This window comes from Caulobacter sp. BK020 (genome assembly GCF_004342605.1).
Lineage (GTDB): Bacteria > Pseudomonadota > Alphaproteobacteria > Caulobacterales > Caulobacteraceae > Caulobacter.
In genome coordinates this window covers 55,365-109,938 of the sequence record NZ_SLZL01000014.1, presented here as the reverse complement: position 1 = coordinate 109,938, position 54,574 = coordinate 55,365, and the positions used below count along the sequence as shown (strand labels likewise).

The window sequence follows — 54,574 nt, the reverse complement described above, 5'->3', positions numbered from 1 at the left end:
CCTTGCGGTCGATCACGCTCGCCCCGTCGGCGGCGGCGAAGTCTCGGACCCGGCGCAGCAGGCGGCCGGCGACGCGCGGCGTGCCCCGGGCCCGCTTGGCGATCTCGTCGGCCCCGTCGTCCGACAGCGGCGCGCCCATCTTGCGGGCCGCGTGCAGCAGCACGTGGCGCAGCTCGGCCGGGGTGTAGAACTCCAGGCGGATCGGAATGCCGAAGCGGTCGCGCAGCGGCGTGGCCAGCATCCCCGCCCGGGTCGTCGCGGCCACCAGGGTGAAGGGCGCCAGGTCGATGCGGATCGACCGCGCCGACGGCCCCTCGCCGATCACCAGGTCCAGCACGTGGTCCTCCATGGCCGGATAGAGGATCTCCTCGACGGTCGAGGGCAGGCGGTGGATCTCGTCGATGAACAGGACGTCGTTGGCTTCGAGATTGGTCAGGATCGCGGCCAGGTCGCCGGCCTTGTTCAGCACCGGGCCGGAGGTGGCGCGGAAGTTGACGCCCAGCTCCCGGGCCACGATCTGGGCCAGGGTGGTCTTGCCCAGGCCCGGCGGACCGAACAGCAGCACGTGGTCCAGGGCCTCGCCCCGGCCCTTGGCGGCCTCGATGAAGATCCGCAGATTGCCCTTGGCCTGCTCCTGGCCGACGAACTCGGCCAGGGTCTGGGGGCGCAGGGCGCGGTCGCTGGCGGTGGGGATGGCTTCGCCGTGCTGAGGTTCGCCGGAGATGATGCGGGTCATGGGCGACTTGCCCCCACCTGGCGGCTGCGCCGCCTGTCCGCCCCCATCGGGGGCGGAGCCTCCGCCGGAAGGCTCTTCCCCCTATGGGGGAAGACGATCGCGAAGCGATCCGTAGGGGGCAAGCGGGTCGTCCTCACCGCCCCAGCTCCTGCAAACCCGCCTTGATCAGCTGCTGCACCGTCGCCTCGTCGCCCAGCTTGGCCGCCGCCGCCTCGACCACGCGGCGGGCGTTGACCTCGGCCACGCCCAGGCCCATCAGCGCCGCCACCGCGTCGCCGGTCGGGGCGGCCTTGGCCGGCGTGGCCGCGGCGGCGGCCGTCGCCGGCGCGCCCAGGAACACCGGACCGTCGGTGATCGGCTTGTCCTTCAGCTCGGTGACGATCCGCAGGGCCAGCTTGGGCCCGACGCCCGAGGCCCGGCCGACCGCCGCCTTGTCCTCGCGCGCCACCGCCGAGGCCAGCTCGGCTGGCGACAGCACGTCCAGCACCGCCATGGCCGCCTTGGGCCCCACGCCCTGGATGGCCTGCAGCAGCACGAAGGCCTTGCGGTCCTCGCGCGTGCCGAAACCATAGAGGCGCAGGCCGGCGCTCTCGCTCCACTGGCTCTCGATGTGCAGCAGGGCTTCCTCGCCGAGCGCGGGCAGGCGCTGCAGGGTGCGCGCGCCGCAGCGCACGACGTAGCCCACGCCCATCACGTCGATCAGCGCCTCTTCCTCGCCGATCTCGGCGACGGCGCCCCTGAGCCTGCCGATCATGCCACTCTCCGGTTGGCGACGCGCAGATTGGCGTGGGTGACGGCCACGGCCAGGGCGTCGGCGCAGTCGGCCGTGGTCTTGCCGGCCGTCGGCAGCAGGCGGGCGATCATGAAGCCGATCTGGGCCTTGTCGGCCGCCCCGGTGCCGACCACCGCCTTCTTGACCAGGCGGGTCGAGTATTCGGCCACCACCAGGCCGGCGCGGGCCGGGGCGATCAGGGCGGCGGCGCGGGCGTGGCCCAGCTTCAGGGTCGACTGGGCGTTGGTGTTGAGGAACACCTCCTCGACCGCCGCCTCGTCGGGGCGATGTTCTTCGATCACCGCGCTGATCCCCTCGAACAGGGCCAGCAGGCGCTCGGCGAAGTCGGCCTTGTCGTCGGGCGCGATCACCCCGTGGGCGACATGGCTCATGCGCGAGCCCTCGACGCTGAGCACGCCCCAGCCGGTGCGGCGCAGGCCGGGGTCGAGCCCCAGGATCCGGATCGGGATGCGATTCGCGTTCATCATGTGTTCTCGCACCATCGCCCGGTTCGGGTTCGAAGAAAAGGCGCTGGACGAGGTTCAGCAGAACACGCGACTTGCCTAACGAAAGCTTAAGGCGAGGTCGGTCCCGGGAGGGGACCATCAACGCGCGATCGCGGAGCCGCTCAAGGTTGCCAAGGCCGTGAACCGGCGCCACTCTGGCAAAGCCGAAAATAGAGCAGCAGGTCGGTAGTTCCTGCGCCCGCTACGGGTTCTTCTCAGCCACGGCGTCAACCCGACCTGTCCGGGATGGCGCCATCGTGCTGATGCGCCTCCTTGGACAATCCGAATGGAGATTGTCCCGTGATATTCCCTGTAGCCGCCCTCATCGTCGCCACGCTCTTCACGGGCGCGGCCCTCTACATCACTCTGGTCGAACACCCCGCGCGCCTGGGTCTGGGCGATGGACCCATGCTGGCCCAGTGGCGACCCAGCTATAAACGCGCGCTCCCTATCCAGGCGGGCCTGGCGATCCTGGGCGGGCTGTTCGGCCTTGTCGCCTGGTGTCAGCTCGCCGACTGGAAGTGGCTCGCGGGCGCGCTGGCGCTGGTCGCAAACTGGCCTTTCACATGGCTTGGCGTCATGCCTACGAACAAGCGCCTCACCGCTTTCGACATCGCGAAGGCTGGACCGGAGAGCCGCGCACTGCTGATCAAATGGGGCGGGCTGCACGGCGTGCGAAGCCTTCTCGGCGTGGCGGCGACCATGCTGTTCGGCTGGTCGCTCCTGACTCCATGAGGTTCAAGGCGGCTTGGGACGGCGTTCGGGCCTTGTCGGGGAGGACAGGTCTTGGGCGCGATACAGGATGGAGAAGCATCCCCGTTTGCCCCTCCCCTCCGCCTCTGCTATCCCCCCGCCCATGCCTTTCGTTCGGAAAACCCCGCGAATTAACCGCCCGGCGTGACGCCGCCGGACGAGCGCTCCAGCGCGCGCCGGCCCATCACGCCGGGACGACGACCCCGCAACCCCTTTTCCGAACACCCCTACGCTGGATAGCCCTGCCATGGCCGACGACGCCACGACGACCGCCCGCGACTATCGCGAAACCGTCTTTCTTCCCGACACCCCGTTCCCGATGCGCGGCGGCCTGCCCAGGAAGGAGCCCGAGATCCTGGAGGGCTGGGCCGCCTTGTCCGACAAGGGCCTGTACGGCGCCGTCCGCGCCAAGCGCCAGGCCGACGGCGCCCCGCTGTTCGTGCTGCACGACGGCCCGCCCTACGCCAACGGCGCGATCCACATCGGCCACGCCCTGAACAAGACGCTGAAGGACTTCGTGGTCCGCAGCCGCTTCGCCCTGGGCTACGACGTCGACTACGTGCCCGGCTGGGACTGCCACGGCCTGCCGATCGAGTGGAAGATCGAGGAAGAATTCCGCGCCAAGGGCCGCCGCAAGGACGAGGTGCCGGCCGCCGAGTTCCGCAAGCGCTGCCGCGAATACGCCGCCGGCTGGATCGAGGCCCAGAAGGTCGAATTCCAGCGCCTGGGCGTGCTGGGCGACTGGTGGAACCGCTACGCCACCATGGACTATGCCTCCGAGGCGACGATCGTCGAGGAGTTCCACAAGTTCGCCACCTCGGGCCAGCTTTATCGCGGCTCCAAGCCTGTCATGTGGAGCCCGGTCGAGCGCACGGCCCTGGCGGATGCGGAGATCGAGTACCACGACCACACGAGCCCGACGGTGTGGGTGAAGTTCCCGGTCGTTGGCTACACCCTGGCCGACACCGTCAATGGCCAAGCGTTCCATCATCAGGATCGCGAAGGCGCCGCACGCGGCCTGCAAGGCGCCTGGCCGTCGCTCGAAGGCGCCAGCATCGTCATCTGGACGACAACGCCTTGGACGATCCCGGCCAACCGCGCGATCTCGTACAACCCCAAGATCGCCTATGGCCTGTACGAGGTCGAGGCCATGGAGACCGATCTGGCGTTCGAGCCGTGGTCGAAGCCCGGTGACAAGCTGATCGTCGCCGAGAAGTTGGCTGACGACGTTCGAGCCGCCGCCAAGATCGCCAGCTGGAAGAAGCTGCAGACGGTCGACCTCGCGCACATCATCGCCGCCCACCCCTTGGCCCAATTCGACGAGGGCTACGGCTTCGACGTGCCGCTGCTGGCCGGCGAGCACGTGACCGACGACGCCGGCACCGGCTTCGTCCACACCGCCCCCGGCCACGGCGCCGACGACTACCTGGTCTGGCTGAAGAGCGGCCGCAGCCTGGACGCCATCCCCGACACCGTCGATCCCGACGGCGCCTACTATCCGCATGTGCCCCTGTTCGCCGGCCTGAAGGTCATCGAGACCGAGGGCAAGAAGGCCGGCAAGTTCGGGCCGGCCAATGGCGCGGTGATGGACAAGCTGATCGAGGCCGGAAACCTGCTGGCCCGTGGCCGCGTCGAGCACTCCTACCCGCACAGCTGGCGCTCCAAGGCCCCGGTGATCTTCCGCAACACCCCGCAGTGGTTCATCCGCATGGACCAGGCCGTGCCGTCGCTGGGCGGCAAGACCCTGCGCGAGGTGGCTGTCCAGGCTATCGCCGACACCGCCTTCCACCCCGACGCCGGCCGCAACCGCATCGGCGCCATGGTCGAGACACGTCCGGACTGGCTGATCAGCCGCCAGCGCGCCTGGGGCACGCCCCTGGCCATGTTCGTCGACAAGGAGACCGGCGTCCCGCTGATGGACGAGGCGGTCAACCGCCGCATCCTCGACGCCATCCGCGAGGGCGGCAGCGACGCCTGGTTTGAGCGGCCCGACGAGGACTTCCTGGGCGGCGAGCACGACCCGGCCCGGTACGAAAAGGTCGTCGACATCCTCGACGTCTGGTTCGACAGCGGCGCCACCCACGCCTTCACCCTGGAGGGCCGCAACGACAGCGCATCGCCCGCCGACCTCTATCTGGAAGGCAGCGACCAGCACCGCGGCTGGTTCCAGTCGTCGCTTCTGGAGAGCTGCGGCACGCGCGGTCGCGCGCCGTACAAGGGCGTCCTGACCCACGGGTTCACCCAGGACGAGAACGGCGAGAAGATGTCCAAGTCCAAGGGCAACACCGTCGAGCCCCAGGCGATCACCAAGGAGAGCGGCGCCGAGATCCTGCGGCTGTGGGCGGCGATGGTCGACTATTCCGAGGACCAGCGGATCGGCAAGACGATCCTGGCCACCACCACCGACGCCTATCGCAAGCTGCGCAACACCACCCGCTACCTGCTGGGCGCCCTGGCCGGCTTCGACGAGGCCGAGCGGGTCACCGACTATGCCGACTTCCCGCCGCTGGAGAAGTACATCCTGCATCGCCTGTGGCAGCTCGACGCCCAGGTGAAGGCCGCCTACGAGGCCTATCGCTTCAGCGACGTGATCCGCCCGCTGATCGACTTCTGCCAGGGCGACCTGTCGGCCCTGTTCTTCGACATCCGCAAGGACAGCCTCTATTGCGACGCCCCCACGGCCCTGCGCCGCCGGGCCTATCGCACGGTGCTGGACTACGTGTTCGAGCGCCTGACGGTGTGGCTGTCGCCCCTGATCAGCTTCACCATGGAAGAGGCCTGGACGACGCGGTTCCCCGACGCGGGTTCCAACGTGCTGCGCGTGATGCCGGAAACCCCGGCCGCCTGGCGCAACGACGCCGAGGCGGCGCGCTGGGCCAAGGTCGAGGCCGTCACCTCGGTGGTGACCGCCGCCCTGGAGGTCGAGCGCCGCGACAAGCGGATCGGCTCGGCCCTGGAGGCCGCGCCGGTGGTGCACATCGCCGAGCCCGAGCTGCTGGCGGCCTTCGACGGCGTCGACGCGGCCGAGGTGTTCCGCACCAGCCAGGCGACCCTGGTCGCGGGAACGGCGGAGGCCTTCGCCCTGGACGAGGTCAAGGGCGTGGCGGTCGAGGTCCCGCTGGCCCAAGGCAGGAAGTGCGCCCGCTCGTGGCGCATCCTGCCGGAGGTCGGGACCGACCCGCGCTATCCGGACCTGTCCCTGCGCGACGCCGAAGCGGTGGCGTGGTGGGACGCGAACAAGGCGGTTTAAGATCACCCTCTCCCAGGGGGAGAGGGAGGGGCCCGCGCCGCCAGGCGTGGGAGGGTGAGGGGGTAAGACGCCCGACGGCGTAACCCCTCACCTTCCCACCGCTGCGCGGCGGGCCCCTTCCTCTCCCTCAGGGAGAGGATCAAGGAAAGACGAATGCTCAAGACCACCCGCCTCGGCTGGACCGCCTATCTGATCGCCGTGATCACCGTCGTGCTGGACCAGATCAGCAAGGCCTGGATCCTGTCGACCCTGGGGACCGTCCCCGGCGCCAGCCAGCAAGTCGCCGGGCCGTTCTACCTGACCCTGGTGCACAATTTCGGCATGAGCTTCGGCCTGTTCCGCGGCTCCGAGCTCAGCCGCTGGCTGCTGACGATCTTCTCGGCCATCGTCGTGGTCAGCCTGGCGATCTGGGCGCGCAAGGCGGTCAAGCCGCTGGTGGCGGCGGGAATCGGCCTGATCATCGGCGGGGCGTTCGGCAACAACCTGATCGACCGCATCCGCTACGGCTATGTCGTCGACTTCATCGACGTGTCGCGGATCCACTTCCCCTGGGTGTTCAACGTCGCCGACTCGGCGATCACCGTCGGGGTCTGCCTGCTGCTGCTGGACAGCTTCCTGGGCGAGGAGAAAAAGCTGGCCAATCCCGACGGCCACGGGCTGTAGCGGTACGCCAACGCCCTAACGTGGCCACGATCTCAAGGAAGATTGGCGCCCGGCCTCGGATGTCGTATCGAGAGCGTCCGAAAATTCGGCCCGGGGGGCCGCTGGAGCAGGTTCATGAGTTTCTATCGGGTCGCGACCCTGGGCGCCTTGGCCGTCGTCGTCGCCACGGGCCTGGCCGGCTGCCAGTCCGCGTCGAAGGCGCTGGGCATGAGCAAGGTCGTTCCGGACGAGTTCCGCGTCGTCACCAAGGCCCCGCTGGTGGTGCCGCCCGACTACAGCCTGCGCCCGCCGGCCCCCGGCGAGCCGCGCCCGCAGGAGCTGCAGCCTGAAAGCGCCGCCCGCCAGGCCCTGATCGGCCAGTCCAACGCCGCCGGCCGCTCGGACGGCGAGAAGCTGCTGGTCGCCAAGGCCGGGGTCGACAAGGCCGACCCGCTGATCCGCTTCGTCGTCGACGACGAGAACGGCGACCTGGCCCACAAGGACGAGAGCTTCGCCAGCAAGGTGATGTTCTGGAAGAAGGGCGACAAGACCGCCGCCCCGACCGCCGCCGAAACCGGCGCCACCGAATCCGTCACCGTCGACGCGGCCGCCGAAGAGGCCCGCCTGAAGGCCCTGACCGGCAACGGAACGATCATCATCACCCGCGAGAAGCAGAGCAAGATCAAGCTGCCGGGCCTGTAGGCTTCAAGGGTTGGAAGATTGAGAAAGGCCCGGCGGCGAAAGCTTCCGGGCCTTTTTCTTGCCCCCTACGGATCGCTTCGCGATCGTCTTCCCCCATGGGGGGAAGAGCCTTGCGCCAGGGCTCCGCCCCCCATGGGGGCGGACAGACCGCGAAGCGGTCAGGTGGGGGCAAGTGAGCCGCCCCCCTATACCCCCGGCGTCTCCACCGTGAACCCCTTGGCCTTCAGCTGCTCCAGCACGCCGCCCTCGGCCAGCAGCGAGCGCAGCTCGATCACCGCCACCGCCTTGCCGGGCTGCTTCAGGGCCGCCGCGATCGCCTTGACCGCGTCGGCCTGGCCCTCGCGCAGCTCGCCGGCGATGGACGGGGTCGAGGCCAGGCAGCGCGAGAAGCCGCGGTCGGCCGAGACCACCTCGCGCACCTCGCCCCGCGCCCAGCGCTCGGCCGTCGCCTTGATCCCGCCCTCGCCGCTCTCGGCCTGGCGCAGGCCGGCGTCCAGACACAGCGCCTGCAGCGGCTGGGGCGCGCCGCCCAGGGTCTTGATCGCGTCGACCAGGCTGTAGCCGGGCAGGTTCTGGATGCGCGGGCGCTTGGCGATCGTCTTGTCCCTGGCGATCTGGCGGATCCTGTCGGTCACCCCGCCCAGGCTGATCGAGACGCTTCCGTCCTGCGAATGGGCCACCAGGAAGCCGGCGAAGGCGGGCTTGACCTCGTCCATGCTGTCGGGCTTTTCCTTCATCGCCGCCAGGCGGGCCTCCAGCCGGGCGCGCAGGTCGGGCGGCAGGGTCTGGCGCATCGGCCGGTCGCTGATGAAGTAGCGCTTGCCGCCCATGGCCAGGGCGACGATGCGCATCACGCCGACCTCGGCCTCCTGGCCCATGATCAGCACATTGGCCCCGTCCAGCCGCCGCCGCAGCACCGAATCGTCGACCTTCAGGTCATTGGGGACCATGGCCGGCACGCCCAGCACATAGACCGTGGTGTCGGCGTCGCTGACCTTCCACCAGGCCGGCCCCGGTAGGCGGGCGTTGACCACCAGTTCCTCGACCAGGTTGGCCTCGGGGTCGACCCTGTGCAGGTCGATCGGCCCGGAGGCGTCGACCGCCTGCTGGGCCGGGGCCGGCGAGGCGGCCAGCAGGCCGAGCAGGGCGGCGCAGGCGGCAAGGCGGCGTTTGATCACTATGTACGGTCCTCGAAGGGCGCCAAAACAATCGGCCGGAATCGATCTAGGATGGTCGGCCGTCGCCAGTTGGACCGGGCCAAGGTGGGCCGGTCAAATTACGAAGACGCAATGCGGCGCCGCCCACCGCCCCGGCGCCTGACGAGAGTTCCCGATGCCGATCCGTCGCCTGCCGCCCGAGACCGTCAACCGCATCGCCGCCGGCGAGGTGGTCGAGCGCCCGGCCAGCGCCATCAAGGAGCTGGTCGACAACGCCATCGACGCCGGGGCCACGCGGATCGAGGTCGAGGCCCACGGCGGCGGCCTGACCCGCATCCTGGTGGCCGACGACGGCTGCGGCCTCAGCGCCGACGAACTGCCGGTGGCCATCGAGCGCCACGCCACCAGCAAGCTGGCCCCCGACGCTGACGGCCTGTGGGACCTGCTGCGCATCCACACCATGGGCTTCCGCGGCGAGGCCCTGCCGTCGATCGGCTCGGTGGCGCGGCTGTCGATCAGCTCGCGGGCCAGGGGCTCCAAGGACGCCTGGTCGATCCTGGTCGAGGGCGGCAGCGTCGGCGAGGTGGCCCCCGCCGCCTTCGCCGGCGACCACGGGGCGCGGATCGAGGTGCGCGACCTGTTCTACGCCACCCCCGCCCGGCTGAAGTTCATGAAGTCCGAGCGGGCCGAGGCCCTGGCGATCACCGAGGAGATCAAGCGCCAGGCCATGGCCAACGAGGGCGTCGGCTTCAGCCTGGACATCGACGGCCGCCGGATCATCCGCCTGCCGCCCGAGCATCCGGGGCCCGAGGGGCGCCTGGCCCGGCTGGCGGCGGTGCTGGGCCGCGACTTCCAGGACAACGCCATCGAGATCGACCAGACCCGCGACGGCGTGCGCCTGACGGGCTTCGCCGGCCTGCCCACCTACAACCGCGGCAACGCCGCCCACCAGTACCTGTTCGTCAACGGCCGGCCGGTGCGCGACCGGCTGCTGCAGGGCGCCCTGCGCGCCGCCTATGCCGACTTTCTCGCCCGCGACCGCCACCCGACGGCGGCCCTCTATATCAGCCTCGACACCGCCGAGGTCGACGTCAACGTCCACCCGGCCAAGGCCGAGGTGCGGTTCCGCGACCCAGCCCTGGTGCGCGGCCTGATCGTCGGGGCCCTGCGCCACGCCCTGGCGGCGGCCGGCCACCGGGCCTCGACCACCACGGCGGCCGCGGCGCTGGACAGCCTCCGGGCGCAGGCGACGGTCCCGCCGGGCGGCGGCTACAGCGGCTACCAGCCCGGCCCCTCCCCCGCCGGCTTCTCGGCCTGGCGAGACGGCGGCTGGACGCGGCCCGCGGCCCAGGTCCTGCCCGGCCTGTCGGACGTCTCGGCCCGCCACGAGGCCGCGCCCGAGCAGGCCTACGCCACCCGCGCCGAGGCGTTCGGGGGCGGCGGCCTGGACGGAGCTGGCGTCGCCGAGGCGGTGCGCCAGGCGGCTTATGGCGGCTACGACGCCCCGCCCAATGTCGCCTATCCGGGGGGCGCCTATCCCGGCCTCGCCGAGGGTCCCGCCCCGGTGTTCGACCCGGTCGACTTCCCGCTGGGCGCGGCCCGAGCCCAGGTGCACGAGACCTATATCGTCGCCCAGACCCGCGACGGCGTGGTCATCGTCGACCAGCACGCCGCCCACGAGCGCCTGGTCTATGAGCGGATGAAGGGCGAGATGGCGGCCGGCGGCGTCGCCCGCCAGGCCCTGCTGCTGCCCGAGGTGGTCGAGCTGGACCCCGCCGAGGCCGAACGCGTCGTCGCCCGCGCCGAGGAGCTGGCGGCCCTGGGCCTGGTCGTCGAGAGCTTCGGCCCCGGGGCGGTGCTGGTCCGCGAGACCCCGGCCCTGCTGGGCAAGACCGACGCCGCGGGCCTCGTCCGCGACATCGCCGACGACCTGGCCGAGAACGGCGCCGCCCTGGCCCTGAAGGAGCGCCTGGAGGAGGTCTGCTCCACCATGGCCTGCCACGGAAGTGTGAGGGCGGGGCGACGGTTGAATGCGGTGGAGATGAACGCCCTGCTGCGCGAGATGGAGGCCACGCCGCACTCGGGCCAGTGCAACCATGGGCGGCCGACGTATGTGGAGCTGAAGTTGGCGGATATTGAGCGGTTGTTTGGGAGGCGGTAGGGGTAGCGCGGACCTGAGCAATAGCCGACTTTACTGACTAGGCCGCGCCATTCGGCCCGATCTGCGTGTCATCGCCGACGTCAGCGCCGCCTAGTTCGAGGGTTTCGACTGCGTCGCCCTCCGCTGGCGGAAAGAGCACCGGGCCCCAGTCGATCGGAGCCAGGACCTCATGGCCAGCAACATCCTTCTCCAACTGCGTCAGCGCTTCGCAGCCTGGAAAGATTTCGACCGCCTCGGAGATCAGCGCGCGAGCCCTAACCTCGTCACCGACCACTCGCTGGGCCTCGGCCACAGCGAGGGTGATGGCCGCCTCGACCAGACGACCCAGCTTCACGCGGGCCTTCCCCTTCGCGGCCATATGTCGCGTGCGGATGCTTTCCAACACCGCAAGGTCCCACGGTGGCACCTGACCGACCAGCAAGTGGACTGCCAGATTTTCGGCGCACGGCGCGGTCAGGTCCTTATCATAGGTGTCGAGGACGCCCCGCCAGTCATCGCGGTGATGCGCCTGCGGTGTGGCGAAATGCCAAAGAACATAGACCAGCAGATAATGGCGGCGCTCCGCGCCCTTGGTGATGGAGAAGCGCGCCTCCAACTCGCCGAGGATAGGGCCAAGGTTCATGACCTGATGGCCGGGCGTCCTCAGTGCTCGGTTGACTAGCTGGTCGAGAAAAGCTTCCAAGTGGCCCTGGGCTGAAACCGTCTTCAAGGCGTCCGGCGAACCAAGCCAATGAGTTGGGGCCATGCGAGCGCGGATGATATTGGGCAGATGAGCTCGATAGTCGTAGGCTTCGTCGGCAACAGGTTGGCCGCGATCGATTACTTGGTTGATCACATGCCGCGCTAGCCGGGCTAGGCCCGCCATAGTCAGGGCGGGTCCGCTCTCCAGTTCTAGCGTCTCACTGCCCCGTCCCAAGAACCACAACTCCCTTGGAGCCTGGGTCAGGGTGTGGACGTAGCGGGAGCGGAACTCATAGGCCCGGCGCACCGCGATCGGCAGGTCCCAAGAGGCCGGCGGATGGCTTTTGCCGACGGCCTCTTGGCGGAAGAATGCCGGCCCGACGTGGTTCTGCACGAAGTCCCGAAATCGGCGACTGACCGCGACATGTTCGTTGTCGAGAATCGCGGCACGCACGGCGCCTATCGTTGCAAGCGATGCGTCCGCGAGCGCCCTGTCGATCGCCGTTCGCTTGGCCTCGTCGTAGTCGGACCAGCCAGCCTTGGTGCCATCGAAGGTCTGAGCCAGAGACTCTATCGACATGACAATTAGCGCGTAGGCTAGGTCGAGGTCTTCCAAGACCCGATGGGTGGCCAGAACGTACTGACGCATGGCCCGCACGACCGCCTCGTAGGTCTTTCGATCGAGCGCTAGCAGTTTAGCAAAAAAGGCACCGACAACGTCATGATCATCCTGCCGGCCCCAAATTTCCTTGTCGAAGACACGCGGGATCAGACTGTCCGGCCGCTCATGCACCAGACGCATGGCTGGGGAAGGACCAATCAGCCGTAAGGTGAGATCCTGGTCGGGCGTGCAGGTAATGTTCAGTGCAAAGGATAGTGCCACCGCTAGATCGCCGGTCAATTCGGCACCGCCGGTCGAGATCATCGCCTCCATGCCACCGTCCGGAGTAACGGCCTCAAGCTTTTCTGTTAGTTCGTAGGTAAAGGTTGTCAGCCTAGCGCCATGGGTCGATGGCAGGATGCGGCCGATCGGCAGCTCAAAAGGCTCGTCCTTGGCCGCCTGATAGTTGGTGTAGAGCACCCCACGATGCAGGGTTTCGTAGAGCTCGACCGGTCGAAAGAACTTTCCCGTAATGACCTGCAGCACGAGCGGCTCCCCCGTTAAGCTCTAATCGAGAGCAATGTCCGTTATTGGCGCTCACCCAAAGCAGGCGGCCCCAAGCCCCCATCCGCCCCGCCGGATGCGGCTACGCCTTAAACCCTTGGTGGATGGGAGCTCTGGGGACTGACCGAGTCAAGGACCGCCTCCGGCGGCCGCGACGCGGCGGCGCGGCGCGCCGTCCTTGACTCGGTCAGTCCCCAGAGCAGGCTGGCATCCAAGGTTTCAAGGCGCGGTCTCGCCGCTGCGGGCGGGGTGCGGAAGGGGCTGGGCCTGCGCCTTTATTCCAGCGGCCCAGCGGCCTTTGAGATCGACACGCCGCGAGGCCCCCTCCGGCCCTTCGGGCCACCTCCCCCAGAGGGGGAGGAGCTATCGGGGCGCGGCTGCTCCCCCTCTGGGGGAGCTGTCGGCGAAGCCGACTGAGGGGGTCTTCCCCCAGCTCAGGTTCAAGGGCCGCGGGTATTGGCCGCGAACACCCCTACCGGATCCCCGCCACTTCCCGGGCCCGTTCGCGCTCGGCCTTCTGCTGGTAGGCGAGGTCGCCGTACTTGCCGTATTCCATCCGGGCGATGGTGCGCTGGTGCACCTCGTCCGGGCCGTCGGCCAGGCGCAGGGTGCGGATGCCGGCATAGGCCTTGGCCAGGCCGAAGTCGCTGGTGACGCCGCCGCCGCCGTGGGCCTGGATGGCGTCGTCGATGATCTTCAGGGCCAGGCGCGGGGCCGCCACCTTGATCATGGCGATCTCCAGCCGGGCCGACTTGTTGCCGGCCTTGTCCATCATGTCGGCGGCCTTCAGGCACAGCAGGCGGCACATCTCGATGTTGATGCGGGCGTCGGCGACGCGCTCCTCCCAGACCGAGTGGTCGGAGATGTACTTGCCGAACGCCTTTCGACTCATCAGCCGCTTGACCATCTTCTCCAGCGCCACCTCGGCCGTGCCGATGGTGCGCATGCAGTGGTGGATGCGGCCGGGGCCCAGGCGCCCCTGGGCGATCTCGAAGCCGCGGCCCTCGCCCAGCAGCAGGGCGTCCTCGACCGGCACGCGCACGTCCTTGAGGATCACCTCGGCGTGGCCGTGCGGGGCGTCGTCATAGCCGAACACCGGCAGCATGCGGACGACCTCGATGCCGGGGCTGTCCATCGGCACCAGCACCTGGCTCTGCTGCTGGTGGCGGCTGGCGTTGTCCGGGTCGGTCTTGCCCATGACGATGGCGACCTTGCAGCGCGGGTCGCCCACGCCCGACGACCACCACTTGCGGCCGTTGATCACATAGTGGTCGCCGTCGCGCTCGATGCGGGTCTCGATGTTGGTGGCGTCCGAGCTGGCCACCGCCGGCTCGGTCATCAGGAAGGCGCTGCGGATCTCGCCGTTCATCAGCGGGCGCAGCCAGCGCTCCTTCTGGGCCAGCGTGCCGTAGCGCATCAGCACTTCCATGTTGCCGGTGTCGGGGGCCGAGCAGTTGAAGACCTCGGACGCGAAGCCGACCTTGCCCAGCTGCTCGGCGATCAGGCTGTATTCGAGGTTGGTCAGCTGGACACCCTCGAACTGGAACGTGTCGTCGACGTGCTGCTGGCCGCTGTGGGGCGGCATGAAGAAGTTCCACAGGCCGGCGGCCCTGGCCTTGGCCTTCAACTCTTCGACGACCTGGACCACCTTCCAGCGCTCGGCGCCGAGCACGTTCATCTCGGCCTCGTAGACCGGGATGGCCGGGACGACGTGCTCTTCCATGAACGCGGTCACCCGGTCGAGGAATTGCCGCTGCGTGGGGGAGATGTCGAAGTCCATGGCGTTCCCGATCCCGGTTCTGAACTGTCAAACACTTGTTTGAAAGCGTTTTAGCATCGAACGGGCGAGGACGGCAAGCGGGGTGATGAAGCGGGATATCGAGCTGAAGGCGACACTGATTGCCTTTGAGCGCCCTGCGTGGACACAGTCGGGGAGGCGCTTGGATTGGAAAATCGAAATGATCATGAAGGACGCAATCTGCCTAGGCTGCGATGTCGTTCGTCAGATTGATGTCAGCATGTCAGTGGCGGGGTGTGATTGTGGTGGAAAGGTCTTGTTGCTCTTAAACGAGGATGCGTTCCGGATTGGTCGCCTTGCTCATAGGTTGGGTAGCGGTTACTACGCTCATTCTGCCATCTTAGACATAGTGTCAAAAATGGATCACAGCCATCCAATAGATTACACTAAATCAAGAGATGTCATCCGAAAAGATGGAACAAGGCAAACATTCTTATTTGATTATTATCTTCGAGAATCATTTAGAAATGTTCAAATAAAGGGTGATCTCGATCGCGTATGGTTGGCTGGGGCGCTTATTGCGCTTGGAGATGCTTTGGAGAAAAGCAAATACTTCGATCGCGCTCCGCACCTTGAGCTGGTTAGGCATCTCCGCAACGGAGTATCGCATGGTAACAAATTTCGAATAGATAATCCGGAAAAGTTAAAAACATACCCAGCGAACAATTTTTCAGCTCCAGTTAAATCTCCCACGGCAAATAGATTTGAGGTGACCCCATCAATTAACGGCCATAATGTAATGTTTGATTTTATGGAACCGGCAGATTTCCTGGATTTATTCGCGGCGGTCGAGATTCATATGTTTTCCATTGCTATAGGGGTGGCTTGAGACCTAGTTGTCTGCGCTCCTACAGCACGTAGTTCACCGCGATCACCGGCGTCACCGAGGCGGTGACGTTGCGGCCGGCCGGGATGATGCGGGCGCCCACGATCACGCCGACGGCGGGGCTGAAATTGTACTCGATCGCCGGCGCCAGGATCAGGGCCTGGCTGACCGGCGCGCGCCGTTCGTAGGCCGCGCCGGCGCCGTCAACGCCCGACACCGTGGTCGCCGCGTCGCGCTGGTAGGCCAGGTCGAGCGCCGCCACCCATCGCCGGGTCATGCTGTACTCGAAGGCCAGGTCGACGTTGAACGAGTCGCCCGGCCTGGCGCGGCCCGTGAAGCCGGCGGGCGTGCCGTAGACGCTCGCGCCCTCGACCTCGGCGTGGCCCGAGACGGTGTAGGCGACGTTCAGGCGGGTGCGCAGGATCCGGCCGTTCGGCGTCCAGAAATAGGTCTGGGAATTGAGGCCCACCGTGGTGGCGTAGGCGCCGCTGCCGAAGCCGTCGTTGGGACGGGTGTCGAGCCGGTCGTGGCGGCCGGTGGGCAGGGTCTCCTGCAGCATCAGCGAGAGCGTCGGCGTACGGCCGCCTTCCTTCCACTGGGCCAGGCGGTACTGGCCCTGGACGGTCAGGTCGCCCAGTTGCACGCCCGAACTGGACCGGCCGCCGGCCCGGCGGTAGCCGAAGCGGGGGATCAGGCCCGCCGTAAAGGTGTCGGTGACGCCGTACAGCAGGTAGGTCTGCGAGCCGTAGTTGTCGGCGCTCGGCGCGGCGTGGCGCTTGCCCTGGCCGTCGATCGCGCCATAGGGCTTGGCGTCGTAGAGATAGGGCTCGATCAGGGCCCGGCCCTTGGGCAGGGTCGAGGCGCCGGTGGCCAGGATCGGCCCGGTCCACCAGGCGTCGTCCAGCGACTGCCGGACGGGCGCGGCGTCTTGGGCGAAGGCGGGCGCGGCCAGGGCGACTCCGGCCAATAGCGAGACCAGGGCCAGCCGGCCCCGTGGCGCGTTCGTGATCATGGCCTTGCTCCCCAGGCGTCGCGACCTTGAGCGGCCACGAGTCATCGTTAGGCGGTCGTGCGCGCGACCGCCGCCCGAAACTTGCGCCCCGAAACTCGCGCCTTGCCGTGTCAGGACGTGTCAGCAGCGCGCATCGTCGCCGCTCCGCCGAGCCGCTTCGGCCGAAAACCAGGGCCCTGAACCGGCCGCCCCGCGCTTGCACGCGACCGCCGGACCGGGGCATTCTGCGGTCCATGAACATCCAGATTCGCCCCCTCGAAGGCCGCTACGTGCGGCTGGAACCGATCACGCCGGAACTCCGCGCCGAGCTGAAGGGCGCGATCGACTGCGATCCCGAGAGCTGGGAGATCATGTCGACCAACGGCTGCGGCGAGGGCTTCGCCGACTGGTGGGGCGCGCTGAAGGGCGAGACCGAGCGCGGCGAGCGGATCGGCTTCGCCATCCGCCGGCTGAAGGACGGCAAGGTGGTCGGCACGTCCAGCTACCTGAACATCCGCAAGCTGCACCGGGGGCTGGAGGTCGGCTCGACCTTCCTGCATCCCGAAGCCCGCTCGGGCCCGGTCAATCCGGAGTCCAAGCTGCTGCTGCTCAAGCACGCCTTCGACTCCGGCGCGATCCGGGTGGAGTTCATGGTCGACGTCCGCAACGCCCGCAGCCAGGCGGCCGTCGAAAAGCTGGGCGCCGACAAGGACGGCGTGCTGCGCAACCACAAGATCACCTGGACCGGCCATGTGCGCGACACCGCCGTGTTCTCGATCACCGACGCCGACTGGCCCGGCGTGCGGCAGCGGCTCGATTTCCGGCTGCAGGAGACGTTCGCCTAGGGCCTGGACGCAGACCCTGGGATCCGTGGACACGGGACGGCGGCCTCGAAGCGCAGGAAAGCCGCCCCTGAACCACCGCCAATTGTCACAGTTTTGCGAAGAACGCCGATCTTTGAGGTAAAGATCGCGTTAGCCATGTCCTCGTAAAGATTTCGCCAAGCTTTCGTGCGTAGTTTCCGGCGTCATGACGGCTATTGCATGCTTGAGAATTCTGGTCGCCGGGACCCACAGTCCATTGGGCGAGGCGGGCCGGAGCCTGCCGGCCGCCCAGGTGCAAGCCGCCGCGGACCTGTATCTCAAGCATCGCTGGAAGGCCCCGCGCCGCTACGGCGCCGTCGCGCCCCTGGCCTTCGTCCTGGCCGACACCAAGGCCGAAAGCCTTGACCCTGTCGAGATGCAGACCCTGGCGGTCGAGCTGGAAGCCGGCCTATTCCCGGGCCGGCCTGATTCAGAAAAGGGGGCCGGCCAGGTCTGCCTGCTGACCTTCGAGGGCGACGAGACCGCCGTCCTGCAGTTCGCCAGCCTGTCCCAGGCGTCGCTGGCCAGCCTGATCGCCGGCCGCGGCTATGCCGGCCCGCCCGGCCACGTGCAGGTGATCACCGCCGCCGAAATCCGCGCCGTGCCCAGCGCGCCCAGCGAGGCCGTGGTCGACGAGGTGCTGCGCAACGCCCTGAGCCAGACCGCGCCCGCCGAGCCCGCGCCGGAACCCACCGCCCAGGCCAAGGCCCCGGCCGCCCGTCCGGCCGCCCCAACTGCCTCGGCTCGCCCGGCCGCCCCCCGGGCCGCGCCGGTCGCCGACAAGCCCAAGCCGCCGCCCCCGCCGGCCACCGGCTGGTGGGGCCTTTACCATCCGCCGTCCGAATCCTTCGTCGGCGCGGCGATCGGCCTGCGGTCCGACCTGTCCGCCCCGCGTCCCAGCGAGGACGCCGCCCTGCTGACCCGCGACCTGACCTGCCTGAACGACGCCCAGGCGGCCTTCGCCCACCCCGCCTTCCAGAAGGGGGCCGGCGACGCGGGCATGCTGTTCGTGCCGTTCAGCTTCTGGAACCTGACCAACCCGGCCTCGCAGGAGGCCTACAAGCGCCGGCTGTCGCGCTATCCGCTGGACATGCAGGCCCGGCTGGGCGCCACGGTGTACGACACGCCGCGCGAGCCCTCGCTGGGCCTGCTGGGCCAGATCCGGACGTTCCTGCAGCCGCACTTCGCCTTCATCGACCTGAACATCACCGAGCCGAACTTCCCGGTCGCCACCCTGCCCGGCGAGCTGGCCACCAGCATCACCCTGTCCCTGCCCGAAGGCGACCTGCGGGCCCGGGTCGAGGCGATCGGCCAGTTCGCGGCCGCCCAGGCCGCCTATCGCGCCAAGGGCGTTCGCCAGGGCGTGGCCGGCCTGCGCGATCCCCGGGAGCTGGAAGCCTGCCGCGCCGCCGGCCTGCGCTTCGTCTCCGGCCCGGCGATCAGCGACATGATGGCCAGCCCGATCGGCGCCGCCCCGGCCCCGGGCCTGCCGCTGAAAGTCGCCTGACGCCGGACGGCCCGCGACAGTGGGTCGCGGAAAATTTCTCGCGTTTGAGTCGATTCCGCTAACCTTCCACGCGTAGGGTGGCGGCATGACTGCAATCGCATGTTTGAAGGTCTTCGTGGGCGACGAACTGCGGTTCGCCGACAACGACACCATGGCCGGCCTCGTCGGCAAGGTGGCGGGCGCCTATCTGGAGACGACCTGGCTGTGGCCACGCCGTTACGGTCTGGTCGCGCCGTTCTCGTTCGTCCTGGCCGATCCGCGCGCCACGTCGCTGGACGCCCGCGAGCTGCAGGCCCTGTCGCGCGACCTCCAGTTCAAGCTGTTCGGCGACAAGGGCGACGGCGACATCGCCCTCTTGATGTTCGAGGGCGACCAGACCGACGTCATGCGCTTCGCCGGCATCAACGGCGCCCAGCTGAAGGCCTTGCTGGACGGCGAGGGCGAAAGTCCGTTCGCCGGACGCGTCTGCCGGATCACCCCGACCGAGGTGACTTCGGTGGTTCCGAAGGGCGGACCGGTCTGCGGCGCGCCGACCATGGAGGAACTGGCGGCCCTGGCCGCCGCGGACGACGCCGAGGCCGCTGGTCCCCCGGCCCGCGTCGGCTATCGCGGCGTCTATCACGGCCCCCGCCAGACCTTCATCGGCAGCGTCGCGGTCTGGCGCCAGGCCCAGGTGGCCTCCGCCTTCGGCCTGACGCCGCCGCATGTCGAGGTCAACCGCCCCGAGGAGGACATCCTGATCCTCGGCGGAGCCGCCGCGGCCCTGGCCGCCGTGCCGGTGGGAGTGCTGTTCTTCCCGATCAGCTTCTCGACCCTGGTCAAGCCGCGGGCCCGGGCCGAACTGCTGCCGCACCTGGAAGCCTTGCCACGCGGCTCGCGGCTGCGCCTGGCGGTCGGCGTCTATGACACGCCGCGCGCCCCGTCGTTCTCGGCCCTGTCGCAGATCAAGCGCTTCCTGGAGCCGTTCTTCGGCCGGGTCGACCTGCGGGTCACCGACCCGGCCTTCCAGATCGACGAGCTGCCGCCTGGCCTGGCCAACAGCGTCACCCTGGCCCTGCCGCCGGGCGACGAGCCCACCCGGCTGGCGGCGGTCAGCCGCTTCGTGCGCGAAGGACCGGCCTATCGCCGCAAGCAGGTCTGGCAGGGCGTGGCCGACGTGCGCACCCGCCGCGAGCTGAATCACTGCATCGAGCTGGGCCTGCCGTTCATGACCGGCGAGGCGGTGACCGACCTGATGGAGCAGCCGGTCGGCGCCAGCCCGCTGCCCTGGCTGAACCTGCCGCTGCACGACTGGTCGGTGACCCCCGAGGCCGGTTCCGTGTCCTCCGTCGCCTGACCGGCGCCGCCACCCCGCGCGCGGACCGTACAAGGAGCATCCCCGACATCGCGGCGCCCTTTTGGGGGCTGGATTTGGCGGGCGACGCAACGCACCTTGAGCCAGCGGCAAGCGTGGGTGGGGCGAGACGATGAACGGCGTGAAAAGACTGGCGGGCGCGGCCCTGGGCGTCCTGCTGCTGGCCGGGACGGCGCAGGCCGCCTCGCCGGCCCGGTCCCTGTCGCCCGAGGTCCGCACTGCCGCCCGCTTCGACGCCGTCGCCAAGAACCGCGCCCAGCTGCGGCTGTTCCTGCGGGCCATGCCCAAGGGCGGCGACCTGCACAATCACCTGTCCGGCGCGGCCTATGCCGAGGACTTCCTGGCGTGGGCCGACGCCGACGGCCTGTGCGTGACCACCAGCCCGCTGCCGGCCATCGTCGCCGGCCCCTGCGACGCGCCGGGCAAGGCGCCGGCAAGGGACCTGGGCAAGACCGATCCGACACTGTACGGCCGGGCGGTCAACTCGCTGTCGATGCGCAACTATCACCCCGGCGCGGACGGGGCCCTGCCGTCCGGCCACGACCAGTTCTTCTCGACCTTCGGCCGGTTCGGCCTCGCCGGGGACGGCAATCTGCCGGCGATGCTGGCGGTGGTCCGCGACTACGCGGCCGGCGACAACGTCTCCTATGTCGAGACCTCGGTGAACCCGTCGGCGATGTCCGACCTGGTCGCGCCGGTGCGGAACACGCCCTGGGACGGCGACATGGCCAAGGCGCTGGCCGCCCTGGAGCCTGGCCTGCCGGCCATGACCGCCAAGGCCCGCCAGGAGTTCGACGCGGCCGAGGCCGAGGCCGACCGCCGCCAGGGCTGCCTGGCCCAGAAGCCGCGCACCGGCCCCTGCGCCGTGGCGCTGGGCTACCAGGCCTTCGCCTTGCGCGTCCAGCCGCCGTCGGTGGTGTTCGCCCAGCTGGCGGCCGCCTTCGCCCTGGCCCAGGCCGACCCCCGCTTCGTCGGCGTCAACATCGTCGCCCCCGAGGACGATCCGGTCGCCCTGGCCGACTACGCCCTGCACATGCGGATGCTGCAGTTCCTGCACGCCCGCTATCCAGACGTGAAGCTGTCGCCGCACGCCGGTGAGCTGACCCTGGGCCTGGTCGCGCCGCGCGACCTGCGCTTTCACATCCGCCAGGCGGTCGAGGTGGCGGGGGCGCGCCGTATCGGCCACGGGGTCGACATCGCCTACGAGGACGACGCCCAGGCCCTGCTGGCCCGCATGGCTCGCGACAAGGTCGCCGTCGAGATCAACCTGACCAGCAACGACGTCATCCTGGGCGTCAAGGGCGCCGACCACCCGCTGGCCCTCTACCGCCAGGCCGGCGTGCCGTTCGTGCTGTCCACCGACGATGAGGGCGTCTCGCGCATCGACCTGACCAACGAGTACCTGCGGGCGGTGACCGAGCAGGGGCTGGGCTATGCCGACCTCAAGGCCGCCGCCCGCGCCAGCCTGGACTACAGCTTCCTGCCCGGCCCCAGCCTGTGGGCCGCGCCGCTGCGGCCGGTCGCCGCCTGCGCCCGGCCCGGCCCGGCCTGCGACGCCTTCCTGGCGAGCAGCCGCAAGGCCGCGGCCCAGTGGCGGCTGGAACGCGAGTTCGAAGCGTTCGAGAAGAACTTCTAGCCGCCGCTTCGCCTGACCAGCTCGGCGACATAGCGCTCCAGCGTCACGCTTCCGCGCCGCGGGGCCTCGGGCTCGAGCGGGCCGTCCGCGGTGGCCTGCGTCATGCGCGTGTAGGACTCGGCGGCGGCCTCGGAGAAGCCCAGGTCGCGATAGGCCTGTTCCCACTGGTCGCGGGGCGTCACCGAGACCTCCACCGGCCGTCCCAGCGCCCGGGCGAAGGCGGCGGCCACGTCGGCGGGGGAATAGCGCGCCGGGCCCTCCACGTAGCGGATTCCGTCCTGGCCGATCGGCTCGCGCAGGAAGTCGGCGGCGGCCCGGCCCAGATCGACCGGCGCGACCATCGGCAGCTTCAGATCGGCCGGCAGCATCGTCGGCAGCACGCCCTGCCGGGCCTGGTCCAACGCCGCGTCCCAGTTGCTCATGTAGTAGGCCGTCCGCTGCACGGTGGCCGGGATCGGCTGGACGGCCAGGGCCTGCTCGAAATCGTACAGCACGTTGAGGTCGCCGCACCGCTGGCCCGGCTGGGCGCCGTAGGTGGATTCGGCCACCACCTTCTCCAGGCCCGAGCCCTCCAGCGCCGCGACGATCCCGGCGACCGTGCGGTGCTCTTCGACCTCGGTGTCGGTCGACGGAGCGGCGGGCGGGTTCAGCAGGAAGGCGCGCCGACCGCGGCGCAGCACCGCCCGCAGGCCGTCGGGATCCAGGACGTCGGCCACGGCCGCCTGCGCCCCCCGCGCCCGCCAGGCCGCCGCCTTCTCGGCGCTGCGGACGACGACGGTGACCGGTTCGCCGGCCTCCAGCAGGGTCTCGGCCACGGCCGAGCCGACATGACCGGAGGCCCCCAGGACGACGAACATCGCGCCTAGCCCCCCGCCCCGTCGTCCCAGGTCAGCACCACGCTGGGGGCCGAGCGATCGGCGGGGCCGTGGAAGACCGCCTCGATGTTGTTGCCGTCGGGGTCGTAGGCGAAGGCGGCGTAGTAGCCGGGGTGGTAGTCGCGCGGACCCGGACCGCCGTTGTCGCGCCCGCCGTTGGCCAGGGCGGCGGCGTGGAAGCGCCGGACGGTCGCCTCGTCCGGGGCCTGGAAGGCCAGGTGCACGTGGCTGGCCGGCTCGCCGACATCGACCCACAGCTCGTCGGCGTAGAAATAGTCGCCGCCGCCGGGATGGCTGCCCTCGACGACGGGCACGCCGATCACCGCGAGCACGGCCTTGTAGAACCGTTTCATGGCCGGCAGGTCCTGGGTGCGCAGGTGGAGGTGGTCGATCAGGCGGCCGCGATGGAGTTGCATGGCTGGGGCTCCGGGGACGGGGTTGCGAGAACAACGTAACGCGGGCCGGCCCAGTTTCTGGCGGCAGCGCGCTCCCTCGGTCGGCTTCGCCGACAGCTCCCCCGGGAGGGGGAGCGGCCGGCCGCCTAACCCCTTACCCTGCCGGATGCTTGACGCTGGGTCGTTCGGCCACCTTCGCCCGCCACGCCACGAGCGCCGTGCACTCTTCAGGGATCGCGATCCGGGCGAAGTCGGCGAAGGCCAGGCCGCCCCAGACGGTGATGTCGGCCATCGAGAACGCCTCGCCGGCCACGTAGGGCTGGTCGCGCAGCACCTTGTCGAAATAGCGCATGCCGGCCACGGCCCGGTCGCGCGAACGCTCGCCCCAGGCCCGGCGGCCGTCCCAGTCGGGGCTCTTGTAGGGCTGCATCTTGGGGCCGAGGCCCGGCGTGGCGTGGTGGAAATAGATCCCCACCGCGTCGATCAGTTCGGACTCGGCCCGCTTCTGCATCATGTGGATCACCGCCTTTTCGCGCGGCGTCTTGCCCGTCAGCACCGGGTCTCCGTCGAGATTGTCCAGGTATTCAGTGATCGCCGTGCATTCGGAGATGTAGAGGCCGTCGTCCAGCTCAAGCACCGGAACCGTGCCGGTGGGGTTCTTTTCCAGGAAGGCCGGCTGCTTGTGCTCGGCGCCCGGCAGGTCGACCGGCACGAAGGTGACGTCGGCGCCGAGCCCCTTCTCGGCCAGGGCGATGCGGACGCGGGCGGGATTGGGCCCGATGGCGAAGTCGTGGATCTTCATGGCGGCTGGCTCCTTGGCGATTCTACCTATCAGTAGATAGGTGAAGTCGGTAAAGACCTTTCGCTTCGCGTCGTCAACAATTATCTACCAGTAGATAGGCAAGGGAATCGGCAGTGGCCCCCGAGACGAAGCTCGATACGCGACAGGCGATTCTCGACGCCGGACAGGCCGTGGTGCAGGCGCGCGGCTACAACGCCCTGAGCTTTCGCGAACTGGCCAAGACGGTCGGGATCAAGAGCGCCAGCATCCACTACCACTTCCCGACCAAGGGCGACCTGGGGGCGGCCCTGGCCAAGCGCTACACCGAGACGGCCGCCAAGGCCTTCGACCAGTTCCTGGCCGCCGCGCCTGACGCCGCCAGGCGAATGCGGCTCTATACCGACGTCTTCCGCGCCGCCCTGGTCAACGACAACCGCATGTGCCTGTGCGGCATCCTGGCCGCCGAGAAGGCCGACCTGCCCGGCGAGGTGATGGCCGAGGTCGACAAGTTCATCGCCCTGAACGTCGCCTGGCTGGTCCAGGTGCTGGATCTGGCCGGCCCCGACGCGGCCCAGAAGGCCCTGGCGGTGCTGTCGGCCGTCAGCGGCGCCCAGCTGATGGCGCGGGGCGGCGGCGACGTGGCGATCTACGACCGCACGATCGCCGCCTATCGGACGGCGGGGCTGTTTCCGTAAGGCGGCCGCGCACGGCTACTGGCCGACCTGCTCCGCCATCCAGTCCCGGAACGCCGCCAGGGCCGGGGTGACCGTCCGCGACTTCAGCCAGGTCAGCCAGTACATCCCCGCCCCCACCTCCAGGGCGAACGGCCGCACCAGCCGGCCCTGCTCCAGGTCGCGGGCGAACATCATCGACGGGGCCAGGGCCACGCCGGCGCCCTGCATCGCCGCCTCGACCATCACCCAGGAGCTGTCGAACACCGGCCCGCGGATCGGCGGCGGGACCAGGCCGGCGGCGGCGAACCAGTCGGGCCAGTCGTCGGCCCGATAGCTGCGCAGCAGGACCTCGGCGCCCAGCGCCTCGGGCGACTTCAGCCGTTCGGCCACCAGGGGCGCGCACAGCGGGGTCATGGGCGCGGCGAACAGCGGGACGGCCTGGGTTCCGTGCCAGGCCCCGTCGCCGAACCGCACGGCGCAGTCCAGGCCCTCGCCGGCGATGTCGATGCGGTTGTTGTTGGTGAACAGGCGCAGGTCGACGAACGGATGGGCCTCGCGGAAGGCCGGCAGGCGCGGCAGCAGCCAGCCGACGGCGAAGGTGCCGACCACCCCGACGCTGAGCACCTCCATCACCCGCCCGGCCGCGAACCGCTCAAGCACGTCGCCCATCCGGTCGAAGCTGTCGCGCACCGGCGGCAGCAGGGCCAGCCCCTCGTCGGTCAGGGCCAGGCCGCGCGGCAGGCGGCGGAACAGGCTGGTCCCCAGCCGCTGCTCCAGGCCCTTGACCTGATGGCTGACGGCCGCCTGGGTCACGCACAGCTCGATGGCCGCCCGCGTGAAGGAAAGATGCCGGGCCGAGGCCTCGAAGGCCCGCAGGGCGTTCAGCGGAAGCTGCGCGCGGCTCATCTCGACACCCAAACTTTTCTAGGGTTTCGACCCAAGTATCATCGTTTGATCCAGGGGTCATCCCTCGCCCATCCTGCTGGTCATGGAGAACCCGATGATCGATCGACGCCAAGTCCTAGCGGCTATTTCCGCCCTGCCCGCCCTTTCCCTAGCCGCCCCCGCCGCCTCGGCCGCGACCGCACGGCTGACCAGCGGCATTAGCCGTAATATCGCCGCCCTGGAGGCCCGCAGCGGCGGCCGGCTGGGCGTGGCCATTCTGGACACCGCCGACGGCGAGGTCTTCGCCCACCGCGGCGACGAGCGCTTTGCGATGTGCAGCACCTTCAAGGCCCTGGTCGCGGGCCTGGTGCTCAAGCGGGTCGACCAGGGTCAGGAGCGGCTGGATCGCCTCATCCGCTACGGCAGGGGCGTGCTGCTGGCCCATTCGCCGGCCACCGAGCGGCATGTCGAGGACGGCATGACGATCGGCGCGCTGTGCGAGGCGACGGTCACCCTCAGCGACAACGCCGCCGCCAATCTCCTGCTCCACACCTTCGGCGGCCCGCCGGCCCTGACCGCCTTCCTGCGCGGCCTCGGCGACAGCGTCACCCGTCTGGACGGCTACGAGCCGGGGCTCAACGTGGTGCGGCCCGGCGAGATCCACGACACCACCTCGCCCCGCGCCATGCTGGCCACCCTGCGCGCCCTGACCCTGGGCCCGGTCCTGTCGCCGGCCTCGCGTCAGCAGCTGGTCGCCTGGCTGGTCGCCAACCAGACCGGCGACAAGCGCCTGCGAGCCGGTCTTCCCGCGGGCTGGAAGGTCGGCGACAAGACCGGCAGCTGGGGCGACGGCAAGGTCGGGAACACCAACGACATCGCGGTGATCTGGCCGCCCGGTCGCCCGCCGCTGCTGGTCACCGCCTATCTGAGCCGCTCCACCCTCGACGACGACGGCCGCAACGCCGTGATCGCCGAGGTCGCCCGGCTGGCCGTCGCCGCAGGATTCGGCTCCTGAAGAATAGCGACGCTCCAAGCCACTGTTCTTTAAGGCCTTCGGCCTATGCATGCTTCAAGGGCGTCCTGACGCGAACCGAAGTCGGACGCCCGCGAAAGCAGGGTGATGACAGAGACGACCTCCCCCGCCTCGCCCCGGCCGATCTGGACCTGGACGGGCGGCGATATCCTGAAGAGCCTGCTGCTGGCCGTGGGCGCGGCGGTCGGCTACGCCCTGCTGGCCTATCTCTGCGTCGAATTTCCCAGCAACTATGGCCAGGTGGCGCCGATCTGGCTGTCCAACGGCTTCGGCGTCGCCTGCCTGCTGTCGTGCCGCAACCGCCACTGGCCGGCCGTGCTGCTGGGATGCCTGGCCGGCGGGCTGGCGGCCGGCGCCCATGTCCACGACCTGTTGACCGTCAATATCGTGCTGGTCACCTGCAACATCGTCCAGGTCTTCGTCTGCGCCTGGGGCGTGCGGCGCGTGGTCGGCGAGACGATCGACCTGGGCCGAGCCCGCGACATGATCGCCTTCGCCCTGATCTGCGGCGTGGCCGGCCCGCTCGCCACCAGCGTCCTGGCCGCCTCGCTCCACACGGCGATGCGCGGCGGCGCGCTGCTGGCCAATATCAGCGTGTGGTCGCTGGGCGACATTTTGGGCCTGATGACCATCACGCCCTGCCTGCTGGCCCTGGTCCGCATGCGCCACTATCTGCGCGAGCGGCCCCTGTCCGTCAGCGGCGCGGCCAGCCTGCTGCTGCTGCTGGCCGTGACAATCGGCGTCTTCGCCCAGGACCGGCCGCTGCTGTTCGTGATCCCGCCGGTCATGCTGCTGGTCGCCTGGCGGCTGGAGGTGCTGGGCGCCGCGCTCAGCGCCACCCTGGTGGCGGTGGTGGCGGTGATCTTCACCATGGCCGGCCACGGTCCGATCACGCTTCTGCCCGCCGGGTCGACGGACCAAGCGATCGTGCTGCAGCTGTTCCTGGCCGTGGCCATCTTCATCAGCCTGCCCGTGGCCTCGATCCAGCGCCACCGGCGCCAGATGCTGCAGAAGATGACCGAGGCCAACGCCGCGGTGTTCCGCAGCGAGGCGCGCTTCCGCCAGCTGGCCGAGGACGCCCAGGACATGATCGTCCACAGCAACCTGCGGGGCGTCATCCAGTACGTCTCGCCGGCCTGCGTCGCCATGCTGGGCTACGCGCCGGAGGAACTGGTCGGCCGCGAGGGCATGACCACCGTGCACGAGGACGACCGCGAGGCCGTCCGCGCCGTGGTCATCGAACACATCGCTCATATGGCCGCTCACCAGGACAACGGCCCCGCCCGGGTCGAATATCGCGCGACGCGCAAGGACGGGCGGGTGATCTGGCTGGAATCCCGCCCCAGCCTGCAGCGCGACCCGCTGACCGGGGCGGTCATCGGCATTACCGACATCGTCCGCGACGTCACCGAGCAGAAGGCCATGGAGCAGCAGCTGCGCGAGGCCCGCAACGCGGCCGAGGCGGCGGCGGCGGCGAAGGGCGAGTTCCTGGCCAATATGAGCCACGAACTGCGCACGCCCTTGACCTCGGTGCTGGGCTTCGCTCGCCTGGTCGACGACGAGCCGGACCTGTCGCCCGACGCCCGACGCTTCATCGGCCGGGTGCTGAGCGGCGGCAAGGCGCTGCTGGCCACCATCAACGACATCCTGGACTTCTCGAAACTGGAGGCCGGCCAGCTGGAACTGAAGCTGGAGCCCGTCGCCCCCGGGCCGCTGATCGAGGAGGCCCTGGGGCTGTTCTCGCTGGAGACCGAGGCCCGCGGCGTGAGCTTGCAGGCCGAGGGGCTGGACGACCTGCCCGCCGACCTGCTGATCGACGGCGGTCGCCTGCGCCAGGTGCTGCTGAACCTGATCGGCAACGCGGTGAAGTTCACCGAAGCCGGGTCGATCACCGTCACGGCCGCCTATGACGGCGCCGCCGAGCGGCTGAGCGTCTCGGTGCGCGACACCGGGCCCGGCATCGCGCCCAGGAACATCGACCTGCTGTTCCGCCGCTTCTCCCAGGTGGACGCCGGCCTGACCCGCCGGCACGGCGGCACGGGCCTAGGCCTGGCCATCTGCAAGGGCCTGGTCGAGGCGATGGGCGGCCAGATCGGCGTCGAGAGCGTTCCGGGCGATGGCGCGCGCTTCCGCTTCGACATCGTCGCGCCGTCGACGGCGCGGGCCAAGGACGCCCCCACGCAGGACGCCGCCGTCCCGGCGCTGCCGCCCGCCTGCCGCGTGCTGATCGTCGACGACAATCCGGCCAACCGCGAGCTGGTCAACGCCATCCTGACCGCGCTGGGAGCCGAGGTGTCCGAGGCCGTGGACGGCGAGGAGGGGGTGGCCGCCGCCGCGGCTCGCCCTTTCGACGCCATCCTGATGGACCTGCGGATGCCGCGGCTCGACGGCGCCCAGGCGGCCCTGCGCATCCGCGGCGGCGGCGGCCCCAACGCCGGCGCGCCGATCATCGCCTTCTCGGCCGACGCCCGCCCCGGCGGCCCTGGCGGGGTCTTCGACGGCTCGGTGTCCAAGCCGATGACCGCCGCCGGTCTGGTCGAGGCGCTCAACAGCGCCATGGCCAAGGGACCGGCCAGGACGTTCGCGGCCTCGGCCTGAATCGCCAGACAAAGAACGTTGGTTTCCAAGATTGCGCACGCAGCCGCGCACGCTAGGATCGCCCCTTCTCCAGGAGGGCCGACCATGAGCGACGAACTCGTCTTCTACACCAACCCGATGTCGCGCGGCCGCATCGCCCGCTGGATGCTGGAGGAGGTCGGAGCCCCCTATCGCACCGTCGTGCTCGACTACGCCTCGACGATGAAGGCCCCGGAGTACCTGGCCGTCAATCCGATGGGCAAGGTGCCGGCGATCACCCATCGCGGCGTGACCGTCACCGAGAGCGCGGCGATCTGCGCCTATCTGGCCGACGCCTTCCCCGAGGCCGGCCTGGCCCCGCCGGTCACCTCGCCCGCGCGCGGGACCTATTATCGCTGGCTGATGTTCGGCTGCGGACCGGTGGAGGCCGCGGTGACCAACAAGGCGCTGGGCGTGGAGGTGCCGCCCGAACGCCGCGCCACGGCCGGCTACGGCTGCCTGGACGACACCCTGAACGCTCTGGAGACGGCGGTGAGCGGCAAGCAGTACATCGTCGGCGACGCGTTCTCGGCCGCCGACGTCTATGTCGGCTCGCAGATCGGCTGGGGCATGATGTTCGGCTCGATCGAGAAGCGCCCGGCCTTCGAGGCCTATTGGGCGGGGATCAGCCAGCGTCCGGCGGCCAAGCGGGCCGCGGAGATCGACGACGCCCTGATCGCCAAGGCGCGGGAAACGGCGCAGGCCTAGGGCGGATCGACATTCGGCGCTTGGGGGTTGCCGGCCTGCGCTTCATCCCTTTCGGTCGTCATTCCCGCCCTTGTTGTTCGGTCCGGGATGACGCCATCAAAGGGTGGTCGCCGATCGGAAGGCGGCCTCAGGCCTCTCCCGACTCCGGCGCGGCGGCGCCTTCGAAGCTGCGCGGGGCGCGGCGGCGCTTGGGCTTGGCCGGGGCCTCGCCCTCGTCCGCGGCCGGAGCCGCCGGCGCCGCTTCGGCCGGCGCCTCGGCGCGGGTCGACTTGCGGCCCAGGAAGGCCGGGGCGTGGCTGACGTCGCCGTCCTGGCCGCGCAGCAGCGGCGAGGCCGGAGCCTCGCTGGTCAGCGGCGTGGCCTGCGGCTCGATCACCGCCATCGGATCGCGGTCGCGCGGCGCCCGTTCGCGGCGCGGACGCTCGCGGCGGCCTTCGCCCTGAGGCTGTTCGGCGCCCTCGGCGGCGGCCGGACGGTCTTCGCGGACGCGGTCCTCGCGCGGACGATCGTCACGGGGACGCTCGTCGCGGAAGCGGTCTTCCCGCGGGCGGTCGTCACGAGGGCGATCATCGCGCGGGCGGTCTTCCCGGGGCCGGTCGTCACGGGGCCTGTCATCGCGGGAACGGTCGTCGCGCTGGCGGTCGTCGCGGTCGCGCCAGCGGTCGCGGCGGCCCTGGCCATCACGGTCACGGTCGCGGTTCTGGTTGTCGCGGGGACGGTCGTCGCGCTGGCGGTCGTCGCGGGGACGGTTCTCGAACCGGTCGCGGCGCGGCTCGCCGCCCTGGCCCTCGCCGCCCTCGCCCTCGGCCGGAGCCTCGGCCTGGGCCGCTTCCGGCGCCTCGGGCTGCTCTTCGGGCTCGGCCTCGAAGTCGATCTCGTAGGCCGAATAGGCGTCCTTGCCGACGATGTCGCTGACCGGACGATTCGGCTGGATGGCGCGCAGGACGCGGAAATAGTGCTCGGCGTGCTGCAGGTAGTTCTCGGCCAGGACCCGGTCGCCGGACGACGTCGCGTCGCGGGCCAGCTGCTGGTACTTCTCGTAGACGCTCTGGGCCGCGCCGCGCACCTTCACGCCTTCGGGGCCGTTCGAATCGAAGGCCCGGTTGGCGTTGTGCTGCTGAGGCTTGCCGCCGTTACCCGCTCCGCCGCGATTGTTGCGGCCGCGCTGGCGCTTCATGCCCTTGAAATCTCTCATCTTCTCTTCTGAACCTGTCCGGCGGCGATCTGCGCGTCCGGTGTTTGGCCTCTGGAGCGGGGTGAACCCGGTTAGGTCCTGCCTTCGATGTTCTAGAGACGCTGGTTTCCGTAGAGCCTCCGCCCGGTTCGGGCGCGGCGATCAGCCTGGTCGGCCGTTCGCGCCTGCCGGGGGAGTCTTACGGTCATCAAGACGACCGCTGTTCCCGTCACCCGGCGTGTTGGAAGGAGACCTTATCCGTCTACCGCCTCACGCAAGGGTTTCCAAGGGATTTTTCAAGGTCGCTATTTCGTACCGGTCACAACGCGGTCGTGGACCGACAGATCCTTGATGGTCCGCACATTCTGGGCCCCGGCCTGCCGGAACAGCGCCTCGACCGCCTCGGACTGGTCGTAGCCGATCTCGACGGCGAACATCGCGCCGGGCTTGAGCACCCGCAGGATCTCGCCGGCCAGGACGCGATAGGCGTCCAGGCCGTCGGGACCGCCGTCCAGGGCCAGGCGCGGCTCATGGTCGCGGACCTCGGGCTCCAGGGTCTCGATCACGTCGGTGGCGATATAGGGCGGGTTGGAGACCACCAGGTCGAAACTGTCGTCGCCCAGGCCGTTGGTCCAGTCACCGCGCAGCAGGGCCGTCCGGCCGGCCAGGCCCAGGTTGGCGGCGTTCTCGCGGGCCACCGCCAGGGCTTCCTCCGAGACGTCGATCCCTAGCCCCTTGGCGGCCGGGCGCTCGGCCAGCACCGCCAGCAGGATCGTGCCCGAGCCGACGCCCAGGTCCAGCATGTTGAACGGCATCTGCTCGGGGAAGGCCTTCAGCACCTCGTCGACGATCACCTCGGTCTCGGGACGCGGGGTCAGGACGTGCTTGTTGACCTGCAGCAGGATCTTCCAGAACCCCTTGCGGCCGATGATGTGGCTGACCGGCTCGCGGCGCGCGCGGCGGTTCAGGAAATCGTCCAGCGTCGCCATCTGGGCCTCGGTCAGCACCCGATAGGGATCGGTGATGATGTCGGTGCGGGTGACGTCGGCGGCCACTTCCAGCAGCAGGCGGGCGTCGATGGCCGGCTGGTCGATCTGAACGTTCTTCAGACGATCCTTGGCGGCGTTCCAGGCTTTGACGAGGGTCAGGGTCATGGGCGGCGTCTTACTCCGCCTGGCGCGCCGAGGCGAGTTTGAAGTCGGTACCAGTTTTTGGTACCGTCGCGATCTGCGAGGATCCGATGAGCAAGAATACGTCGATCGCTCTGAGCGAGCACTTCCAGACCTTCATCGAGAACCAGGTCGCCGAAGGCCGCTACGGCTCGGCCAGCGAGGTCGTGCGGGCGGGCCTTCGGCTGCTGGAAGAGCGGGAAACGCGTTTGACGATCCTGCGCGCGGCCTTGATCGAGGGTGAGGAAAGCGGAGCGCCGCAGCTCTTCGACGTCGAAGCCTTCCTCGCCGACCAGCTACGTGGCGAAGGCATAAACGCCACGGCGTCACGTTCTCCTTTGCAAGAATAGTTCGCGATAGGCTGTCGCCATGAAGCCCGAACCCTCCAATGTCCGCGATATCGATGACGAGGCCGAGGCGGCCGCCGACGCCCAAGGGCTCGCCGACATCCAGGCGGGACGCGTCGTGTCAGGCGAGGCGGTCAAGCGCTGGCTTCGTTCGTGGGGAACGGCGGACAGACTGCCGACGCCACGCGTAGGCGATTGAAACGGCCTCCAAGGCAGGGCGTCGTGACACCATCATCGGCGCATGACCACCAAACCCAGAACTTACACGGTAACGGTCTCCGCTGGCGCTTCACCAGCTTGAGGAAGCCTGCATCTACATTCACGAACAAGGTGCGCCTCTGGCCGCTCAACGCATGGCGACTCGCTTCCACACGGCCATCGAGAGCCTCGAACACCATCCGAAACGGGGGCGGCCCGTCTCGCGCGGATTATACGAGCTCTTGGTGGTGAAGCCCTATCTGATCCGCTACCGTATCGGCGCGGATTCCGTTGAAGTGATCCGCATACGCCACGCGGCGCAGCGGCCGGGATAGCCCTAGTCCACCGCCACCCCATCCCCCTCACGCACCGCCCCGCCCTCGTCGACCCGCAGGTAGACGCCGCAGAACATGTGGCCGTAGAGGTCGAACAGGGCCTTCACCAGCTCGATGTCGCGCTCGGCCGTGACCGGGTCGACGTGGGTGGCGGCGCAGCGGACGATCGGCTTGAGCACCTCGGCTCTTGCCTCCCCCAGCCGCATCGCCCGCCCCGTCCAGTCGTTCTCGACCCAGGCCGGCCAGCCCTCGACATAGAGGTTGGCGCGAAAGCGCAGGGGATCGACGGGGCGGCCCAGCCGGCCCTCCAGGTCGCGGACGCTGGCCAGGTTGACGACCGAGACATAGCCGCTGCGGCTGTCCATGAACCGGTAGTCGCCCGGCCCCTCGACCACGCGCAGCGGTCCCTGGACCGCGTCGCCCAGCAGGTCGGCCAGCCACGCCTCGAACCCGCGTCGGCCCTCGTCGCCGCGCAGGTCGCCGGCGAAATCGGCCTGTCCCTCGGCCCGGGCGGTGAAGATCCCGGTCGCCTGGTCATAGGCCGTGCGAGCCTTGGCGACCCGCGGGATCTTGGCCAGCACGGCGAACTTCATCTTCGAGATATGGGCCGGGGCGGCCGGATCGAAACCGCTCGGGCCGTCCTCGACCGCATAGAGGCGGTCGCAGGGGAAGCACTGGCCCGCGACCAGCTGCGCCCGGTCCAGGCGTTCCGGCGTGAAGCCCTTGACGGGATGGCGATAGAGGCTAGCGACGTGAGCTTGCATGGCGCGCAAGGTCGTCGACGACTCGGAGGTTGGCAAGGTGGAGCCTGATCGCGCGGAACGGAGCGGCGCCGGGCGTGTTCCTCCAGCGGAGGGCCAGACCATGACAGACATCGCGCCGCGGCGCCCGATCCGGTCGTGGATCGCCTCGCGGCCCTACCACCTGGCCCCCTGGATCGCCCTGCTGGCCCTGGTCCCCTTCGTCCTGCCCAAGCCCCGGTCCGGCCACGCGCCGCACGAGATCCCGCTGGACCATCCGCCCGGCCTGTCCGAGGACCGGGCCATGCCGCCGCACGAGTTCGACAAGGCCGAGCCGATGCGCGGCCGGGCGGCGCGGCATCCGCACCGCATTCCCGTGCTGGGCTGGCGCGACATCCTGTGGCGCACCTTCCGCGAGATCAGCGTCGACCGTCTGCCGGCGGTGGCGGGCGGCGTGACCTTCTACACCCTGCTGGCCATCTTCCCGGCCATCGGCGCCTTCGTGTCGCTGTACGGCCTGTTCGCCGACGTCGGGGCGGTCGAGAAGCAGCTGCAGGAGATGTCCAGCGTCTTCCCCGCCAGCGTCGTCAACATCATCGGCGAACAGATGCTGCGCCTGGCCAGCCAGGAGCAGGCCAAGCTGGGCGTGGCCTTCGTGCTCAGCCTGCTGCTGTCGATCTGGTCGGCCAACGCCAGCATGAAGGCGCTCTTCGACGGGCTGAACATCGCCTATGACGAGGACGAGAAGCGCAACTTCCTCACCAAGACCGCCTGGACCTACGCCTTCACCTTCTGCGCCCTGCTGTACGCCGTGGTGCTGGCCAGCGTGCTGATCGCCGCGCCGGTGGTGTTCGAGCGGATCGGGCTGAGCGCGGCGGCGCCGATCTGGATCCCGCTGCGCTGGCTGATCGTGCTGGCGGTGACGGCCTTCGCCTTCGCCATGCTGTACCGTTTCGCCCCCTGCCGGGCCCGCCCCCGCTGGCGCTGGGTGATCTGGGGCGCGGTGTTCGGGGCGGCGGCCTGGCTGGGCGGATCGCTGGTGTTCTCGGTCTATGTCAATCGCGTCGCCCATTACGACGCCACCTACGGCCCGCTGGGGGCGGTGATCGCCTTCATGGTCTGGATGTGGTTCTCGATCATGACCGTGCTGGTCGGGGCCGAGCTGAACGCCGAGATCGAGCACCAGACCGCCATCGACTCCACCACCGGCCCCGAAAAGCCGATGGGCGAGCGCGGCGCGGCCATGGCCGACACGGTGGGCCTGGCCTTCCACCCCTGGGAGTTCATCCAGCGCGAAGCGGGCGCGGTCAAGCGGGTGTCCGGCCGCTACTGGGGGCGCGCCACCGGCTGGCGCAAGGCCAAGGGCCCCGCCCCGCCCAACTGAGCCTTGGCGAAGGGCGGCGTGCGCCCTAAGTGTGCGGCATGATCTTCGCCCCCGCCGTCGAGCCCGAGTTCACCGCCATCGTGGCCCTGGTCAATTCCGCCTATCGCGGCGAAGGCGCCCAGGCCGGGTGGACCACCGAGGCCGGCTATATCGACGGCCAGCGCATCGACCTGGACAGCCTCCGCCAGGACCTGGCCGAAGCGCCGAACGCCGTCCTGCTGACCCTGCGCGACAAGGCCGGCGGCCCGCTGCTGGGCTGCGTCTGGGTCGAGCCGGACGCCGAGGCGCCCGACGCCTGGTACCTGGGCATGCTGACCATCCGCCCCGACCAGCAGGACCGCCAGCTGGGCCGGGCGCTGCTGGCCCACGGCGAGGCCTACGCCAGGGACCGGGGCGCCCGGCGCGTGCGCCTGACCGTTGTCCATCTGCGCGACACCCTGATCGCCTGGTACCAGCGCCGGGGCTACGCCCTGACCGGCGAGCGGAAGCCGTTCCCCGTCGGCGAGCGGTTCGGCAGGCCGCAGCGGGCGCTGGAGTTCGTGGTGCTGGAGAAGGAGTTGTAGGGGGACTGCGGGGAGAGGCGAGTTCACTCAGCGGCTTTCCGCGTGAGGACGAAAGATCGCGCCGGTAAACACCTGCCCCCTATCTGACGGCTTCGCCGTCTGTCCGCCCTCAATGGGGGGCGGGGGACGAAAGCGCCTTAAAACCCGCCCTCTTCCAGGCTCGCCAGCCTCGCCGCCTGATCCTCGGCGATCAGCGGCTTGATGATGTCGTCCAGGGCGTCGCCCTCCATCACCTTGGCCAGGTTGTAGAGGGTCAGGTTGATCCGGTGGTCGGTGACCCGGCCCTGCGGGAAGTTGTAGGTGCGGATGCGCTCGGAGCGGTCGCCGCTGCCGACTTGGCTCTTGCGGGCGTCCGAGCGGGCGGTGTCGAGCGCCTCGCGCTGCATGTCGTAGAGGCGCGCCTTCAGGTTCTTCATCGCCCGGGCGCGGTTCTGGTGCTGGCTCTTTTCCGAGCTGGTCACCACCACGCCGGTCGGCAGGTGGGTGATGCGCACGGCCGAGTCGGTCTTGTTGACGTGCTGCCCGCCGGCCCCGGACGAGCGGTAGGTGTCGATCCGCAGGTCGCTCTCGTTGATCTCGATCTCGACGTCCTCGGCCTCGGGCAGGACCGCGACGGTGGCGGCCGAGGTGTGGATGCGGCCCTGGGCCTCGGTGGCCGGCACGCGCTGGACGCGGTGCACGCCGCTCTCGAACTTCCAGCGGCCGAACACGCCGTCGCCGGTGACCGAGGCGATGATTTCCTTGTAGCCGCCCATCTCGCCTTCGGAGACGCTGTCGATCTCGACCCGCCAGCCCTGGAGCTGGGCGTAGCGCTGGTACATGCGGAACAGGTCGCCGGCGAACAGGGCCGCCTCGTCGCCGCCAGTGCCGGCCCGGACTTCGAGAATGGCCGAGGCGTTTTCGTCCTTGTCGCGCGGAGCCAGCATCAGGGCCAGCTCGCGCTCCATGACCGGCAGCTTCTCGTCCAGGGCGGCGATCTCGTCGGCGACCATGGCGGCCATTTCCGGATCGCCGGCCATCTCGTCCAGCTCGGCGCGCTCAGCGCTCAGCTTGGCCAGGGCCTCGACGGCCTCGGCCACCGGGCGCAGCTCGGCGTGCTCCTTGGAGAGCTTGACGATCTCGGCGCCGTCGGTGGCCGCGCCCATCCGGGCTTCGACTTCACGGAAGCGGTCGAGAACTTGGTCGAGGCGGGCCTGGGGCAGTCGCAAGGGAGAACGTCACGCTGTGGAGGAACGGGCGGTCTCTCTACCGCTCCGGACGCGCCGCGTCACCCCTTGGCGGGCGGACCTGTAAAGCCTGACCACGCGCCCCTATCTGCCGGGGGCGGCGAAACATCCCCCGCGCCGCGTCCCGTTTTCGGAGCCTTCCATGTCCCTGTCGATGCATCGCGCCTCGGTTCCCGTCTTCGTCCGCGCCCTTGAGGTGCTGGCCACCCTGCTCGACAAGGGCGAGGCCCACGCCAAGGCCCAGGGCCACAACCCCGACGACCTGGTCGCCGCCCGCCTGGCCGACGACATGCTGCCGCTGTCGGGCCAGGTCCAGCGGGCGTCGGACGCCTCCAAGGGCGCGGTGGCCCGGCTGACCGGCGTCGAGGCCCCCGCGATGCCGGACGAGGAGACCAGCTTCGCCCAGCTCCGGAAGCGCGTGACCGACACTCTTGCCTATATCCGGAGCGTCGATCCCCAGGCCTTCGAGGGCAGCGAGGGCCGCACCGTCGAGCTGAAGACGCCGGGCGGGCCCCTGACCTTCACCGGCGAGGACTACCTGTTCAGCTTCGCCCTGCCGAACTTCTTCTTCCACGTGGTCACCGCCTACGACATCCTGCGCCACAAGGGCGTGCAGATCGGCAAACTGGACTATCTGGGGGCCGTGCGGGGCTAGAGCATCGCGCGGAAAAGTGGACGCCGGTTTTCCGCAAAGCGATGCGAAAACAAAAACCTAGAGCAAATCGTGCGATTCCTATATCGCGCGATTTGCTCTAGTCTGGATTGGGGACTGGCGCAGGCGCCTGTCCCCTTCCCGATCTATTGAACCGCCTTCACCTCGACCGACGTCAGCATCCGCACCGAGCGTCCCGGACGCAGGTCGCCGTCGACGACCAGACGGTAGGGCCCCTCCTTGGCGTCCAGCGGCTGGCCGTCCTTGCGGTCGGCGATGATCACCGGATTGGTCCGGTAGATCGGGTCGGTCTCGCCCAGGGAATAGGACGCGGTGAAGCCGTCCGAACCCTTGGCGACCACCACCTGGTTCAGGTAGCGGCCCATCAGCCGGTCGCCCGACACGACCCCGGCCTGCTTGAGGGCGGCGTTCAGCAGCGCGCCCTCGTAGGTGATCGGCTTGCCATGGGCGGTGAAGGTCGCCTTGGCGCGCGGCAGGGCCTGCAGGTCGGCCGGCGTCAGCACCAGGCTGTCACGCCCTTGGACGGTGACCTTCAGGTCCTGGGCCAGGGCGGGGCTCGCGGCGAAGGTGATCAGGGCGGCGAGGAGCAATGGACGCATAGGCAGAGACCTTTCATGAAGGTTCGATCTGGGGCCGATGCGTGCTTTCAAGCAAGCCCCGCGCTCTGGATTGGGGACAGGCGCTTGCGCCTGTCCCCGTCCGGACCACGGAAACCTCAGTACAGCAGCGTCTTGCCCAGTACGCCCGAGCCATCCGGCAACGGCGAGATCTGCTTGATCATCACCTGGCCCTTCTTGGCGAACCAGAAGCGGGTCACGCCCATCTCCGGGTGGTTGTAGTCGGTGGTCACCACCCAGCAGTCGACCTTGCCGCCGCCCGGCAGGTCCAGCGCTTCCGAGCCCGCCACCTTGAACAGATAGGCCGCCGGCGGGCCGCCGCCGGGATGGGTGAAGACGATGCTGGCTTCGTACCCGGCCGCCAAGGGCAGGGCCTGGACGAACTCCATGTCGGTCTCGAAGTTGAAGCTGGGCTGCGGCGAGGCGACCTCGAAGTCCTTGGCGGCGTTGTCGGCCAGGTCCTTCAGGCCGACGATCCGATCGGGCTTGAAGTCATAGCCCTCGACCTTGGCGACGCCGTCCTTCTGGGTGCGACGGACGTGGGTCAGGGGCCGGAAGGTGCCGACCTCGAACCAGCTGTCCAGCTGGCGGTCGGACGGCGTGGCTCCGACCCCGTCCCAGTGCTGGACGATGTGCAGGCGGCGCTGGCCGTCCTGGTCCTCGAAGCGGACCTCGCGGGTCCAGACGTCGGCGACGCGCACCGTGTCGCCCGTCTGCTTGAAGCGCAGGTAGCGGTGCACGCCGGGCTTGAGGTTGTCGAACCGGGCCAGCGGCTGGCCGACAGGCACGGGCGTGACGGCGGCCTGCGCCGCGAGGGGCCCGACAAGGGGCGAAGCCAGCAGCAGGACGGCGAGCAGGGCGGAACGGGCGGCAAAGGGCATGGACGACTCCGGATTTTCGCCGCCGCACCAGACCCCAGCCGCCCGCGCCGCACCACTTAAGGTTCGGTAATGCGCCCTAGCCCCGCGACGACCAGCGCGGCGTCGGCGGCAGGTCGGCCAGCAGGCGCGGGGCCTCCCGCGAGACGCCGGCGGGACGGGTCTCGACCACCAGCGGGTAGAGCGAGACGACCAGCAGGGCCGCCATGGTCAGGTTGAAGGCCCGCAGCACCGGCGGCCGGTCCAGGAACCGCCGCATGCCCTGGCCGAACCCCGCCCAGGCCGCGCTGCACGGCGCGCCGACCAGCATGAAGGTCCCGGCGATGAAGAACACCCCGATCGTCGAGCCCTCGGGCGTATAGGTGGTGGCCGCGGTCAGGGCCATGGCCCAGGCCTTGGGATTGACCCACTGGAAGGCGGCGGCCTGCAGGAAGGTCATCGGCTTGGCCCCGGCGCCCTTGTCCGACACGCCCTTGGCCGTGGCGATCTTCCAGGCCAGCCACAGCATGTAGGCCCCGCCGACCCAGCGCAGCACCTCGTGCAGCACCGGCCAGGCCTTGAAGACGCCGCCCAGGCCCAGGCCCATGGCCGCCACCATCACGCCCAGGCCGACGCTGATCCCGAGGATGTGCAGCACCGTGCGGCGGAAGCCGAAATTCGCGCCCGAGGCCAGCAGCATCATGTTGTTGGGTCCGGGCGTGCCGGCGGTGGCGAAGGCGAACAGGACGAAGGCGAGCAGCAGTTGGGCGGTCATGACGGACGCTCCTCGAAGACGACGGCCCCGTGCAAAGGACGGGCGCCGGAGGCGGGAATGTCATGGTCATCATGCTGATTGCATCATGTGTCAAAACCTATATTGTTCCAGTGACAATTCTGGAGATCGCCGATGGCCGGCTGGACCCCGACCCTCTCCCAAGGCGAGGCGCCGCTCTATGAGCGCCTGCTGGACGCTTTGCGGCGGGACATCGCCTCGGGAGCCTTGAGCGACGGCGACCGCCTGCCGCCGCAGCGGGACCTGGCCCACCGCCTGGGTCTTGGGCTGGGGACGGTGACCCGGGCCTATGTCGAGGCGGAAAAGGCCGGGCTGGTCCAGGCCCATGTCGGGCGCGGCAGCTTCGTGCGCGGCGCCCTCGGCCAGGGTCCGGGCCCGGCGACCGAGGATCCCCGGCCGATCAATCTGAGCCAGAACATCGCCCCGGTCACCGCCGGCGGCGCGCGGATCGTCCAGACCCTGGCCCGGCTGCAGCGCCGGCCCGACCTGCTCGACAATCTGGCCTACGCCCCCTCGACGGGGCTGGAGGCCCACCGTCGGGCCTTCGCGACCTGGCTGTCGCGCACGGCCGGGGTGGAGCGCGCCGACTGGCGCCAGGTGATCTGCTGCGCCGGGGCCCAGCAGGCCCTGGGGCTGGCCCTGGCCGCCCTGTGCCGGCCCGGCGACGAGGTGCTGTGCGAGGCCGCCACCTTCCCCGGCGCCCGCGTGCTGGCCGACCACGCGGGCTATCGCCTGACGGGCGTGGCCATGGACGGCGAAGGCCTGCTGCCGGAGGCCCTGGACCGCGCGGCGGCGAACGGGGCCAAGGCGGTGTTCGTGCTGCCCACCCTGCAAAACCCCACCGCCCGGATTATGGGAATCGGACGCCGGGCCGACATCGTGGCCGTGGCGCGCCGGCGCGACCTGTGGATCATCGAGGACGGCATCTATTCGATCTTCGGCGGTGATCCGCTGCCCGCCCTGGTTGAACTGGCGCCGGAGCGGACGATCCACGTGTCCGGCGTCTCCAAGTCGCTGTCCCCCGGCCTGAGGGTCGGTTTCCTGCTGGCCCCGCTCGGCGACCTGTTCGAGCGCGTCGTCCACGCCGTGCGCGCCCAGTTCTACGCCCCGCCCAACTTCGGCGCCCTGATCGCCAGCCAGTGGATCGAGGACGGCACGGCCGAGGCGATCGCCGGCGACATCCGGGACGAGATGGGGCGGCGCCTAGGCCTGGCCCGCGCGATCCTCGGCCCCGCCATGGAAGCGCCGGCGTCCGCCTTCAGCCCGCACGTCTGGCTGCCGATGGGCGAGCTGGCCGCCGAGCGCCTGGCCGGGCGCGCCCTGCGCGGCGGCGTCGAGGTCACGCCGCCCGGCGCGCCGATCGTCGAGCCAGGCCTGGAGAGCGGCGTGCGGCTCTGCCTGGGCGCGGCGCGGGACCGGGCCGAGCTGGAACAGGGCCTGCAGGTGGTCGCCTCGGCCCTGGCCGGCGTGGACGAGCGGTCGCGGGCGGTGATCTGAGAGCCGGGGACGCGCACTCACACCCCAGACTTCTCGGGTTGATCCGTCGAGCGCAGGGTGAGTGCGTGTACCCACCTTCGCCCTCAGCGTCAGAGGGGCTTGCCCCCAGCTCAGTGGATGACTTAGGGGACACGCACTCACGCTGAATTCAGCGCGAACGCACCAAGGCCTTGCCGTGAGTGCGCGTCCCCGACTCGCTCCAGAATAGTTCCCCCACCCAAGGAACCGCCATGGCGACCGCCACCGCCCGCATCGGCGACGCCCGCTACGCCACCGCCATCACCACCGGCCGCCACGCCCTGACGGCCGACGAGCCCGAGCGCAACGGCGGGGCCGACGCCGGCCCGGCGCCGTTCGACCTGCTGTTGGCCTCCCTGGGGGCCTGCACGGCCATGACCTTGAAGATGTACGCCGAGCACAAGCAATGGCCGCTGGAGTCGCTGGAGGTGCGCCTGCACTATCACGGCGGCGAGACCCCGCCCCGGATCGAGCGGGTGCTGGTCCCGGCGGGCGCGCTGGACGAAACCCAGCGCGCCCGGCTGGCCGACGTCGCCGAGCGCACGCCCGTGACCCTGGCCATCAAGGGCGGCGTGCCGATCCAGACCTCGCTGGGGTGATCACTTGCCCCCACCTGACCGCTTCGCGGTCTGTCCGCCCCCATAGGGGGCGGAGCCTTCGCGCCTAGGCTCTTCCGCCTATTGGGGGAAGACGGTCGCGAAGCGACCCGTAGGGGGCAAGCAGATCCTACTCCGCCGCGATCGCCTTGGCTTCGGCGTCGGCCTTCAGCTGGGCCGCGCGCTGTTCGACCAGTTCGACGATGTGGTCGATCATGCCGTCGTTGGACTGCTTGTGGTCGGGCTTGCCGGCCATGTAGATCATGCCCGACCCCGCCCCGCCGCCGGTGAAGCCGAGGTCGGTCATCAGCGCCTCGCCGGGGCCGTTGACCACGCAGCCGATGATCGACAGCGACATCGGCTGGCTGATGTGGGCCAGGCGCTGCTCAAGGATCTCGACCGTCTTGATGACGTTGAAGCCCTGGCGGGCGCAGGACGGGCAGGCGATGATGTTGACCCCGCGGTGGCGCAGGCCCAGCGACTTGAGGATGTCGAAGCCGACCTTGATCTCCTCGACCGGATCGGCGGCCAGGCTGACGCGGATGGTGTCGCCGATGCCGGCCCACAGCATCGAGCCGATGCCGATCGACGACTTGACCGTGCCGGTGCGCAGGGCCCCGGCCTCGGTGACGCCCAGGTGCAGCGGGCAGTCGATCCGCTCGGCCAGCTGGTAGTAGGCGGCCACCGTCATGAACGGGTCGGACGCCTTCACCGAGATCTTGAACTCGTGGAAGTCGTGGTCCTGCAGGATGCGGGCGTGGTTCAGGGCGCTCTCGACCATGGCGTCGGGGCACGGCTCGCCGTACTTCTCCAGCAGTTCGCGCTCCAGCGAGCCGGCGTTGACGCCGATCCGCATCGAGCAGCCGTGGTCGCGGGCCGCCTGGATGACGTCGCGCACGCGGTCGGGGCTGCCGATGTTGCCCGGATTGATCCGCAGGCAGGCCGCGCCGGCCTGGGCCGCCTCAATGCCGCGCTTGTAGTGGAAGTGGATGTCGGCCACGAGCGGGACCTTGGCCTCGCGGGCGATGGTCCTGAAGGCCGCGGTGGAGTCGACGTCGGGGCACGAGACCCGGACGATGTCGGCCCCGGCCTCCTCCAGCTGGCGGATCTGCTCCAGCGTCGCCGCCGCGTCGCTGGTCAGGGTGTTGGTCATCGACTGCACCGAGATCGGTGCGTCGCCGCCCACCTCGACATTGCCGACGCGGATCTTGCGCGATTGCCGGCGCGCGATCTGGCGCCAGGGACGGACGTGCGTGTGGTCTGCGGACATGCCGCCAATCTAAGGGGTTTGGCCCCGGAACCCAAGAGGATCGCGGAAATGTCACGGGCGCCACGATCCTGACGCGCGGCGATGGTCTCTGGTTCGTCCCACGGGCGGCGCCAACGCGCCGAAAACGGAGTTTCGATGAGCGGTCGGCCGCAGGTCTACGATCCCCTGGTCCCGACGCCGCGTCCCCGCCGGCGCGCGAAGGCGGACGGCCTGGTCGCCGCCGGGATCAGCGTCGCGGCCCATGCCGCCCTGCTGCTGGCCGTGATGGCGGTGCGGGTGCAGCCGCCGACCCTGCCCGAACCGGAGCCGATCAGCGTCGCCCTGTACGAGCCGCCACCGCCTCCGCCGCCTGAACCGCCGAAATTGGCGCCCGAGCCGGCCGGCGCCCCGGCCCCGGCCAAGCGCTCGCCGCCCAAGCTGCCCGTCCGCCAGCCGCGCCTGGTTCCGCCGCCCGAGGTCGAGCCCCTGCCCGCCAAGCCCGCGCCCAAGCCGGTGGTGGTCGCCGAGCTGGGCGAGGCCGACCTAATCGGCGCGGCCACGGCCGGCGGCGGATCGGGGGCCGGCGGCGCCGGAAGCGGTCCGGGCGGCGGCGGGTGCGACATGGTCCAGCTGCTGCAGGACGCCCTGCGCAGGAACCCCCGCGTCCGCGCCGCCCTGGCCCAGGTCCACCCCGAGGCCGCGGCCCGGGGCAAGGCGGTGCTGGTCTGGAACGGCGACTGGGTGCAGAGCCCGGGCCAGGAGGGCAAGGGCCTGGCCGGCGTGCGCGAACTGATCATGCTGGAGGTGGCGTTCGCGCCCAAGGCCTGTCGCGACGACCCGATGCGGGGCCTCGTGCTGATCTCGCTCAGCGACAGCCCCGGCGCGCCGCGCCTGGCTCTGGGCTCGCGGTCCTGGAACTGGTCGGACCTGCTGTTCGCGAAGTCGGGCCGCGGCCGGGGCTGATCCCACGCCCGCCGGTGGAGCGGATCAGCCTTGCGGCTTGGCCGGTTGGGGGGCCGCGACCGGCGCGGCGGGGACGACGGTCAGCTTGCCCAGGGCGGCGGTGGCGCTCGGCATGCGGCTGGTCAGGACGCCGCCGTTATAGACCTCGAACACCGCCGGATCGGAGACCTCGGCGATCAGGCCGCCGTTGCGCGGGGCGCGGAACGCCTCGCCGGCCGCCATCCAGCGGGTGAAGTAGATGGCGCCCGCCGCGTCGTGCACGGTCAGCGAGCCGGGCTTGCGGGCCTGCAGGATCAGGCCCGAGGCGTCGGCCTGGGCCGCGCCGTAGACCGCGCCCTTCGGCCGGAACGGCGCGCCGACATTGACCGCCTGGCTGGGGTCGGCGCCGGCCTTGGCCGCCTCGGCCGCGCGGGCCTTGGCGGCGGCGCTGACCGCGTCGGCCGAACCGCCGTTGGCGGCGGCGTCCTCGAGGCCGGGGGTCTTGTAGGGCTCCGGCGTGGTCGACTCGACCGGGGCCGGCAGGGGCGCGCCCAGCGACACCGAACCGGGCGCGGCGCCGGGATCGACCGGAACGGCGGCCGGGGCGGCGACGGCGGCGGTCGCCTGGGCCGGGGCCACCTGGGCCGGCGGCGTGTCCTTGGCGATGGCGCGCTGGGCGACGTTCCACAGCACGATGGCGGCCACGACCAGCACGCCGAGCGCCAGGATCAGGCCCAGGCGCGGATCGCGCTCGCGGTGCACGCCCACCGGGGCGCGCAGCGGCTCGCTGTCCTCGGGCGCGTCCAGCTTGAAGCGGGCCACGGCGGCGTCGTCGTCCAGGCCCAGAACCTTGGCGTAGGACTTCACATAGCCGATCGTGAACGGGCGCGAGGGCAGCTCGTCCAGGCGCAGGGCTTCCAGCGCCTCGATATAGCTCTGGCGGATGCGAGTGGCGTCGGCGACGTCCTGCAGCGTCAGGCCACGGAACGCGCGGGCGGCGCGCAGGGCCGCGCCGATGTCGGCGCCGTGATCGACGGAAGGGTGTTGGGCGGCCATCGGCGCGTCCTCGCCCTCGCTGTCGGCGACCAGCTGCAAGTGCGAAACCCTGCCCGTATCCAGCGGCATGGCTGCCATGATACCCCAAAATCGCGACGCCGGAGACCTTCGCCCCACCCGGGAGACGAGCCCGACGCGCTATCCCAGCCACCCTGACCGGGAAATGTTAATACTTTATGGTCGATATCAAAGTAAGTCGCGGGATTCAATAAACTATAAAGCCGCGCTTGGTTAATCCGCGTCGTGTCTAGATGGCGACGTAAAGCTTGCGCGCCAGGGTTTCGATCTCGCCACGGAGCGATCCGGCCGAGGTCTTCAGCAGGGCCTCGACATTGCGCCGGGCGGCCTCGCGATCGCACGACAGCACCATCTGCTTGACCGGCCCGATCCCCGCCGGCGGCATCGACAGGCGGTCGAAACCCAAGGCCAGCAAGGCGAAGGCCTCGAGCGGCCGCCCCGCCATCTCGCCGCAGACCGAGACCGCCGTCCCGGTGTCGAAACAGGCCTGCTGGATGGTCTTCAGCGCCCGCAGCGCGGCCGGCGACAGGGGATCGTAGCGGTCCGAAACCCTTGGATTGCCCCGATCGGCGGCGAACAAATACTGCATCAGGTCGTTGGTGCCGACCGAAACGAAGTCGGTCATCGGCAAAAGTGCGTCCAGATGCCACAGCAGTGACGGCGCCTCGATCATCGCCCCGACGTCCAGGCGGGCCGGCTCGGGACGGCCGCGCTTCAGGGCCCAGGCGACCTCCTGGTCGACGAAGGCCCGGGCGGCGCGGAATTCGTCCACATTGGCCACCAGCGGGAACATGATCCGCAGCTCCCGCCCCCGGGCGGCCTTGATCAGGGCCCGGATCTGCATGCGCAGCAGGGCCGGACGGTCCAGGCCCATGCGCACTGCGCGCCAGCCCAGGGCCGGATTGTCCTCGCGCTCCAGCTCCATGTACGGCAGCAGCTTGTCGCCGCCCAGGTCGAGGGTGCGGAAGGTCACCGGCATGCCGTTGGCGGCCTCCAGCACCTTCTCGTAGAGCGCCGTCTGGGCCTCCAGCCGGGGCATCTCCTCGGCGACCATGAACTGGAACTCGGTGCGGAACAGGCCGATGCCCTCGGCCCCGGTCTCGCCCAGGATGTCCAGGTCGACGGCCAGGCCGGCGTTCATCAGCAGGGTGACCTTGTCGCCGTCTTTCGTGACCGCTGGCGTATCTCTGATACGCGCGAACTCGGCCTTGCGCTGGGCGCGGACCTCCATCCGGGCCCGCAGCGCCTTGATCACGTCGGCGCGCGGCCGCAGCCAGGCCTCGGCGGTCTCGGCGTCGACCACCACCGGATCGCCCTCGCTGACCCGGTCGCGCAGGCCGGCCAGGCGGCCGACGCAGGGGATGTCCAGGGCCCGGGCGACGATGCCGGCGTGGCTGGCGGCCGAGCCTTCCTCCAGCAGGATGCCCTTGAGCTTGGTGCGGTCGTATTCCAGCAGGTCGGCGGGACCCAGGTTCCGGGCGATCAGGATCGCGTCCTCGGGCAGCACCCGCACGGCGTGGACGTCGCCGGCCAGGTGGCGCAGCAGCCGGTCGTTCAGGTCTTCCAGGTCGTGCAGCCGCTCGCGCAGATAGGGATCGCGGGCCTGGCCCAGCCGGGCGCGATGCTCGGATCGCACGCGCTCGACCGCGGCCTCGGCGGTCAGGCCCGAGCGCACGGCCTCCTGCAGCGACCGGTTCCAGCCCCGGTCGTGGGCGAACATCCGGTAAGTCTCGAGCACCTCGTACGAGGCGCCGACCAGGCCGTGCTGGCCCTCCAGCATCTCGTCGATCTGGGTCTGCAGCGCCTCGATGGCCCATTTCAGCCGGGCCTCCTCGGCCAGGGCGTCGTCGGACAGCAGCTGCTCGGGGGCCACCGGCTGCTCGTGCAGCACGGCCACGCCGTAGGCCAGACCCTCGGCGAAGCGCGCGCCCTTCAGCCGCTCGGGCTTGTGCGGCGCGATGTCGACGTCCTTGAGCTCGCCCTGGCCCAGCAGTTCGCCGGAACTGACCATCTCGGCCAGCACCATGGCGATGATCTGCAGGTCCTCGACCTCCTCCTCGTCATAGACCCGCTCGGTGCGGTTCTGGACGACCAGCACGCCGATCGTGCGGCCGCCGCGCAGCAACGGCACGGCCAGGAAGGCGTGATAGGGGTCTTCGCCGGTTTCCGGGCGGTACGAGAACTGAGGATGGCTGGCGGCGTCGGACAGGTTCAGCGGCCGGCCCAGGCGCATGGTCTCGCCGACCAGGCCTTCGCCGGGCTTCATCCGGGTGACGTGGACGGCGTCGCGCGACAGGCCTTCGGTGGCGAACAACTCCAGGTCGCCCGAGGCGCGGCGCAGATAGATCGAGCAGACCTCGGCGACCATCGAGATGGCGATGGTGCGCACCACCATGTCGAGCTTGGCCTGGGCGGGTCCGCCCCCGGCCATGGCCTCGCGAATCTGCCGAAGCAGGCTGCGTGGTCCCCGAACAGCGATCCCGGACGCCGCCATGTCTAAGCGCGCACTCCCCAATGGTCCGATACGGCTGGTCCCGACAGAACGCGTCGAAGGTTAAGAAGCCGCATCGCCCTTAGCCGGGCTATAGCAGATTTCGCGCGCCGCACAGCGACCGCTCGCGCTCAAATCGTGGTTCGCGCACGAAAAAGGCGCCGCCCCCGAAGGGACGGCGCCGGATCGCCCAGGCCCGAAGGCGGTCAGGGGAGGCTGTTAGCGGCGCTGGCCGTAATAGCCGTTTCCGTACTGGCCGCCGTCATGGCGGTAGCCGGTGTCGTAGCGGCGGTCGCGGTCGTAGCGGTCGCCGTAGGAACGGCCGTAGCCGCTGTTGTAGCCGTAGCCGCTGTTGTAGCTGGACCCATAGCCGTAGCGGCTGTCGCGATAGCCGCTGGAATAGCGGCGGTGGTCGCGGTCGTAGCGGTCGCCGTGGCCGGTCGAGGCGCCCAGGGCGGCGCCGGCGACGGCGCCGATGGCGATGCCGCCCTTGTCGCCGTCCGACAGGGCCGCGCCGGCGATGCCGCCGATCACGGCGCCGAGGATGGCGCGTTCGGTCTTGTTGCTGCGGTCGCCGGCGAAGGCGGCCGAGGCGGGCAGGACCAGGGCGCCGGTCACGGCCGCGGCGACGGCGATCCTGGTGAACTGACCAAAGGTCTTCATGGCGTAGCTCCTTGAGAGCGTCAGGCCGGAAGAAGTCCGGTGCGGCGCTGTTGGGGCCTTTGTCGCAAATTCGCCTTGAACCCGATCTGAACGGCGATGTTCAGGTTGCGGTCATGTTCGCGGGACGGTCGTGCGTCCTTCGAGGCTCGGCTGCGCCTCGCACCTCAGGATGAGGAAATCAGCAACAACGCTCCTCATCCTGAGGCGCCCGCGCAGCGGGCCTCGAAGGACGCACGGCCCCTATTCCGCCGGATGAGCCTCGGCCTCCGGCCGATGCAGATGCACCGACCACAGCACCCCCGCCAGCATCAGGACGATGGCGGCGGCCTCCAGCGGCAGCGGCCAGCGGGCGTCGTGCAGAAAGCCGTACAGCAGGGCGAACAGGGTCTCGAAGACGATCAGCTGGCCCGACAGGCTGAGCGGCAGGAGCCGGCTGGCGGCGTTCCACAGGCCGTTGCCGATCACCGAGGCCCCCAGCGCCACCGCCAGGCTGACGCCCCAGAACAGGGTCCAGCCCGCCGGGGCGTGCGACGCGCCGCCCAGGAAGGCGGGGATCACCAGCAGCAGCGACAGAAGGCCGGTGACCACGCCGGTCAGCAGCGACCATTCGTGGCTGTTGAAGCGCGGGGTGGCGGCCAGGCGCCGGGCGTTCCAGACGGCGTAGGCGGTCCACACCGCCAGCGCCCCGACCGCCGCCAGCAAGCCCAGGACCAGCCGTCCGACCCCGACCTCGCGGGCGGTCTGGAAGGCGGCGACATTGATGCAGGCCACCCCGATCGCGACCAGCAGCAGCGGCGCGGCCAGCCGGCGCAGGGCCACGCCTTCCCCTGGTTTGGCCCCGATCAGGGTGATGGTCACGGGCAGGAGGCCGATGATCAGCGAGGCCGGGGCGACGCCGGCGATCTGAACCGACACCGCCAGGCCCACATAGTAGACGATGTTGCCCAGCAGGCTCAGGCCCGCCAGATCGCGCCAGTCGGCCAGGGTCAGGCGCGCCAGCACGCCGCGCGCGCTGGGGGCCAGCAGCACCGCCGAGGCCAGGCCGTAGCAGAGGTAGCGCCCGGCGGTCATCTGCAGCGGCGTGAAGGCGTGCAGCAACTTGGGCGCCAGGAACACCCCGCCCCAGAAGGCCCCGGCGACGAGGCCGCAGAGAAGTCCGATCGCCAGGCGCTGTCTATGGTCCATGCCCGGGAGTTAGCAGACCACGCTCCGGGACGCTTGGCGAAAGCGCCCGGAGCCCTCTCGTTTCGGCCGGATTGAACTCAGGCCGCCTCTTCCGCTTCCTGGAAGGTCGCCATCTGGGCCGCCAGGGCTCGCTGGAAGGCGGGGCGCGCCTCGCATCGGCGGACATAGGCGTCCAGCACCGGGTTGGAGGTCACCAGGTCGGTCTGGCGCGGGAAGCGCAGCACGGTGGTCATCATCAGGTCGGCGGCGGTGAACCGGTCGTCCGACAGGTATTCGCGACCGGCCAGCCAGCCGGCCAGGCTCTCCAGCCGTGAGATCGCGAAGGCCTCGGCGCCCGGCCGGCGCGCCTTGGCCCAGGCCTCGTCGGCGTGGAACAGGTCGATGGCGGTCAGGTTCTGGATGGCCGGCTCGACCGAGTTGAGCGCGGCGATCAGCCAGGTGTGCATGCGCAGCCGCGCCTGCGGGCCGGACGGCGCCAGGGCGGGCGAGCGGTCGGCGATGTGCAGCACGATGGCCCCGCTCTCGAACATCACGAAGTCGCCGTCCTGCAGGTAGGGCGCCTGGCCGAACGGCTGCATCTCGCGATAGGCGGCCGTCCCCTGCTCACCCTGCTCCAGCAGGCGGGTCCGGTACGGGATTCCGGCCTCCTCCAGGGCCCAACGCACGCGAAGGTCGCGCACCAGCCCCTGGGCGAACGGCGGAACCCAGCGGAAAGCACTGATCGTGATCATCATCCTGCTCCTCGTGACGAGGCCCCCGCGGGGCCTTCGAGGAGAAGTCGCGCCAGGCGGCCCGATTTCGACATCGGGCCGGAAATTTTCTCTAGGTCGCGGCCGGCGCCAGTCGCAGCTCGATCACCGTGACGGCCGATCCGCGCGACGACGGCGGCACGGACAGGGTGTGGCCCTTGGCGTCGGCGGTCCAGTTGACGACCTCGCCCGACAGGTTCCGGGCGCTCACCACCGTCCTGGGCAGCGGCGGCAGCGACAGCGCGTCCGCGGGCCAGCCGACGATATGGACGAAGGCGCTGTCGCCGGCGGTGGTCATGCCGTAGACGCCGTCGACGGGCTGCAGCGGTCCCGGGCGCGTGCCGTAGACGGCCCGGCCGTGGCGTTTCAGCCAGAGCCCGACGCCTTTCAGCGTTTCGGTCTGCTTCGGCGGAATGACCCCCTCCCGGTCCGGACCGACATTGGCCAGGACATTGCCGTTGCGCACGATGGCGTCGACCAGGTGGCGCACGACCTGGTCGGTGCTCAGGACGCTGTCTTCGGGGGTGTAGCCCCAGGCGCCGTTATTGATGCTGAACGTCTTTTCCCATGGGCGGGCGCGGATCGGCCCCTTGATCGGCGCGCCGCCTTCCTCGACGTCGTTGTCGCCCTGCCATCCCGAACGCGGGTTGATGACGATCTTGGGCTGATATCGGCGCACCATGCTGTTCAGCTTGTCCGGCTCCCAGAACCACGCTGCGTCGGCGTCCGTGCCCCTGTGCGCCAGCCAGCCGCCGTCCCACCACAGGATGTCGATGCGGCCGTAGCGGCGCATCAGCTCCTCGACCTGGGCATAGGTCTGGCGCTTGAACAGCGCGGCGTTCTCCGGCAGCTCCTTGGGGTGGAAATAGGCGGGGAAGCGCCAGTCGAGCGGCGAATAGTAGAGCCCGACGCGAAGTCCCTGCCCGCGGACGGCGCTCACGAAGGGCGCAACGAGGTCGCGATGCGCGGCCGAATGCATCGCGTCGAAATGGCCGTAGCTGGCCGGGCTGTTCCACAGCGCAAAGCCGTCGTGGTGGCGCGCCGTCAGCACCATGTAGCGGGCGCCGGCCGTCTTCGCCAGCTTGGCCCAGCTGACCGGGTCATAGTGGTGGGGATTGAACTCCGCGGCGAGCTTGGCGTAGGCCTCCGGCGAGACCTTTTCATTGTTCATGTACCACTCGCCGCGGGCCGGAATGGCGTAGAGGCCCCAGTGGACGAAGACGCCGAACTTGGCGTCGCGCCACCACGCCAGGTCCCGTTCGGGCAGCAGCAGGTCGGGCGCCAGGGTCGGGTCGGAACTGGAGGCCTTCAGCGCCGAGCGCTGTTCGTCGGTCAGCACCTGGGCGTTCAGGGCCGACGGAGCCAGGGCTGCGGCGGCGGCCCCGATCAAAAGGTGGCGACGGTCCAGCATGATATTCCCCCCGATTTTTCGGGCACGCTAAGCGACGCGGCGGGAATTTCAATGGTAAATTGATTTTTGCATATGAATAGAAGGCGCGCCGACGCTCCCCCGGGTGGAACCCCTAGCCGTGTCCCGGCAGGGCCAGCGGCGCGCTGATCGCCTCGACCAGCTGCTTGGCCTGCTCCACCGCGCCTTCGATATCGCGCTCGATGAACTCGACCTCGGCGTCGGTCAGGGGATGGGGGGCGGCGATGACCTCGCGCAGATAGGCGCGCTTCTCGGGCTCGGTCATGGTCCACCAGCCGACGGTGTGGCCCTCCTCGATCACCGCGTCGCCCATGGCCAGGAGGTCGTCCTCGTCGAAGATCGGCCGGCCGGGCTGCTCGGGGAACCACTGGCCGTCGTCGGGCAGGGCCTTGTCCAGCTTGCGCAGCAGCGCGGCCAGCCACGGGCTGATCAGCAGCGGCTTCTCGTAGCCGTCGCCGAACTTGGCGCGCAGCAGCAGGTCGTACAGCAGCTCCAGCCCGGCCTCGCCCTCGAAGGTGACGGACTTCTTGTCGGGATCGAAATGGAAGACCGACATGGGGGCTCCTGGAGTGGCGAATGCACCCCTCATAACGTCAGAACGCGACGTTTCGCTAACGGCGGCGCCCTGCGTCCTTCGAGGCCGCTGCGCGGCGCCTCAGGATGAGGAGCTCCGTAACTTTGAATCCCTCATCCTGAGGTGCGCGGCGAAGCCGGGCCTCGAAGGACGCAGTGCTGTTCAGCCTACAGCTGGTCCAGACCATACGCCGCGTGCAGCGCCCGCACCGCCAGCTCGGTGTAGGCCGCGTCGATCAGCACGCTGATCTTGATCTCCGAGGTCGAGATGACCTGGATGTTGATGTTCTTCTCGGCCAGGGCCTGGAACATCGACTGGGCGACGCCGGCGTGGCTGCGCATGCCCACGCCGATCACCGAGACCTTGGCGACGTCCTCGTTGACCGCCACGTCCTCGAAGCCGATCTCGGCCTGGGCCTTGCGGACGATCTCGACGGCGCGGACCGCGTCGCGCTTGCCGACCGTGAACTCCATGTTGGCGGTGTCGGCGCTGCGGGCGCGCGACTGCACGATCATGTCGACATTGACGTTGGCCTCGGCCAGGCGGCCGAAGATCTGCGAGGACACGCCCGGATGGTCGGGCAGACCCAGCAGAGTGATCTTGGCCTCGTCGCGGCTATAGGCGACGCCCGAGACGATGCGCTTTTCCATGATTTCTTCCTCGTCGCAGACGATCGTACCTTGGCCCGGGGCTTCGCCCGGCTCGACGAAACTCGACAGCACCCGCACCGGGACGCGATGGGCCATGGCCATCTCGACCGAGCGGGTCTGCAGCACCTTGGCCCCCAGCGAGGCCATTTCCAGCATTTCCTCGTAGGAGATCTTGGCCAGGCGCTTGGCCTTGCTCTCGATCCGAGGGTCGGTCGTATAGACGCCGTCGACGTCGGTATAGATGTCGCAGTCGCCCTTCAGGGCCGCGGCGATGGCCACGGCGCTGGTGTCCGAGCCGCCCCGGCCCAGGGTGGTGATGCGCTGGTCGGGGGTCACGCCCTGGAAGCCGGCGATCACCGCGATCTGGCCGGCCGCGAAACAGGCCTCCAGATTGGCCGGCGGGATCTCCTCGATGCGGGCCCGGCCGTGGGCGTCGTCGGTCAGGATCGGCACCTGCCAGCCCAGGAACGAGCGGGCGTTCAGGCCCATGTTGCGCAAGGTCATGGCCAGCAGGCCGGCGGTGACCTGTTCACCCGAGGCGACGACGGCGTCGTACTCGTCGTCCGACTCCGGCAGGCCTTGCGCCGCGCGGCCCGAGCCGTCGGTCCAGGCCACCAGCTCGTTGGTCTTGCCCGACATGGCCGAGACCACCACCGCCACCTGCTTGCCCGTGGCGACTTCGGCCGCGACCAGGCGCGCCACCCGGCGGATGCGCTCCAGGTCGGCCACCGAGGTGCCGCCGAACTTCATCACCAGACGTGACACGCCCTACCCCTGAAAAACCTAAGGTCAATTCTTGCGCCGAGGGCGGACGAACCGTCGCCGTCGCGCAAGCCGCGGTCTTCTAGCGGCGCGGCGGCGCAACGGCAATGTCGCGACGCGTCTTTTTCGCCGAGTGTGGCGCCGCGCCCTTCGCGGCTCGCCGGGACGTTGCTACATGAGACCCATGAGCCAGCCCGCCGAAGCGCCGCCCCCGCCCTCCTGGAGCATCGACCCCGCCGACGTGGCGCGGTTCTCGGCGATCGCGGCCGAGTGGTGGGACCCGCGCGGCAAGTTCGCGCCGCTGCATGTGTTCAATCCCTGCCGCCTGGGCTTCATCCGCGAGCAGGCCCTGGCGCGCTTCGAGCGCGACGGCAACGCCCGCGCGCCGTTCGAGGGGCTGAGGCTGCTGGACGTCGGCTGCGGCGGCGGGCTGCTCAGCGAGCCGATGGCGCGGCTGGGCTTCACGGTCACCGCGATCGACGCCTCGGAGAACAACATCAAGACCGCCGCCGCCCACGCCGCCGAGCAGGGACTGGAGATCGGCTATCGCCCGGCCACCGCCGAACAGCTTCTGGCCGAGGGCGCGGGACCGTTCGACGTGGTGCTGACCATGGAGGTCATCGAGCACGTGGCCGATCCGGGGCAATTTCTTCGGACTTGCTCGCGCTTGCTCGCGCCCGGCGGCCTGATGATCGTCGCCACCCTGAACCGCACGCTCAAGGCCCTGGCCCTGGCCAAGATCGGCGCCGAATACGTGCTGCGCTGGGTGCCGCCCGGCACCCACGACTGGAAGCAGTTCCTCAAGCCCGACGAGCTGCGCGCCTTCCTGGCCGCCGAGCCGGTGGCCGTGCAGGGCCCGTTCGGCGTGGCCTACAACCCCCTGACCGGCCGCTGGAGCCGTTCGGCCGATGTCGACATCAACTACATGATGACGGTGACGCGGGACTGACGTCCAGCGGTGACCGCGGCCGCCCATCATGATAGTCTCCGAACCATCATGACGAAGCCCGGCCCCATCCAGATCCGCAACGCCGAGGTCGTGGAGAACATCCGCGAACTGGCGCGGCTGCGCGGCGCGGGCCTGACCGAGACGGTCGAGGCGGCGGTGCGGGAAACGCTGGAGCGGGAACGGGCGCTGAAGGCTGGCGCGCT

52 protein-coding genes and 1 pseudogene (2 of these 53 only partly in view) are annotated in these 54,574 nt (G+C 69.8%); 26 read left to right on the top strand and 27 right to left on the bottom strand.

Annotated features, from left to right (window positions below):
• The 3 genes from ruvB to ruvC form a co-directional block, all read right to left on the bottom strand.
• A protein-coding gene (gene ruvB, locus EV278_RS17220) for a Holliday junction branch migration DNA helicase RuvB (protein WP_132094199.1) crosses the window boundary here: on the bottom strand, window positions 1-736 show its 5' portion. It extends 323 nt beyond the left edge of the window; 736 of the gene's 1,059 nt are visible here — the first part of the coding sequence; the start codon lies at window positions 734-736; its stop codon lies off the left edge, out of view.
• A gap of 133 nt (window positions 737-869) precedes the next feature.
• Complete coding sequence (gene ruvA, locus EV278_RS17215; protein ID WP_132094196.1) at window positions 870-1,490, bottom strand: Holliday junction branch migration protein RuvA; 621 nt, start codon at window positions 1,488-1,490, stop codon at window positions 870-872.
• A complete protein-coding gene (gene ruvC / locus EV278_RS17210; protein ID WP_207905510.1) occupies window positions 1,487-2,008 on the bottom strand; it encodes a crossover junction endodeoxyribonuclease RuvC in 522 nt (173 codons plus the stop codon). Before ruvC ends, ruvA begins: the two co-directional genes overlap by 4 nt.
• 306 nt (window positions 2,009-2,314) lie before the next feature.
• Here ruvC and EV278_RS17205 point away from each other — a divergent pair, with 306 nt between their 5' ends.
• From EV278_RS17205 to EV278_RS17190, 4 genes are all read left to right on the top strand, one after another.
• Complete coding sequence (locus EV278_RS17205; protein ID WP_132094190.1) at window positions 2,315-2,749, top strand: DUF1772 domain-containing protein; 435 nt, start codon at window positions 2,315-2,317, stop codon at window positions 2,747-2,749.
• A gap of 265 nt (window positions 2,750-3,014) precedes the next feature.
• Complete coding sequence (gene ileS, locus EV278_RS17200; protein ID WP_132094188.1) at window positions 3,015-6,017, top strand: isoleucine--tRNA ligase; 3,003 nt, start codon at window positions 3,015-3,017, stop codon at window positions 6,015-6,017.
• 153 nt (window positions 6,018-6,170) lie between these two features.
• Window positions 6,171-6,680, top strand: a complete 510-nt coding sequence (gene lspA, locus EV278_RS17195) for a signal peptidase II (RefSeq protein WP_132094185.1) — start codon at window positions 6,171-6,173, stop codon at window positions 6,678-6,680.
• A 114-nt stretch (window positions 6,681-6,794) separates the two neighbouring features.
• Window positions 6,795-7,361, top strand: a complete 567-nt coding sequence (locus tag EV278_RS17190) for a DUF3035 domain-containing protein (RefSeq protein WP_132094182.1) — start codon at window positions 6,795-6,797, stop codon at window positions 7,359-7,361.
• Window positions 7,362-7,546: 185 nt separating this feature from the next.
• On the opposite strand, the gene EV278_RS17185 is transcribed toward EV278_RS17190, so the two are convergent.
• Window positions 7,547-8,539, bottom strand: a complete 993-nt coding sequence (locus EV278_RS17185) for a TraB/GumN family protein (RefSeq protein ID WP_243692238.1) — start codon at window positions 8,537-8,539, stop codon at window positions 7,547-7,549.
• A gap of 154 nt (window positions 8,540-8,693) precedes the next feature.
• Here EV278_RS17185 and mutL point away from each other — a divergent pair, with 154 nt between their 5' ends.
• Window positions 8,694-10,679 (top strand): DNA mismatch repair endonuclease MutL, encoded by a 1,986-nt coding sequence (gene mutL, locus EV278_RS17180; protein ID WP_132094177.1) that lies wholly within the window; start codon window positions 8,694-8,696, stop codon window positions 10,677-10,679.
• 37 nt (window positions 10,680-10,716) lie between these two features.
• Here mutL and EV278_RS17175 read toward each other — a convergent pair whose 3' ends face one another.
• Both EV278_RS17175 and EV278_RS17170 read right to left on the bottom strand, forming a co-directional pair.
• A complete protein-coding gene (locus tag EV278_RS17175; protein WP_132094174.1) occupies window positions 10,717-12,507 on the bottom strand; it encodes a hypothetical protein in 1,791 nt (596 codons plus the stop codon).
• Window positions 12,508-12,997: 490 nt separating this feature from the next.
• Complete coding sequence (locus tag EV278_RS17170; RefSeq protein WP_132094171.1) at window positions 12,998-14,305, bottom strand: acyl-CoA dehydrogenase family protein; 1,308 nt, start codon at window positions 14,303-14,305, stop codon at window positions 12,998-13,000.
• An 85-nt stretch (window positions 14,306-14,390) separates the two neighbouring features.
• Here EV278_RS17170 and EV278_RS17165 point away from each other — a divergent pair, with 85 nt between their 5' ends.
• Complete coding sequence (locus tag EV278_RS17165) at window positions 14,391-15,152, top strand: hypothetical protein (protein ID WP_132094168.1); 762 nt, start codon at window positions 14,391-14,393, stop codon at window positions 15,150-15,152.
• Window positions 15,153-15,171: 19 nt separating this feature from the next.
• Here the strand turns inward: EV278_RS17165 and EV278_RS17160 are convergent, their stop codons facing one another.
• On the bottom strand, window positions 15,172-16,161 hold the full coding sequence (locus EV278_RS17160; protein ID WP_243692237.1) for a transporter: 990 nt from the start codon (window positions 16,159-16,161) through the stop codon (window positions 15,172-15,174).
• Window positions 16,162-16,394: 233 nt separating this feature from the next.
• On the opposite strand from EV278_RS17160, the gene EV278_RS17155 reads away from it, so the two are divergent.
• The 4 genes from EV278_RS17155 (at window position 16,395) to EV278_RS17140 (ending at window position 21,500) form a co-directional block, all read left to right on the top strand.
• Window positions 16,395-16,985 carry a GNAT family protein gene (locus tag EV278_RS17155; RefSeq protein WP_132094162.1) on the top strand — a complete coding sequence of 197 codons (591 nt, stop codon included), beginning with the start codon at window positions 16,395-16,397 and terminating at the stop codon, window positions 16,983-16,985.
• A gap of 202 nt (window positions 16,986-17,187) precedes the next feature.
• On the top strand, window positions 17,188-18,510 hold the full coding sequence (locus tag EV278_RS17150; protein WP_243692236.1) for a hypothetical protein: 1,323 nt from the start codon (window positions 17,188-17,190) through the stop codon (window positions 18,508-18,510).
• A 115-nt stretch (window positions 18,511-18,625) separates the two neighbouring features.
• Window positions 18,626-19,846 (top strand): hypothetical protein, encoded by a 1,221-nt coding sequence (locus EV278_RS17145; protein WP_243692235.1) that lies wholly within the window; start codon window positions 18,626-18,628, stop codon window positions 19,844-19,846.
• Between the two features lie 130 nt (window positions 19,847-19,976).
• Window positions 19,977-21,500 carry an adenosine deaminase gene (locus EV278_RS17140; protein WP_207905508.1) on the top strand — a complete coding sequence of 508 codons (1,524 nt, stop codon included), beginning with the start codon at window positions 19,977-19,979 and terminating at the stop codon, window positions 21,498-21,500.
• Here EV278_RS17140 and EV278_RS17135 read toward each other — a convergent pair.
• From EV278_RS17135 to EV278_RS17125, 3 genes are all read right to left on the bottom strand, one after another.
• A complete protein-coding gene (locus EV278_RS17135; protein WP_132094150.1) occupies window positions 21,497-22,357 on the bottom strand; it encodes an NmrA family NAD(P)-binding protein in 861 nt (286 codons plus the stop codon). The genes EV278_RS17140 and EV278_RS17135 overlap by 4 nt on opposite strands.
• A gap of 5 nt (window positions 22,358-22,362) precedes the next feature.
• Window positions 22,363-22,791, bottom strand: a complete 429-nt coding sequence (locus EV278_RS17130) for a VOC family protein (protein ID WP_132094147.1) — start codon at window positions 22,789-22,791, stop codon at window positions 22,363-22,365.
• Window positions 22,792-22,924: 133 nt separating this feature from the next.
• Complete coding sequence (locus tag EV278_RS17125; RefSeq protein ID WP_132094144.1) at window positions 22,925-23,572, bottom strand: glutathione S-transferase; 648 nt, start codon at window positions 23,570-23,572, stop codon at window positions 22,925-22,927.
• A 113-nt stretch (window positions 23,573-23,685) separates the two neighbouring features.
• Between EV278_RS17125 and EV278_RS17120 the strand changes: the two genes are divergently transcribed.
• Window positions 23,686-24,246: a TetR/AcrR family transcriptional regulator gene (locus tag EV278_RS17120; protein WP_132094141.1), complete on the top strand. Its 561-nt coding sequence runs from the start codon at window positions 23,686-23,688 to the stop codon at window positions 24,244-24,246.
• A 15-nt stretch (window positions 24,247-24,261) separates the two neighbouring features.
• On the opposite strand, the gene EV278_RS17115 is transcribed toward EV278_RS17120, so the two are convergent.
• The gene (locus tag EV278_RS17115) at window positions 24,262-25,131 is read right to left on the bottom strand and encodes a LysR family transcriptional regulator (RefSeq protein ID WP_132094138.1); all 870 of its coding nucleotides are present in this window, start codon (window positions 25,129-25,131) and stop codon (window positions 24,262-24,264) included.
• Between the two features lie 94 nt (window positions 25,132-25,225).
• Between EV278_RS17115 and bla the strand changes: the two genes are divergently transcribed.
• From bla to EV278_RS17100, 3 genes are all read left to right on the top strand, one after another.
• Window positions 25,226-26,125, top strand: a complete 900-nt coding sequence (gene bla / locus EV278_RS17110) for a class A beta-lactamase (RefSeq protein ID WP_165916683.1) — start codon at window positions 25,226-25,228, stop codon at window positions 26,123-26,125.
• 105 nt (window positions 26,126-26,230) lie between these two features.
• Window positions 26,231-28,741, top strand: a complete 2,511-nt coding sequence (locus EV278_RS17105) for an MASE1 domain-containing protein (RefSeq protein WP_132094132.1) — start codon at window positions 26,231-26,233, stop codon at window positions 28,739-28,741.
• A gap of 84 nt (window positions 28,742-28,825) precedes the next feature.
• A complete protein-coding gene (locus EV278_RS17100; protein ID WP_132094129.1) occupies window positions 28,826-29,467 on the top strand; it encodes a glutathione S-transferase family protein in 642 nt (213 codons plus the stop codon).
• A 127-nt stretch (window positions 29,468-29,594) separates the two neighbouring features.
• Here the strand turns inward: EV278_RS17100 and EV278_RS17095 are convergent, their stop codons facing one another.
• Together EV278_RS17095 and prmC are read right to left on the bottom strand one after the other, a co-directional pair.
• On the bottom strand, window positions 29,595-30,662 hold the full coding sequence (locus EV278_RS17095; protein WP_132094126.1) for a DUF4167 domain-containing protein: 1,068 nt from the start codon (window positions 30,660-30,662) through the stop codon (window positions 29,595-29,597).
• A gap of 284 nt (window positions 30,663-30,946) precedes the next feature.
• Window positions 30,947-31,795, bottom strand: a complete 849-nt coding sequence (prmC, locus tag EV278_RS17090) for a peptide chain release factor N(5)-glutamine methyltransferase (protein ID WP_132094123.1) — start codon at window positions 31,793-31,795, stop codon at window positions 30,947-30,949.
• Between the two features lie 86 nt (window positions 31,796-31,881).
• Between prmC and EV278_RS17085 the strand changes: the two genes are divergently transcribed.
• The 3 genes from EV278_RS17085 to EV278_RS17075 all read left to right on the top strand — a co-directional run bounded on the left by EV278_RS17085 (window position 31,882) and on the right by EV278_RS17075 (window position 32,690).
• Window positions 31,882-32,160, top strand: coding sequence for a type II toxin-antitoxin system ParD family antitoxin (locus EV278_RS17085; RefSeq protein WP_132094120.1), 279 nt, complete (start codon window positions 31,882-31,884; stop codon window positions 32,158-32,160).
• A gap of 19 nt (window positions 32,161-32,179) precedes the next feature.
• Entirely contained in the window at window positions 32,180-32,356 is a 177-nt protein-coding gene (locus EV278_RS17080) for a CopG family transcriptional regulator (protein WP_132094117.1), read from the top strand.
• Between the two features lie 82 nt (window positions 32,357-32,438).
• Window positions 32,439-32,690: a type II toxin-antitoxin system RelE/ParE family toxin gene (locus EV278_RS17075; protein ID WP_132094250.1), complete on the top strand. Its 252-nt coding sequence runs from the start codon at window positions 32,439-32,441 to the stop codon at window positions 32,688-32,690.
• Between the two features lie 2 nt (window positions 32,691-32,692).
• Here EV278_RS17075 and EV278_RS17070 read toward each other — a convergent pair whose 3' ends face one another.
• The gene (locus EV278_RS17070; protein WP_132094114.1) at window positions 32,693-33,454 is read right to left on the bottom strand and encodes an MOSC N-terminal beta barrel domain-containing protein; all 762 of its coding nucleotides are present in this window, start codon (window positions 33,452-33,454) and stop codon (window positions 32,693-32,695) included.
• Between the two features lie 100 nt (window positions 33,455-33,554).
• Between EV278_RS17070 and EV278_RS17065 the strand changes: the two genes are divergently transcribed.
• Window positions 33,555-34,814, top strand: a complete 1,260-nt coding sequence (locus EV278_RS17065) for a YihY/virulence factor BrkB family protein (protein ID WP_132094111.1) — start codon at window positions 33,555-33,557, stop codon at window positions 34,812-34,814.
• A 38-nt stretch (window positions 34,815-34,852) separates the two neighbouring features.
• On the top strand, window positions 34,853-35,377 hold the full coding sequence (locus tag EV278_RS17060) for a GNAT family N-acetyltransferase (RefSeq protein ID WP_132094108.1): 525 nt from the start codon (window positions 34,853-34,855) through the stop codon (window positions 35,375-35,377).
• Window positions 35,378-35,514: 137 nt separating this feature from the next.
• On the opposite strand, the gene prfA is transcribed toward EV278_RS17060, so the two are convergent.
• On the bottom strand, window positions 35,515-36,585 hold the full coding sequence (prfA, locus tag EV278_RS17055) for a peptide chain release factor 1 (protein WP_132094105.1): 1,071 nt from the start codon (window positions 36,583-36,585) through the stop codon (window positions 35,515-35,517).
• A gap of 160 nt (window positions 36,586-36,745) precedes the next feature.
• Between prfA and EV278_RS17050 the strand changes: the two genes are divergently transcribed.
• A complete protein-coding gene (locus EV278_RS17050; RefSeq protein WP_132094102.1) occupies window positions 36,746-37,258 on the top strand; it encodes a DUF1993 domain-containing protein in 513 nt (170 codons plus the stop codon).
• A gap of 143 nt (window positions 37,259-37,401) precedes the next feature.
• Here EV278_RS17050 and EV278_RS17045 read toward each other — a convergent pair whose 3' ends face one another.
• The 3 genes from EV278_RS17045 to EV278_RS17035 form a co-directional block, all read right to left on the bottom strand.
• Window positions 37,402-37,875: a molybdopterin-dependent oxidoreductase gene (locus EV278_RS17045; protein ID WP_132094099.1), complete on the bottom strand. Its 474-nt coding sequence runs from the start codon at window positions 37,873-37,875 to the stop codon at window positions 37,402-37,404.
• Window positions 37,876-37,991: 116 nt separating this feature from the next.
• Window positions 37,992-38,774 (bottom strand): hypothetical protein, encoded by a 783-nt coding sequence (locus EV278_RS17040; RefSeq protein WP_132094096.1) that lies wholly within the window; start codon window positions 38,772-38,774, stop codon window positions 37,992-37,994.
• Between the two features lie 76 nt (window positions 38,775-38,850).
• Window positions 38,851-39,525 (bottom strand): LysE family translocator, encoded by a 675-nt coding sequence (locus EV278_RS17035; RefSeq protein WP_132094093.1) that lies wholly within the window; start codon window positions 39,523-39,525, stop codon window positions 38,851-38,853.
• Between the two features lie 132 nt (window positions 39,526-39,657).
• Here EV278_RS17035 and EV278_RS17030 point away from each other — a divergent pair, with 132 nt between their 5' ends.
• Entirely contained in the window at window positions 39,658-41,040 is a 1,383-nt protein-coding gene (locus EV278_RS17030) for a PLP-dependent aminotransferase family protein (protein WP_132094090.1), read from the top strand.
• A 230-nt stretch (window positions 41,041-41,270) separates the two neighbouring features.
• Window positions 41,271-41,657, top strand: coding sequence for an OsmC family protein (locus EV278_RS17025; RefSeq protein ID WP_132094087.1), 387 nt, complete (start codon window positions 41,271-41,273; stop codon window positions 41,655-41,657).
• Between the two features lie 127 nt (window positions 41,658-41,784).
• On the opposite strand, the gene ispG is transcribed toward EV278_RS17025, so the two are convergent.
• The gene (gene ispG / locus EV278_RS17020) at window positions 41,785-42,924 is read right to left on the bottom strand and encodes a flavodoxin-dependent (E)-4-hydroxy-3-methylbut-2-enyl-diphosphate synthase (protein WP_132094084.1); all 1,140 of its coding nucleotides are present in this window, start codon (window positions 42,922-42,924) and stop codon (window positions 41,785-41,787) included.
• Between the two features lie 135 nt (window positions 42,925-43,059).
• Between ispG and EV278_RS17015 the strand changes: the two genes are divergently transcribed.
• Entirely contained in the window at window positions 43,060-43,866 is an 807-nt protein-coding gene (locus tag EV278_RS17015) for a hypothetical protein (protein ID WP_132094081.1), read from the top strand.
• Between the two features lie 24 nt (window positions 43,867-43,890).
• On the opposite strand, the gene EV278_RS17010 is transcribed toward EV278_RS17015, so the two are convergent.
• The 3 genes from EV278_RS17010 to EV278_RS17000 form a co-directional block, all read right to left on the bottom strand.
• Entirely contained in the window at window positions 43,891-44,970 is a 1,080-nt protein-coding gene (locus EV278_RS17010; RefSeq protein WP_165916682.1) for a helix-turn-helix domain-containing protein, read from the bottom strand.
• 178 nt (window positions 44,971-45,148) lie between these two features.
• Window positions 45,149-47,413, bottom strand: a complete 2,265-nt coding sequence (gene ptsP, locus EV278_RS17005) for a phosphoenolpyruvate--protein phosphotransferase (RefSeq protein ID WP_132094075.1) — start codon at window positions 47,411-47,413, stop codon at window positions 45,149-45,151.
• Between the two features lie 216 nt (window positions 47,414-47,629).
• On the bottom strand, window positions 47,630-48,073 hold the full coding sequence (locus EV278_RS17000) for a glycine zipper 2TM domain-containing protein (protein WP_132094072.1): 444 nt from the start codon (window positions 48,071-48,073) through the stop codon (window positions 47,630-47,632).
• 105 nt (window positions 48,074-48,178) lie between these two features.
• Between EV278_RS17000 and EV278_RS24470 the strand changes: the two are divergent.
• Window positions 48,179-48,307: pseudogene (locus tag EV278_RS24470) on the top strand (hypothetical protein); the annotation flags it as partial.
• 6 nt (window positions 48,308-48,313) lie between these two features.
• Here the strand turns inward: EV278_RS24470 and EV278_RS16995 are convergent.
• The 5 genes from EV278_RS16995 to EV278_RS16975 all read right to left on the bottom strand — a co-directional run bounded on the left by EV278_RS16995 (window position 48,314) and on the right by EV278_RS16975 (window position 53,425).
• A complete protein-coding gene (locus EV278_RS16995) occupies window positions 48,314-49,258 on the bottom strand; it encodes a DMT family transporter (protein WP_132094069.1) in 945 nt (314 codons plus the stop codon).
• Window positions 49,259-49,335: 77 nt separating this feature from the next.
• Window positions 49,336-49,989: a glutathione S-transferase family protein gene (locus tag EV278_RS16990; RefSeq protein ID WP_132094066.1), complete on the bottom strand. Its 654-nt coding sequence runs from the start codon at window positions 49,987-49,989 to the stop codon at window positions 49,336-49,338.
• 91 nt (window positions 49,990-50,080) lie between these two features.
• Window positions 50,081-51,418, bottom strand: a complete 1,338-nt coding sequence (locus EV278_RS16985) for an alpha-L-fucosidase (protein ID WP_132094063.1) — start codon at window positions 51,416-51,418, stop codon at window positions 50,081-50,083.
• Window positions 51,419-51,530: 112 nt separating this feature from the next.
• Window positions 51,531-51,992: a hypothetical protein gene (locus EV278_RS16980; RefSeq protein ID WP_132094060.1), complete on the bottom strand. Its 462-nt coding sequence runs from the start codon at window positions 51,990-51,992 to the stop codon at window positions 51,531-51,533.
• 185 nt (window positions 51,993-52,177) lie between these two features.
• On the bottom strand, window positions 52,178-53,425 hold the full coding sequence (locus EV278_RS16975) for an aspartate kinase (RefSeq protein ID WP_132094057.1): 1,248 nt from the start codon (window positions 53,423-53,425) through the stop codon (window positions 52,178-52,180).
• A 181-nt stretch (window positions 53,426-53,606) separates the two neighbouring features.
• Here EV278_RS16975 and ubiG point away from each other — a divergent pair, with 181 nt between their 5' ends.
• Together ubiG and EV278_RS16965 are read left to right on the top strand one after the other, a co-directional pair.
• Window positions 53,607-54,371: a bifunctional 2-polyprenyl-6-hydroxyphenol methylase/3-demethylubiquinol 3-O-methyltransferase UbiG gene (gene ubiG, locus EV278_RS16970; protein WP_132094054.1), complete on the top strand. Its 765-nt coding sequence runs from the start codon at window positions 53,607-53,609 to the stop codon at window positions 54,369-54,371.
• 48 nt (window positions 54,372-54,419) lie between these two features.
• Window positions 54,420-54,574: the 5' portion of a type II toxin-antitoxin system VapB family antitoxin gene (locus EV278_RS16965; RefSeq protein ID WP_243692234.1), read on the top strand. It continues 115 nt past the right edge of the window; the window shows 155 of its 270 coding nt (coding positions 1-155); the start codon lies at window positions 54,420-54,422; the stop codon falls past the right edge of the window.

Bases quoted from the DNA above. Each gene is read 5' to 3' on its own strand.
- ruvA (WP_132094196.1), bottom strand. From the start codon at position 1,490: ATGATCGGCAGGCTCAGGGGCGCCGTCGCCGAGATCGGCGAGGAAGAG.
- ileS (WP_132094188.1), top strand. From the start codon at position 3,015: ATGGCCGACGACGCCACGACGACCGCCCGCGACTATCGCGAAACCGTC.
- lspA (WP_132094185.1), top strand. From the start codon at position 6,171: ATGCTCAAGACCACCCGCCTCGGCTGGACCGCCTATCTGATCGCCGTG.
- EV278_RS17190 (WP_132094182.1), top strand. From the start codon at position 6,795: ATGAGTTTCTATCGGGTCGCGACCCTGGGCGCCTTGGCCGTCGTCGTC.
- mutL (WP_132094177.1), top strand. From the start codon at position 8,694: ATGCCGATCCGTCGCCTGCCGCCCGAGACCGTCAACCGCATCGCCGCC.
- EV278_RS17170 (WP_132094171.1), bottom strand. From the start codon at position 14,305: ATGGACTTCGACATCTCCCCCACGCAGCGGCAATTCCTCGACCGGGTG.
- EV278_RS17165 (WP_132094168.1), top strand. From the start codon at position 14,391: ATGAAGCGGGATATCGAGCTGAAGGCGACACTGATTGCCTTTGAGCGC.
- EV278_RS17160 (WP_243692237.1), bottom strand. From the start codon at position 16,161: ATGATCACGAACGCGCCACGGGGCCGGCTGGCCCTGGTCTCGCTATTG.
- EV278_RS17155 (WP_132094162.1), top strand. From the start codon at position 16,395: ATGAACATCCAGATTCGCCCCCTCGAAGGCCGCTACGTGCGGCTGGAA.
- EV278_RS17140 (WP_207905508.1), top strand. From the start codon at position 19,977: ATGAACGGCGTGAAAAGACTGGCGGGCGCGGCCCTGGGCGTCCTGCTG.
- EV278_RS17135 (WP_132094150.1), bottom strand. From the start codon at position 22,357: ATGTTCGTCGTCCTGGGGGCCTCCGGTCATGTCGGCTCGGCCGTGGCC.
- EV278_RS17130 (WP_132094147.1), bottom strand. From the start codon at position 22,791: ATGCAACTCCATCGCGGCCGCCTGATCGACCACCTCCACCTGCGCACC.
- EV278_RS17125 (WP_132094144.1), bottom strand. From the start codon at position 23,572: ATGAAGATCCACGACTTCGCCATCGGGCCCAATCCCGCCCGCGTCCGC.
- EV278_RS17115 (WP_132094138.1), bottom strand. From the start codon at position 25,131: ATGAGCCGCGCGCAGCTTCCGCTGAACGCCCTGCGGGCCTTCGAGGCC.
- bla (WP_165916683.1), top strand. From the start codon at position 25,226: ATGATCGATCGACGCCAAGTCCTAGCGGCTATTTCCGCCCTGCCCGCC.
- EV278_RS17105 (WP_132094132.1), top strand. From the start codon at position 26,231: ATGACAGAGACGACCTCCCCCGCCTCGCCCCGGCCGATCTGGACCTGG.
- EV278_RS17100 (WP_132094129.1), top strand. From the start codon at position 28,826: ATGAGCGACGAACTCGTCTTCTACACCAACCCGATGTCGCGCGGCCGC.
- EV278_RS17095 (WP_132094126.1), bottom strand. From the start codon at position 30,662: ATGAGAGATTTCAAGGGCATGAAGCGCCAGCGCGGCCGCAACAATCGC.
- prmC (WP_132094123.1), bottom strand. From the start codon at position 31,795: ATGACCCTGACCCTCGTCAAAGCCTGGAACGCCGCCAAGGATCGTCTG.
- EV278_RS17085 (WP_132094120.1), top strand. From the start codon at position 31,882: ATGAGCAAGAATACGTCGATCGCTCTGAGCGAGCACTTCCAGACCTTC.
- EV278_RS17080 (WP_132094117.1), top strand. From the start codon at position 32,180: ATGAAGCCCGAACCCTCCAATGTCCGCGATATCGATGACGAGGCCGAG.
- EV278_RS17070 (WP_132094114.1), bottom strand. From the start codon at position 33,454: ATGCAAGCTCACGTCGCTAGCCTCTATCGCCATCCCGTCAAGGGCTTC.
- EV278_RS17065 (WP_132094111.1), top strand. From the start codon at position 33,555: ATGACAGACATCGCGCCGCGGCGCCCGATCCGGTCGTGGATCGCCTCG.
- EV278_RS17060 (WP_132094108.1), top strand. From the start codon at position 34,853: ATGATCTTCGCCCCCGCCGTCGAGCCCGAGTTCACCGCCATCGTGGCC.
- EV278_RS17050 (WP_132094102.1), top strand. From the start codon at position 36,746: ATGTCCCTGTCGATGCATCGCGCCTCGGTTCCCGTCTTCGTCCGCGCC.
- EV278_RS17045 (WP_132094099.1), bottom strand. From the start codon at position 37,875: ATGCGTCCATTGCTCCTCGCCGCCCTGATCACCTTCGCCGCGAGCCCC.
- EV278_RS17040 (WP_132094096.1), bottom strand. From the start codon at position 38,774: ATGCCCTTTGCCGCCCGTTCCGCCCTGCTCGCCGTCCTGCTGCTGGCT.
- EV278_RS17035 (WP_132094093.1), bottom strand. From the start codon at position 39,525: ATGACCGCCCAACTGCTGCTCGCCTTCGTCCTGTTCGCCTTCGCCACC.
- EV278_RS17030 (WP_132094090.1), top strand. From the start codon at position 39,658: ATGGCCGGCTGGACCCCGACCCTCTCCCAAGGCGAGGCGCCGCTCTAT.
- EV278_RS17025 (WP_132094087.1), top strand. From the start codon at position 41,271: ATGGCGACCGCCACCGCCCGCATCGGCGACGCCCGCTACGCCACCGCC.
- ispG (WP_132094084.1), bottom strand. From the start codon at position 42,924: ATGTCCGCAGACCACACGCACGTCCGTCCCTGGCGCCAGATCGCGCGC.
- EV278_RS17015 (WP_132094081.1), top strand. From the start codon at position 43,060: ATGAGCGGTCGGCCGCAGGTCTACGATCCCCTGGTCCCGACGCCGCGT.
- EV278_RS17010 (WP_165916682.1), bottom strand. From the start codon at position 44,970: ATGCCGCTGGATACGGGCAGGGTTTCGCACTTGCAGCTGGTCGCCGAC.
- ptsP (WP_132094075.1), bottom strand. From the start codon at position 47,413: ATGGCGGCGTCCGGGATCGCTGTTCGGGGACCACGCAGCCTGCTTCGG.
- EV278_RS17000 (WP_132094072.1), bottom strand. From the start codon at position 48,073: ATGAAGACCTTTGGTCAGTTCACCAGGATCGCCGTCGCCGCGGCCGTG.
- EV278_RS16995 (WP_132094069.1), bottom strand. From the start codon at position 49,258: ATGGACCATAGACAGCGCCTGGCGATCGGACTTCTCTGCGGCCTCGTC.
- EV278_RS16990 (WP_132094066.1), bottom strand. From the start codon at position 49,989: ATGATCACGATCAGTGCTTTCCGCTGGGTTCCGCCGTTCGCCCAGGGG.
- EV278_RS16985 (WP_132094063.1), bottom strand. From the start codon at position 51,418: ATGCTGGACCGTCGCCACCTTTTGATCGGGGCCGCCGCCGCAGCCCTG.
- EV278_RS16980 (WP_132094060.1), bottom strand. From the start codon at position 51,992: ATGTCGGTCTTCCATTTCGATCCCGACAAGAAGTCCGTCACCTTCGAG.
- ubiG (WP_132094054.1), top strand. From the start codon at position 53,607: ATGAGCCAGCCCGCCGAAGCGCCGCCCCCGCCCTCCTGGAGCATCGAC.